Annotated in this window: 47 protein-coding genes and 3 pseudogenes (2 of these 50 cut by a window edge); 27 read left to right on the forward strand and 23 right to left on the reverse strand. The window is 35.0% G+C overall.

Annotated features, from left to right (window positions below):
• On the forward strand, positions 1–1,424 hold the 3' portion of the coding sequence (locus CW751_RS09970; protein ID WP_101334863.1) for a tetratricopeptide repeat protein. 514 nt of this gene lie to the left of the window's left edge; 1,424 of the gene's 1,938 nt are visible here — the last part of the coding sequence; the start codon falls outside the window, past its left edge; it ends in the stop codon at positions 1,422–1,424.
• Between the two features lie 66 nt (positions 1,425–1,490).
• Here CW751_RS09970 and CW751_RS15565 read toward each other — a convergent pair whose 3' ends face one another.
• From CW751_RS15565 to paaA, 5 genes and pseudogenes are all read right to left on the reverse strand, one after another.
• Entirely contained in the window at positions 1,491–1,709 is a 219-nt protein-coding gene (locus CW751_RS15565; RefSeq protein ID WP_205677815.1) for a heavy metal-binding domain-containing protein, read from the reverse strand.
• 38 nt (positions 1,710–1,747) lie between these two features.
• Positions 1,748–2,230 carry a 1,2-phenylacetyl-CoA epoxidase subunit PaaD gene (gene paaD, locus CW751_RS09980; protein ID WP_101334864.1) on the reverse strand — a complete coding sequence of 161 codons (483 nt, stop codon included), beginning with the start codon at positions 2,228–2,230 and terminating at the stop codon, positions 1,748–1,750.
• A gap of 34 nt (positions 2,231–2,264) precedes the next feature.
• Positions 2,265–3,086, reverse strand: coding sequence for a 1,2-phenylacetyl-CoA epoxidase subunit PaaC (gene paaC, locus CW751_RS09985; RefSeq protein ID WP_449495004.1), 822 nt, complete (start codon positions 3,084–3,086; stop codon positions 2,265–2,267).
• Between the two features lie 9 nt (positions 3,087–3,095).
• Positions 3,096–3,383, reverse strand: a complete 288-nt coding sequence (gene paaB / locus CW751_RS09990) for a 1,2-phenylacetyl-CoA epoxidase subunit PaaB (RefSeq protein ID WP_101334865.1) — start codon at positions 3,381–3,383, stop codon at positions 3,096–3,098.
• Between the two features lie 23 nt (positions 3,384–3,406).
• A pseudogene (gene paaA / locus CW751_RS15980) lies at positions 3,407–4,356 on the reverse strand (1,2-phenylacetyl-CoA epoxidase subunit PaaA).
• A gap of 349 nt (positions 4,357–4,705) precedes the next feature.
• Here paaA and paaE point away from each other — a divergent pair.
• The 4 genes from paaE to CW751_RS10015 all read left to right on the forward strand — a co-directional run bounded on the left by paaE (position 4,706) and on the right by CW751_RS10015 (position 8,054).
• Positions 4,706–5,779: a 1,2-phenylacetyl-CoA epoxidase subunit PaaE gene (gene paaE, locus CW751_RS10000; protein WP_101334866.1), complete on the forward strand. Its 1,074-nt coding sequence runs from the start codon at positions 4,706–4,708 to the stop codon at positions 5,777–5,779.
• 24 nt (positions 5,780–5,803) lie between these two features.
• Positions 5,804–6,910 (forward strand): 2Fe-2S iron-sulfur cluster-binding protein, encoded by a 1,107-nt coding sequence (locus tag CW751_RS10005; protein ID WP_101334867.1) that lies wholly within the window; start codon positions 5,804–5,806, stop codon positions 6,908–6,910.
• Positions 6,900–7,592, forward strand: coding sequence for an SDR family NAD(P)-dependent oxidoreductase (locus tag CW751_RS10010; protein WP_101334868.1), 693 nt, complete (start codon positions 6,900–6,902; stop codon positions 7,590–7,592). Before CW751_RS10005 ends, CW751_RS10010 begins: the two co-directional genes overlap by 11 nt.
• 279 nt (positions 7,593–7,871) lie before the next feature.
• Positions 7,872–8,054, forward strand: a complete 183-nt coding sequence (locus tag CW751_RS10015; RefSeq protein WP_133122194.1) for a hypothetical protein — start codon at positions 7,872–7,874, stop codon at positions 8,052–8,054.
• A 96-nt stretch (positions 8,055–8,150) separates the two neighbouring features.
• On the opposite strand, the gene pfkA is transcribed toward CW751_RS10015, so the two are convergent.
• Positions 8,151–9,122: a 6-phosphofructokinase gene (gene pfkA, locus CW751_RS10020; protein ID WP_205677816.1), complete on the reverse strand. Its 972-nt coding sequence runs from the start codon at positions 9,120–9,122 to the stop codon at positions 8,151–8,153.
• A 236-nt stretch (positions 9,123–9,358) separates the two neighbouring features.
• On the opposite strand from pfkA, the pseudogene CW751_RS10025 reads away from it, so the two are divergent.
• Positions 9,359–10,338: pseudogene (locus CW751_RS10025) on the forward strand (pyruvate dehydrogenase complex E1 component subunit beta).
• Between the two features lie 349 nt (positions 10,339–10,687).
• On the opposite strand, the gene CW751_RS10030 reads toward CW751_RS10025, so the two are convergent.
• The 4 genes from CW751_RS10030 to recR all read right to left on the reverse strand — a co-directional run bounded on the left by CW751_RS10030 (position 10,688) and on the right by recR (position 15,609).
• Positions 10,688–12,808 (reverse strand): insulinase family protein, encoded by a 2,121-nt coding sequence (locus tag CW751_RS10030; protein ID WP_101334871.1) that lies wholly within the window; start codon positions 12,806–12,808, stop codon positions 10,688–10,690.
• A gap of 37 nt (positions 12,809–12,845) precedes the next feature.
• A complete protein-coding gene (locus CW751_RS10035; protein ID WP_101334872.1) occupies positions 12,846–14,309 on the reverse strand; it encodes a M16 family metallopeptidase in 1,464 nt (487 codons plus the stop codon).
• A 135-nt stretch (positions 14,310–14,444) separates the two neighbouring features.
• Positions 14,445–14,759, reverse strand: coding sequence for an HPF/RaiA family ribosome-associated protein (locus CW751_RS10040; protein WP_101334873.1), 315 nt, complete (start codon positions 14,757–14,759; stop codon positions 14,445–14,447).
• A 235-nt stretch (positions 14,760–14,994) separates the two neighbouring features.
• Positions 14,995–15,609, reverse strand: coding sequence for a recombination mediator RecR (recR, locus tag CW751_RS10045; protein ID WP_101334874.1), 615 nt, complete (start codon positions 15,607–15,609; stop codon positions 14,995–14,997).
• A gap of 119 nt (positions 15,610–15,728) precedes the next feature.
• Here recR and CW751_RS10050 point away from each other — a divergent pair, with 119 nt between their 5' ends.
• From CW751_RS10050 to CW751_RS10090, 9 genes are all read left to right on the forward strand, one after another.
• Positions 15,729–16,442 carry a DUF6962 family protein gene (locus CW751_RS10050; protein WP_101334875.1) on the forward strand — a complete coding sequence of 238 codons (714 nt, stop codon included), beginning with the start codon at positions 15,729–15,731 and terminating at the stop codon, positions 16,440–16,442.
• Positions 16,429–16,890: an SsrA-binding protein SmpB gene (gene smpB, locus CW751_RS10055; protein ID WP_101334876.1), complete on the forward strand. Its 462-nt coding sequence runs from the start codon at positions 16,429–16,431 to the stop codon at positions 16,888–16,890. The genes CW751_RS10050 and smpB overlap by 14 nt, the downstream gene beginning before the upstream one ends.
• Before the next feature lie 10 nt (positions 16,891–16,900).
• Positions 16,901–17,305, forward strand: coding sequence for a bile acid:sodium symporter family protein (locus CW751_RS15845; RefSeq protein ID WP_101334877.1), 405 nt, complete (start codon positions 16,901–16,903; stop codon positions 17,303–17,305).
• Positions 17,299–17,787: a bile acid:sodium symporter family protein gene (locus CW751_RS15850; RefSeq protein WP_101334878.1), complete on the forward strand. Its 489-nt coding sequence runs from the start codon at positions 17,299–17,301 to the stop codon at positions 17,785–17,787. The genes CW751_RS15845 and CW751_RS15850 overlap by 7 nt, the downstream gene beginning before the upstream one ends.
• 100 nt (positions 17,788–17,887) lie before the next feature.
• Entirely contained in the window at positions 17,888–18,460 is a 573-nt protein-coding gene (locus CW751_RS10070) for a DUF4293 family protein (protein WP_101334879.1), read from the forward strand.
• Entirely contained in the window at positions 18,460–20,343 is a 1,884-nt protein-coding gene (locus CW751_RS16120; RefSeq protein ID WP_101334880.1) for an ABC-F family ATP-binding cassette domain-containing protein, read from the forward strand. The genes CW751_RS10070 and CW751_RS16120 overlap by 1 nt, the downstream gene beginning before the upstream one ends.
• A 210-nt stretch (positions 20,344–20,553) precedes the next feature.
• On the forward strand, positions 20,554–21,177 hold the full coding sequence (locus CW751_RS10080) for a 30S ribosomal protein S16 (protein WP_101334881.1): 624 nt from the start codon (positions 20,554–20,556) through the stop codon (positions 21,175–21,177).
• Between the two features lie 22 nt (positions 21,178–21,199).
• Positions 21,200–21,733: a ribosome maturation factor RimM gene (rimM, locus tag CW751_RS10085; protein WP_101334882.1), complete on the forward strand. Its 534-nt coding sequence runs from the start codon at positions 21,200–21,202 to the stop codon at positions 21,731–21,733.
• 40 nt (positions 21,734–21,773) lie between these two features.
• Positions 21,774–22,475 carry a tRNA1(Val) (adenine(37)-N6)-methyltransferase gene (locus tag CW751_RS10090; protein ID WP_101334883.1) on the forward strand — a complete coding sequence of 234 codons (702 nt, stop codon included), beginning with the start codon at positions 21,774–21,776 and terminating at the stop codon, positions 22,473–22,475.
• Positions 22,476–22,631: 156 nt separating this feature from the next.
• Here CW751_RS10090 and CW751_RS10095 read toward each other — a convergent pair whose 3' ends face one another.
• Both CW751_RS10095 and CW751_RS10100 read right to left on the reverse strand, forming a co-directional pair.
• Positions 22,632–23,270 (reverse strand): hypothetical protein, encoded by a 639-nt coding sequence (locus CW751_RS10095; RefSeq protein ID WP_101334884.1) that lies wholly within the window; start codon positions 23,268–23,270, stop codon positions 22,632–22,634.
• A 92-nt stretch (positions 23,271–23,362) separates the two neighbouring features.
• Complete coding sequence (locus tag CW751_RS10100; RefSeq protein WP_101334885.1) at positions 23,363–24,637, reverse strand: chloride channel protein; 1,275 nt, start codon at positions 24,635–24,637, stop codon at positions 23,363–23,365.
• 336 nt (positions 24,638–24,973) lie between these two features.
• Between CW751_RS10100 and CW751_RS10105 the strand changes: the two genes are divergently transcribed.
• Positions 24,974–25,492 (forward strand): lipocalin family protein, encoded by a 519-nt coding sequence (locus CW751_RS10105; protein ID WP_101334886.1) that lies wholly within the window; start codon positions 24,974–24,976, stop codon positions 25,490–25,492.
• Between the two features lie 130 nt (positions 25,493–25,622).
• Positions 25,623–27,329: a T9SS type A sorting domain-containing protein gene (locus CW751_RS10110; RefSeq protein ID WP_101334887.1), complete on the forward strand. Its 1,707-nt coding sequence runs from the start codon at positions 25,623–25,625 to the stop codon at positions 27,327–27,329.
• A 96-nt stretch (positions 27,330–27,425) separates the two neighbouring features.
• On the opposite strand, the gene lpdA is transcribed toward CW751_RS10110, so the two are convergent.
• Positions 27,426–28,817 carry a dihydrolipoyl dehydrogenase gene (lpdA, locus tag CW751_RS10115; RefSeq protein WP_101334888.1) on the reverse strand — a complete coding sequence of 464 codons (1,392 nt, stop codon included), beginning with the start codon at positions 28,815–28,817 and terminating at the stop codon, positions 27,426–27,428.
• Positions 28,818–30,137: 1,320 nt separating this feature from the next.
• Positions 30,138–32,408 carry a T9SS type A sorting domain-containing protein gene (locus CW751_RS10120; protein WP_101334889.1) on the reverse strand — a complete coding sequence of 757 codons (2,271 nt, stop codon included), beginning with the start codon at positions 32,406–32,408 and terminating at the stop codon, positions 30,138–30,140.
• A gap of 279 nt (positions 32,409–32,687) precedes the next feature.
• Here CW751_RS10120 and CW751_RS10125 point away from each other — a divergent pair, with 279 nt between their 5' ends.
• Positions 32,688–34,439 carry a M61 family metallopeptidase gene (locus tag CW751_RS10125; protein WP_101334890.1) on the forward strand — a complete coding sequence of 584 codons (1,752 nt, stop codon included), beginning with the start codon at positions 32,688–32,690 and terminating at the stop codon, positions 34,437–34,439.
• Positions 34,440–34,895: 456 nt separating this feature from the next.
• On the opposite strand, the gene CW751_RS10130 is transcribed toward CW751_RS10125, so the two are convergent.
• The gene (locus tag CW751_RS10130) at positions 34,896–35,642 is read right to left on the reverse strand and encodes an outer membrane beta-barrel protein (RefSeq protein ID WP_101334891.1); all 747 of its coding nucleotides are present in this window, start codon (positions 35,640–35,642) and stop codon (positions 34,896–34,898) included.
• A 93-nt stretch (positions 35,643–35,735) separates the two neighbouring features.
• On the opposite strand from CW751_RS10130, the gene CW751_RS10135 reads away from it, so the two are divergent.
• From CW751_RS10135 to gyrB, 5 genes and pseudogenes are all read left to right on the forward strand, one after another.
• Complete coding sequence (locus CW751_RS10135) at positions 35,736–38,642, forward strand: AsmA-like C-terminal region-containing protein (protein ID WP_101334892.1); 2,907 nt, start codon at positions 35,736–35,738, stop codon at positions 38,640–38,642.
• Positions 38,643–38,768: 126 nt separating this feature from the next.
• Entirely contained in the window at positions 38,769–40,181 is a 1,413-nt protein-coding gene (locus CW751_RS10140; protein ID WP_240612564.1) for a phosphohexomutase domain-containing protein, read from the forward strand.
• 11 nt (positions 40,182–40,192) lie between these two features.
• A complete protein-coding gene (aroC, locus tag CW751_RS10145; RefSeq protein ID WP_101334893.1) occupies positions 40,193–41,260 on the forward strand; it encodes a chorismate synthase in 1,068 nt (355 codons plus the stop codon).
• Between the two features lie 3 nt (positions 41,261–41,263).
• Positions 41,264–42,649, forward strand: coding sequence for a dicarboxylate/amino acid:cation symporter (locus CW751_RS10150; protein WP_101334894.1), 1,386 nt, complete (start codon positions 41,264–41,266; stop codon positions 42,647–42,649).
• 600 nt (positions 42,650–43,249) lie between these two features.
• Positions 43,250–45,210: pseudogene (gene gyrB, locus CW751_RS10155) on the forward strand (DNA topoisomerase (ATP-hydrolyzing) subunit B).
• 297 nt (positions 45,211–45,507) lie between these two features.
• Here gyrB and CW751_RS10160 read toward each other — a convergent pair.
• The 8 genes from CW751_RS10160 to CW751_RS10195 all read right to left on the reverse strand — a co-directional run bounded on the left by CW751_RS10160 (position 45,508) and on the right by CW751_RS10195 (position 50,950).
• On the reverse strand, positions 45,508–46,953 hold the full coding sequence (locus CW751_RS10160; RefSeq protein ID WP_101334895.1) for an alpha/beta fold hydrolase: 1,446 nt from the start codon (positions 46,951–46,953) through the stop codon (positions 45,508–45,510).
• 60 nt (positions 46,954–47,013) lie between these two features.
• Positions 47,014–47,580, reverse strand: coding sequence for an elongation factor P (gene efp, locus CW751_RS10165; protein ID WP_101334896.1), 567 nt, complete (start codon positions 47,578–47,580; stop codon positions 47,014–47,016).
• 216 nt (positions 47,581–47,796) lie between these two features.
• Positions 47,797–48,426, reverse strand: coding sequence for an NAD(P)H-dependent oxidoreductase (locus CW751_RS10170; protein WP_101334922.1), 630 nt, complete (start codon positions 48,424–48,426; stop codon positions 47,797–47,799).
• A 6-nt stretch (positions 48,427–48,432) separates the two neighbouring features.
• Positions 48,433–48,954, reverse strand: a complete 522-nt coding sequence (locus CW751_RS10175; RefSeq protein WP_101334897.1) for a YceI family protein — start codon at positions 48,952–48,954, stop codon at positions 48,433–48,435.
• 48 nt (positions 48,955–49,002) lie between these two features.
• Positions 49,003–49,440 (reverse strand): DoxX family protein, encoded by a 438-nt coding sequence (locus CW751_RS10180; RefSeq protein ID WP_101334898.1) that lies wholly within the window; start codon positions 49,438–49,440, stop codon positions 49,003–49,005.
• Between the two features lie 22 nt (positions 49,441–49,462).
• Entirely contained in the window at positions 49,463–49,915 is a 453-nt protein-coding gene (locus CW751_RS10185; protein ID WP_101334899.1) for a DoxX family protein, read from the reverse strand.
• 16 nt (positions 49,916–49,931) lie between these two features.
• Positions 49,932–50,216: a GNAT family N-acetyltransferase gene (locus tag CW751_RS10190; protein ID WP_101334923.1), complete on the reverse strand. Its 285-nt coding sequence runs from the start codon at positions 50,214–50,216 to the stop codon at positions 49,932–49,934.
• A gap of 20 nt (positions 50,217–50,236) precedes the next feature.
• A complete protein-coding gene (locus CW751_RS10195) occupies positions 50,237–50,950 on the reverse strand; it encodes a pirin family protein (RefSeq protein ID WP_101334924.1) in 714 nt (237 codons plus the stop codon).
• An 819-nt stretch (positions 50,951–51,769) separates the two neighbouring features.
• Here CW751_RS10195 and CW751_RS10200 point away from each other — a divergent pair.
• From CW751_RS10200 to CW751_RS10215, 4 genes are all read left to right on the forward strand, one after another.
• Positions 51,770–52,204, forward strand: coding sequence for an HYC_CC_PP family protein (locus CW751_RS10200; RefSeq protein ID WP_101334900.1), 435 nt, complete (start codon positions 51,770–51,772; stop codon positions 52,202–52,204).
• A gap of 105 nt (positions 52,205–52,309) precedes the next feature.
• Complete coding sequence (locus CW751_RS10205) at positions 52,310–56,107, forward strand: efflux RND transporter permease subunit (protein ID WP_101334901.1); 3,798 nt, start codon at positions 52,310–52,312, stop codon at positions 56,105–56,107.
• A complete protein-coding gene (locus CW751_RS10210; RefSeq protein ID WP_101334902.1) occupies positions 56,104–57,312 on the forward strand; it encodes a TolC family protein in 1,209 nt (402 codons plus the stop codon). Before CW751_RS10205 ends, CW751_RS10210 begins: the two co-directional genes overlap by 4 nt.
• 1 nt (position 57,313) lies before the next feature.
• Positions 57,314–57,671 carry the 5' end (the start) of an efflux RND transporter periplasmic adaptor subunit gene (locus tag CW751_RS10215; protein WP_101334903.1) on the forward strand. It continues 1,400 nt past the right edge of the window, so the window shows 358 of its 1,758 coding nt (coding positions 1–358); the start codon lies at positions 57,314–57,316; its stop codon lies off the right edge, out of view.

Genomic DNA, 57,671 nt, shown 5'->3' on the forward strand with positions numbered 1-57,671 from the left:
GTCATCGTTTAATTAATAATCATTTATTTTTCTCCTCTTTACGAGCAGATTCAATAAGTGCTGAAGAAGAGGTATACGACCCAACATATAGCACACATCTTTACAAATCGAAATTACAAGATAGTACGTTTAAAGAAGAAGAAATCATTGAGGACCTAAATTGGACAGATGCACATTCTGGTAATGGAACCTTTAGTTTAGATAAAAAACGTTTTTATTTTAGTTATTGTTCAGATAATGGAAACAATTATAAATGTAGGATATTAGTAGCGTATGTAGAGGGGGATCGCTTTGTAGATATTGATACATTAGGGAACATTATTAATCATGAAAATGCGAATACTACAATGCCATTTATTACAGAATGGGAGGGAGGTGAAGTACTGTTTTATGCTTCCGACCGTGAAGGTGGAAAGGGTGGAATGGATATTTGGTATAGTTTTATTAAGGATGGGAATCAATTTAGAAAACCACGAAATGTGAAACGAATCAATACAATGGACAATGAGCTTTCTCCTTTTTTTGATGGTGAGTCACAAACACTTTACTTTAGTAGCTCTTGGTATGATGGATTTGGAGGATATGATATTTTTAAATCTAAATATAATAATTCATTCTCAGCTCCTGAAAACATGATGGAACCGATAAACTCACCTGCGAACGATTTATATTATTTCCAAACACCTTCCAAGGACACTGCTTTTTTTAGCTCTAATAGACTAGGAAGTAACTTTAGTAAAAACCCAACTTGCTGCAGTGATATTTTTATGGTGAGAAAAGAATTAAATGATACGCCACCTACAATTACTGAAACCTTGGAAGATTTGAATAGAAGATTACCTGTAACACTTTACTTTCATAATGATATTCCAAACCCGCGATCATGGGATACGACTTCACAAGTAGATTACATGGATAGTTATAATGATTATACAGCAATGATTGAAAAATATAAAAAAGAATACGCTTCTGGCTTAAAAGGAGAGGAGGCAGCTGATGCTAAAGATGATATTGAAGACTTTTTTATGGAATATGTTGACCAAGGTGTTAGGGATTTGAAACATTTTATAGATTTATTATTGGTTGAATTAGAAAGAGGTAGGAAAATAGAGTTGACAGTGAAGGGTTTTGCGAGTCCATTGGCTAAAACAGATTACAATGTTAATTTAACCAAGCGTAGAATTGCCTCTATGGTCAATTACTTGAGTAATTATAATAATGGCATTTTTAGAAAATACTTGAATCAAACAGCCGAAAATGGTGGTGCGATAAAAATCGTGCAAGTACCTTTTGGAGAATACGAGGCTAATCAAATTGTAAGTGATAATCCGAACGATGTAAAAAACTCTGTGTATTCTAGAGCGGCAGCTATAGAGAGAAAAATTGAGATCCAAAGTGTGGATATTGATGCTGATGGTCGTTAGGGCGTTTGGTATGGGCGATTTGGTAAGGGCGATTTGCAAATCGCCCATACCAAACGCCACATTATCTTACGATTCAACCTTTTTTAAATCCATTTCACAAACGGGACACTGTCCTGGCTCTTCGTATGTTTTACCTTCTTCACAATCCATTGGGCATTGGTAAACTTCACTGTTGGCTGTTTGTTCTTCAGCTTCAGTTGTAGCTGTTTCACTACCACATGCTGTAAACATCATTCCCGATAGGAAAAATGCTCCTGTAGCCATTAAAATTTTCACTTTTTTCATAATCTTCACTTTTATTGTATGGTTAATATGCTTTAAATTTACTTTAAACATTTGAAATAATCAAATGGTTCCTGACAATCATTGCATTGGTAATGCGCTTTACATGCTGTAGAACCAAATTGAGAAACTAGGCGTGTGTTTTTAGATTTACATCTTGGACAAGGAATTAATGGCTTTTCACCAAAAAGAACAGATTTGTCTCCTTCGTCTTGTGGTGGAGTAATTCCGTATTCTTCAAGTTTCTTTCTACCGTTTTCGCTCAACCAATCTGTGGTCCAAGCAGGAGAAAGTACGAGTTCAACTTCTGTTTCCAGTCCTTCTTTTGAAAGTCTCGCTTTGATATCATCTTCAATGACCTGCATCGCTGGACAACCAGTATAAGTTGGTGTAATGATAATTTTCCATTGCTTATCACCAAGCTGAACAACATCACGAACAACCCCAAGATCCACAACTGTTAAAACTGGAACCTCAGGATCTGTAACGTCCTCCAACATTTCCCAAATATCTTCTACTGTCATAATAATTACGAATTACGAATTACGAATGTTTGAATTACGAATTACGAATGGGTAAACTACATAATTCGTAATTCAAACATTCGTTATTCGTAATTAATTTACCATTCCATCCCTGGATATGTTCTCTGCATATATTGCAATTCGGCCAATAAATAACCCAAATGTTCAGAGTGAATTCCTTTTCTTCCGCCATCGAGTTGCCATCTTTTTCTGGAAGGACTAATGTCGCTTCTTCCAAAACAGCAGCTATACTTTTTTCGTAGGCTATTCTATAATCCTTTACGTTAGGAATAATTCCTTCTTTTATAAGAATTTCATCCACTTCGTCTTGGAAAAAAAGTTCTTCCGTAAATCGAGACAAGTCAGTTACAGATTCTTGAACACGTTCATGTGATTCTTCTGTACCATCTCCCAAACGAATCATCCATTCACTCGAATGTTTCAAATGGTATTTAATCTCCTTTAAAGTCTTAGTTGCAATTGCAGCAATCCTTTCATCTTTACTTTTGCTTAGACCTTCGTAAAGCAAGTGCTCAAAATGATCAAAGAAGAATTGACGTGTAATGGTTTTTCCGAAATCACCATTCGTTTGCTCTACTAAAAGAACATTTTTGTATTCTTTTTCTAATCTCAAGAAAGCCAAATCATCTTCGGTTCTTCCTTTTCCTTCAACCTCTGCTGCGTATTTATATAATTCTGTTGCCTGACCAATTAAGTCAAGCGAAATATTGGTTAACGCGATGTCTTCCTCTAAAATTGGACCGTGTCCACACCATTCAGATAAACGGTGACCTAGAATTAAACTGTCATCGGCATTGCGCAATAAATATTCAAATAATGCTTCTTGTTTTGTCATTTTTCTGGCTTACATGTGTTTTATTCCGTCTGGAACTTCGTAAAAAGTTGGGTGACGATATGCTTTTGAATTCGCTGGTTCAAATAAAGGTCCAGCCTCAGAAGGATCTGATGCAAATACATTTTTCGATTCTACAACCCAAATACTAACACCTTCGCTTCGTCGTGTGTAAACGTCACGTGCATTGTTAATTGCCATTTCTTCGTCTGCAGCGCGCAAACTGCCTGCATGTTTGTGACTCAACCCTTGTTTACTTCGGATAAATACTTCCCAAAGTGGCCATTCTTTTTTACTCATAATTTCTTTCTTTATTCAATTTGTTAGGATACTTTCTTTTTGCGTTTTGCTCTTTTATCTGCATACGCGTTAGCTGCTTCTCTTACCCACATTCCATCTTCTTTGGCTTTCTTACGGGCAGCAACTCTTTCTTTATTACAAGGACCATGACCTTTAACAACTTGCCAAAACTCATCCCAATCAATTTCTCCAAAGTCATAATGACCTGTTTCTTCATTGAACTTAAGGTCTTTATCTGGAATTGTTAATCCAATCAATTCTGCCTGCGGAACTGTAGCATCAACAAACATTTGACGCAATTCATCATTGGTGTGACGTTTAATTTTCCACTTCATGGATTGTGCCGTGTGTTTTGAATCAGCGTCGTTTGGACCAAACATCATTAATGAAGGCCACCACCATCTGTTCAATGCATCTTGCGCCATTTCTTTTTGCTCTGGCGTTCCTTGCGCTAGTTTTGTAATAATTTCAAAACCTTGACGCTGGTGAAAAGATTCCTCTTTACAAACACGTACCATTGCTCTTGCATAAGGTCCGTAAGAACATCTACACAAAGGAACTTGATTCATAATTGCAGCACCGTCAACCAACCAATCGTTCCCATATCGGCCCATGTTAAAGATGGATAGTTGAAAATACTCGAATATTTTGCTTTTCCTGAGTGCAAGTCATCAATCGTGTCTTCTCTATCTGCTCCTAAAGTTTCTACAGCGCTATAAAGATATAAACCGTGACCCGCTTCATCTTGAATTTTAGCCAATAAAACAGCTTTTCTTCTTAGGTTGGGAGCACGAGTAACCCAATTTGCTTCAGGTAATTGTCCTACAATCTCTGAATGAGCGTGTTGTGAAATTTGACGAATTAATGTTTTTCTGTATGCATCAGGCATGTAATCCTTTGGTTCAATTTTGATCTCATGATCAACTTTCTCTTGGAATTTTTTGTCTAACGCTTCTGTTGTATGTTCTTCCATGTTTTCTAGTTTTTTGGCTTAGTCCTTATAAGGGAATCAGTCCTTCACAAATTTATAAATATTTTACGATTTTATCACCTGATTTTTGTCACTACTTAATTTATGTCTTTCATTTCAAATTCAATTAACTAATAAATCCAAAATAATTTCTAATTTTTGCTTATTTCTTATCAGTTAAACATATTTCTAAAGCTTTTGTTTTGTCAACGAATTAACTGACAACAGCATTTGTTTTCTTCTCAAAAAAACAAATTTTCTTTCAGGTTAAATATAACATACAAATTTTTAGCTCCGAATCCAAGAAATATGGCTTTAGTTGTTAATTTTGTAAATACAGAATTTGAAAATTATGAATCCAAGATTTCACACTTTAAAAATTAAAGATATTCGACAGGAAACCGAAGACGCAGTTTCAATTGCATTAACGGTTCCAGAAGAGTTAAAAGAAAATTATGTTTATGAGCCTGGTCAATATTTGACTTTCAGAACAAATATAGATGGCGAAGAGGTTAGAAGGTCTTACTCAATTTGCACAGGATTGCATGAAGATGAATTGCGGGTTGCTGTTAAGAAAATGCAGTATGGTAAATTCTCAACTTTTGCTAATGAAGATTTAAAGATAGATGACGAAATTGAGGTCATGACACCTATGGGGACTTTCACGACTGAAATCACAGAAGATTCAGAAAAATCATTCCTTTTCTTCGCTGGTGGTAGTGGAATTACACCTGTAATGTCCTTGATTAAAACCATCTTGAATAAAGCAAAGAAGAGCAACGTAACTCTAGTTTATGGAAATAGAGGCTTTGATTACATTATTTTTAGAGATCAACTTGAAGACCTAAAAAATGTTTACATGGATCGTTTTAGTTTGATGCATGTTTTTAGTGCTGAGAAATTAGGAAATCAGCTGCAGGAAGGTTTATTGGATAAAACTCAAATTGAAAAAATTTATACTTCAATCCTTAAAGAGCAAGATATTGATGAGGTTTTTGTTTGTGGACCAGAACCCACAATTCATGCGGTAAAAGATGTTTTTACTGAAGTAGGATATGACGACAAGAAAATTCATTTTGAATTATTTACTTCACCTTCTCAGAAAAATAAATCTCCACTTCCAAAAGCTTCAAGTCACGCAAAAGTCGATGCTAATATTAAAGTTATTCTCGATGGAGAAGAAATTTTGTTGAATCTTGACAGCGAGGGAGAAAGCATTCTCGATGCAGCTTCAAAAGCAGGTGCAGACGTTCCTTATTCATGTAAGGGAGGAGTTTGTTGTACTTGTAAGGCAAAAGTTTTAGAAGGAAAAGCAAGAATGGATGTTAATTATGCTTTGGAAGAAGACGAGGTAGAGGCAGGATATATTTTAACATGTCAGTCGCATCCAGTTAGTGACAAATTAGTGGTTTCATTTGATGATTAAAAAACAATAATAAAATATTAAAATATGGGTTTTTTTAAGAGTATTTTTGGGGGTAAAAAGCAAGAAAAAGTAAAATCACCAAACAAAAAAGAGCAAACAAGTGCAATGTTGTCAATTCAACAAATTGATCGTTTAACCGATGATGCAGTTAAAGTAGTTTTTGACGTTCCTGAAGAATTGAAGTCAAACTATGCTTACACACCAGGACAATATTTAAATATTATTTTAACGGTTAAAGGTGAACAACAACACCGTTCATACTCTATTTGTAGCGATGTTAAAGAACCTTTGGCTATTGGTATAAAGAAGGTAGAAAAAGGAATTGTTTCCACTTACTTTAATGAAACAGCTCAAGCAGGAGATAAGGTAGAGGTTAGTTTTCCACAAGGTAGCTTTACAATTTCAAAAGTAGAAGGAGATTACCTTGCCATTGCAGCAGGAAGTGGAATTACCCCAGTTTTATCTATAGCCAAACTAATTAATGGAACAGCAACAGGTAAATTAAACCTACTGTATGGAAATCGCAACGATAAATCAATAATGTTTGAGGAAGAGTTGAATTTACTTTCCGCTGATAAGGTACAAACTACACATGTTTTTTCTGAACAAGAAAAAGAAGGTTTCATGCATGGAATGCTCACAGAAGACGTGATTACAGAATACCTCAAAAATGATTTGGAATTGCTAAAAGCTAAAGGTTTTTATCTATGTGGACCAGAGCCTGTAATTATTAACGCTCAAAATGTCTTGAAAAGATTTGGTGTAGCCGAAGAGAAAATCCATTACGAGCTGTTCACTACTCCCGTAAACATGGAATCGAATACTAAAACGGTTGCCTCAAATTTCTCTGGAGAGGCACAGGTTACTGTTATTTTAGATGATGAAGCGGAAACATTTGCATTAGATGCCTCAGGAGATACCATTCTGAATGAAGCGGAAAGTCATGGCATCGATGCACCTTATTCATGTCGTGGAGGGATTTGTTGTACGTGTAAAGCAAAAGTTTTAAAAGGTTCTGCTACCATGGACAAAAACTTTTCATTAACCGATAGTGAGGTGGACGAAGGTTATATTTTAACATGTCAAGCACACCCAAACAGTTCAGAAATTACAGTGAGTTATGATGAATAAGGTAATTGTTGTCATAGGTGCCAGTAGAGGAATTGGACGAGAATTAGTTACGCAATTTGCACAAGATAAATCCAATACAGTTGTGGCTTTATCGCGAAATGTAGCAGCCATGGAAAAAGTCTTTTCAGCTCCAAATATTAAATTCGCTTTTGCAGATCTAATGGCTGATGATTTACACGAAACATTAGATAAAACCCTTCAAGATTTACCCGCTATTGATATCCTTGTAAATAATGCTGGGAAGTTAGTCAATAAACCTTTTTTGGAGTTAACGCGCGAAGACATCAACACTTGCTATCAAACGAACGCTGTTGGCGTAATGCATGCCACACAATACATGGTGCCAAAAATGTTGGAGAATGGCGGTCACATTGTAAATATTTCTACAATGGGAGCGTTTCAGGGGAGTGTGAAGTTCCCAGGACTCTCGGCTTACTCCACTTCGAAAGCCGGAATAACAAGTTTTACAGAACTTTTCGCCGAAGAATATAAAGACACAAAAATCAAAATGAATTGCTTGTGTTTAGGAGCTGCTCAAACCGAGATGTTGGAAGAAGCATTTCCTGGAATGAAAGCACCAGTTTCAGCTGCTGAAATAGCCTCGTATATTGTTGATTTTGCATTTAACGCCTCAAAATTCTTTAATGGTAAAGTGCTGCCGGTGAGTTCAACTACGCCGTAGTTGATTAGGAGTTGTTTAATTACGAATTACGATGCACCTTAAACTGTACTCAATCCGTTTAAAGAATTTTTACTGAATTCTATTGGGATTTGCTACATTATGGTTAAATGTTACTGTGTTTTTACAACTCCTAATTTAATTGTAGAATAAGTGATTCCTGTAATTATTAGATAGGTTCTTTTATCGGGTACTGCTTTATTAGCCCAGAAAAATGCATGGAAGTAAATTGATGTAACGAAGAAACTAATACAGTTTCTTTCGATGATAATACCATTAAAATTGAAAATAATCTTCACATTAAAATCTATAAAACAGGTGTTGGTACAACATCACTTTAAAACAGGAGGAAAGTCGGTTTTAACCCTTATCAATCTCAAAGAGAAAGCGAATAAAGCGATTACTTTTCTTAAAAATTACTTACCAAGAGAAGAATTGATTGTAACTAAGGATTTGTTAGGATAGAAATTTTCTATCTATGATTTAAGAATCTTAAGATGGAAATTAAATCAAAACTACTTTTTAAAAAATAGTTTAATTTTAAGACTGATAAACTTTTATCTAAAGCGTCAACAGCTTTCCAAGTAATTCTTCCTTCTCCACTTTAGGTATAGCGTGTTTACCAATTGCATCTTTAAAATCGGTGGTAATTAGTTCATCTGCCTTTATACCAACCATTTGTTGTGTTTTTCCATCAAGTAGTAATTCTACCGCCATAATTCCAGAACGTGTTGCCAATGCTCGGTCAAAATAGGAGGGAGAACCACCACGTTGAATATGTCCTAAAATAGTTGTTCGGAGTCTGAAATCTTCTAAGTGAGGTTTGATTTTTCGCATAATGTCCATTGCACCTCCTTCTTCATCTCCTTCGGCAACAATTATAATGCTACTTCTGCGTCCTTTGTTTTGAGATTTTATCTGTTTTGCCAACGCTTCAATATTAGTTATGGTCTCAGGGATTAATACAGATTCAGCTCCAGAAGCTATGGCTGAATTTAACGCCAAAAAACCAGAGTTTCTACCCATAACTTCAACAAAAAAGACACGTTTATGAGAGGAAGCAGTGTCACGAATATTGTCAATCGCAGAAACTATTGTATTGAGCGCTGTATCATAGCCTATAGTTGCTTCAGTTCCGTATAAATCATTGTCGATGGTGCCCGGTAATCCAATTACAGGAATATTAACTTCTTCGGCTAGTATTTTTGCACCTCGAAAAGATCCATCTCCACCGATGACAATTAAACCATCAATTCCTGCGTCCTTAATGTTTTTAATAGCTTCTTTTCTGGCTTCTTTATTTTTAAATTCAGGAGAACGTGCCGAACCTAATATTGTTCCACCACGCTGAATAATATTGTCTACATCGGTGTATTTCATATTCACAAATCGTCCAGCCATTAATCCGTCATATCCATCTTTAATACCCACCGCTTGCAGATTGTAATGAAAAGCAGCTTTAGTTATAGCACGTATTGCAGTGTTCATTCCTGGAGCGTCTCCACCTGATGTAAGAATGGCTATTTTTTTCATGGATATTATTTTTTAAGATGAATGAGTAAAAATAATCGATTAATTGAACTTTCTTTAAAAGTAATGAATAAAAATTAAGTTCTTTTATTGAATTTGTATGGATTGTTATGAGTTTTTTGGACAACTTCACGGAGAATTAAAAAAATACAAGCAAACTATTCTGTTCAGCGCAATTTTTCTTAGTTTTACCCACATAAATTAACTTTTATCAAAAAGGAAAATATAAGACTTTAAGAATGAAGACAGTTCAGTTTAGAGAAGCCCTTAGAGAAGCGATGTCAGAAGAAATGCGTCGTGATGAGAATGTATTCTTGATGGGGGAGGAAGTAGCCGAATATAATGGTGCGTACAAAGTATCGCAAGGCATGTTGGATGAATTTGGCGATAAACGTGTGATTGACACACCAATTGCCGAGCTTGGATTTACAGGAATTGCTGTAGGTGCTTCTATGAACGGTTTAAGACCAATTGTAGAGTTTATGACATGGAATTTTGCCATTCTTGCTGCTGATCAAATTATAAATAGTGCTGCTAAAATGCTGCAGATGTCTGGAGGTCAGTATCATTGTCCTATCGTTTTTAGAGGTGGGAATGGTCAGGCTGGACAATTAGCTGCAACTCATTCACAATCATTTGAATCTATGTATGCCCACTTTCCTGGTTTGAAAGTAGTAACTCCATCAAATCCAGCAGATGCTAAAGGATTATTAAAATCAGCAATTCGTGATGAGGATCCTGTAGTATTTTTGAATCTGAAAAAATGTACGGAGATAAAGGTGAAATTCCAGAAGGAGAATACCTGATTCCAATCGGATTAGCAGATGTTAAAAGAAAAGGAAAAGATGTGACAATTGTTTCTTTTGGAAAAATCATCAAAGAAGCCTATAAAGCGGCAGATGAATTGAAAAAAGAAGGAATTGAATGTGAAGTTATTGATTTAAGAACGGTACGTCCTATTGATTACGATACGGTTGTTGAATCAATTAAAAAAACGAATAGATGTGTTGTGGTTGAAGAATCATGGCCTTTATCATCTATATCTTCTGAAATGGCTTATCATTTACAGCGTTATGCTTTTGATTATCTTGATGCTCCTGTTATGCGTGTAACGCAATCAGACACACCATTCCCTTTTTCCCCAACTTTAATAGAGGAAGCATTACCGAATGTGGGACGTATTATAAAAGCGGTAAAAGCAACTTTGTATAAAAACTAAACAATACCGAGAAAATGACAACACTTTTATAAAAGATAGTCATTTATATATTTTAAAGAAGCAGTCCATTTGGACTGCTTTTTTTATACTATCGAATAGTTTAACTCTGTTTTAATTACAAACTAAACTATATGTTTTGATATTAGCAGCTAATGTCCATTATAAACGAAGTTTAAAATCATAGGAAATACTATCGTCGACAACCTGAAGTTTTTATTACCATGATAAGATAAAACAAATCCAAAAAAAATATGCTGAAGGACTGCCTCAGCATATTTTTTTGGGATTCTAAATGATTTAAAAACGCAATTGATTAAAACGCAATTGAATTAATAATCAAACATCGTGACTAGTTGCTTTCTTCAATCTCGAATACCTTGTCATCAATTTTACCATTGAACTTAACTTCTTTCAAAGTACTTGTCATTGATGCAGCTTCAACAATTTGAGTTGTTGTGTTGGGTAATAAATATCCGTTATATTTTGAATAATCGCTGTATTTTGTAGATATACTTTGCGGACCTTCATCTGTTACTCGTAAGGTTGTACCACGATCTTTTAAACCAGTAGTTTTATTGTAATATCCAGTAGTTGTTGTTTTTCCAAAAGTATATTGAAGTACATAATAGGTTTGGTCTTCAATTTCTTCCATTCCAAGTAATTCTACATCTTCAATATTTTTAATGAGCGCCATTTCTGTGAAAGCAGCAGATGTTTTCAGTTCTGCTTTAAGTTCATCATCAGTCATGTGCGTAGTTTCAAAACCACCTTGTTGAGACATCGTTTTGGACATTCCTCTATCTTCATTTATAATCTCTTCTTGGAGCACCATTCCATTAAACTCCATTTTAGTTACGCTGTTGTTGGGCGCCTTATAAAGTGTTGTCATTTTTAATTCCATTGGCGACTGATCAGGAACAATGATTGCCTTTTTCTCTATGGTTTTAATTTTACATAACTTTTTATTCGCCTTTTTCATATTAGAAGTACCCGTAATGGCCATTAAATACTTTTCCAGTACTTCAGTTTTTGATATATCCGCAGGTAAATAACTTTTTTCCTTTGATGGATTACCAAATGCATCTAGAATCTCAATTTCTCCGTCTCCATCAAATTGTTTTAACTTTTCCAAAACATCTTTATTTCCAACAACTATAATATTGAGGTTGTTTGGAGTGATGTATTTCTGAGCCATTTCTAAAATATCGGTTTCAGATGTGTTACTTAACTTTTTTAAATAAGTTTGGTAGTAATCTTTAGGAAGGTTATTTCTATGGATGTTGAGTGCAAAATTGGCAATTGTTCGAGGAGATTCTAACCTTCTTGCGAAAGAACCTGCCATAGACGCTTTGTTCAGACTTAATTCTTCTTCAGTAGGAACAGCTTCTGTTATACGTTGAAATTCATAAAGAAATTGAACTATTGCAGAGTCGGTTACTTCATTTCTAAAATTACCTGAAGCACTCATAAATGAACCTTGTCTTCTTACGTTAAGTTGCGTATATGCGCCATACGTATATGCTTTATCTTCTCTAAGGTTTTGCATTAATCGTGTTCCAAAACCGCCACCACCTAATAACTTATTAAGAACAGAAAGTTTAATTTGATCTTCATCTCCAGGTGTCATTGGAATAGGAAAAGCAATATTAATTACAGATTGTACAGCACCAGGCTTTTCAACGAAAATTACTCGGTTATTTTTAGGTTGAATACCGTGATTGTATTCTTTTTCAAACGGAACTCCACCTTCCCAATCTCCAAATCTTTCTTCAGCTACTTTCTTTGCTTCAGCCTCGTTAATGTCACCTACAATTACCAAATAGCTTCCTGCAGGAGTATATTGTTTTTTGTATAAATCAACGACGTCTTCTCTTGTAATGTTATTTAGTGTCTCTTCAGTCATTACTTCACCATAAGGGTGTTCTTCAGTAAAGAGTGTCTTGTACATAGCGTTTGACATCATCGAATTAGGGTCTGTTTTAACAGCGTACAAATCTGACTCATATTGTTTTTTTATCCTGTCAAATTCTGCTTTTGGAAAGTTTGCATTTTTCATAACATCTGTCATGAGGTCTAATCCTTTATCCATGTGCTTTGTTAAAACACTCAAATACATACTATTGCTAGAGGCAAACAATGAAGCACCAATAAAATCTTTTTCTTGGTCTAATTGGTCTTTTTCTCTGTTTTTAGTTCCTGAGAGCAATAAATCTCCCATTAAATCTGATAAACCTGCTTTTTCCCCTTCCAATCTTGGATCAGATCCCATAACGAGGTTAAAAGACACCTTGGGTATTTTGTTGTTGGTAGAAAGAATAACTTTCATTCCATTATCAAGATCAAAAACAATTGGATCTGCGATGTTAATTTCTGGTGCTGGTCCTGGAACGGGCGCTTTAGATCTATCTATTTGTGCAAAAGAAAGACTCGTGATTGCCAAACTCAGGATAACGATTATTATATGTTTCATTTTATAAATTTTTTATTGATAAACTCCTTTTTATATTTTATTTAGGTAGGTAATACAATATTAAACGTGCATTATCTTTAAAATACTTCTGAGCAACCTCTTTTAGGTCTTCTCGTGTAATATCTTCGTACACTTTAAGCTGCTCATTGATAAGGTTTGTATTGTTAAAATACACATGATAATTAGCCAACGCTTCTGCTTTACCTGCTACGGAACTATTTGAGGAGTAAAAGTCATTTTCAAATTGATTTTTAACTTTTTGAAACTCTTTTTCAGTAACCAATTCATTCTTTGCAGTGGATATTTCAGCATCTAACGCCTTTTTCAGGTCTTCTATGTCTGTATCCTTGCTCGCAATTCCAGCAAATAAAGCCATGCCTGGATCTTCAAGTGGAAAAGCAAAGGAGAATGCAGATACTGCCAATTCTTTTTCTTCAACAATATTCTTATTCATTCTTGCACTTGTACCTCCAGAAATAATTGAGTTGAGCATTTCTAAAGCGTATGCATCTTTCGTGTTTTGTGCTGGTGAATGATATCCAATAAATACAGCTGGTAATTGAATATTGTCATAAACCGTATCTACGATTTCTTTTTCTAATGGTGGTTCAACTATTTCAGGTCGTGGAATTACTGTTTCAATTTCTTTATATTTATTAATCAGTGCTTTTCCGTCTTTGGACGTGGTTGCAAAGAAATTATCCTTGTTGAAAATACTTTTATCTTCTCCGTAAGTAGATTTGAATGTTTCGTTATTCATATTCAAATAATCACGGTAAAGGTTGATTGCTTGACCTTTTGGGATAGAGCCAAAGTATTTTTCAATTAAGACTTTAGCTTCTTCTACATTGATGTCTCCAGCAATTGATAATGTGGCATTAGCAGGCACATAAAATGTTTTATAAAAATTCACATAATCTTCTTCCTGTGCTGCATCTAAGTGTTCCATGTATCCGATTGGAGTCCATTTGTAAGGGTGTTTCTGAAAAAGACGATCAAAAGCTTCTGCCATAAATGATCCGTATGGTTGATTGTCAACCCTTTGTCTTTTCTCTTCTTTTACTACTTCTCTTTGTGTTTCGATTCCTTTATTGTCAACTTTTGCGTGTAATAATCTTTCAGATTCTAACCACAATCCTAATTCCAAGTTGTTTGAGGAGAAGATTTCATAATAATAGGTTTTGTCTTGAGAGGTATAGGCATTTAAAGTTCCACCATTACGTTCGATGTACTTATCGAATTCTCCTCTTTCAATGTTTTCACTACCTTCAAACATAAGGTGTTCAAAAAAGTGAGCAAATCCCGTTCTGTTGGGGTTTTCATTCTTTGACCCTACATGGTACATAACAGAAACAGCTACAATTGGTGTTGAATTGTCCTCGTGCAAGATCACGTGCATACCATTGTCTAAATCAAATTCTACAAAATCAATCGATGTTTCTTGCGCAGATAGATTGAAAAGTAGTGATGAAACTAACAATGAAGTAATTATTTTTTTCATATTTGTTATTGTTTATTTCTTCAAAGAAAAAGAAAAATATTGATTCTTTTTAAGAAAAATAGGTAAACTTTAAAAGTTGATAGCAATAAAAAACGTTCCCGTGAAAGAGAACGTTTTGTTGTGAGAAATTATATTTTAATGTTTTTGCAATTTTCCAATTAATGAAGATAAACTGCTCGACATCTTTTTTGTAGCCGAACTAATTGCCTTTTCAATAGAATCTTCATGGCTTGTTACAGCAACTGGTTTTAAACCTTGCGGACGTACTTCAAGCACACATTTTTTGTCATTTGTTCCAGATTTAGCTCCATTTTCGTCAGCTAAATGAACTTCAACACGTGTTACGCGATCCTCAAAACGCGATAAGTCTTCTTTAATTTGATTTGAAAAATACTCTTCAATTCTTTCTTTTCCCTCAATGTTTTTGTCTGTGTTAAAAAATACTTCCATTTGATTTAACTTTTTATGAACATGTGGTATGTTCGGGTTTATAAACTTTAAGTAATTCTGTTATTACTTTAATGACAAGATAACAATTTTTCTTTTGATTACGTTATGAAATTAAGGAATTTTATAAAATTGAGTAGAATTTATACACCTCTGATGGACGAACGTTAAATTGGAGTTAAACCACATTGAAAATATGGGTTTCCTTCGTCCAAATAAATATTAAGATGTTTAGTTTTTATTTGAATGTTGATTCAAAAGGTAGTCTTTGGAGTATTGAGCGTCCAAGTGTTAATTCATCGGCGTAATGCAATTCTGTCCCAACAGAAACACCGCGTGAAAGTGTAGTCACAACGATATTATATGGTGCAATTTTTTTAAATATATAAAAGTTTGTTGTGTCGCCTTCCATTGTTGAGCTGAGTGCAAAAATAATTTCTTTAACATTTCCTTGTGCTACTTTTTCAAGTAAGGGCTTGATGTTTAAATCTTCTGGCCCCTGTCCATCCATTGGAGAGATTACACCGCCCAGAACATGATAAATACCTCGGTAACTTGCCGTAGCTTCGATTGCTAATATATCTCTAATGTCTTCGACAACACAAATGGTTTCATGTTCACGCGATGGATTGGCGCAAATACTGCAAGTTTCATAATCTGAAATATTCCCGCAACTAGAACAATAACTAATTTTATCCTTCATTTCTATTATTGCGTTTGAAAAAACGTCCAACTCTTCCGGAGATCTTTTTAAAAGTGACAATACCAATCGCAAAGCGCTTCTTTTGCCAATACTCGGCAAAGAGGCAAATTGTTCAACAACATTGTTTAAGTATTTTGAAGGTAATTCCATAATTTGCAAAGTTATAAAGCATTTATTACAAAAACCTATTTTTTAATAGCATTGTTGTAATTTTCGTTTAGACAAACTTTAAAAAGAATTGTTTATTTTTGCCCCTGTTAATTTTAGTTATGAAAAATCCGTGTAATATTCCCGCAGAGAAACTTCCCTTTGATTTTATGGGGCTTTGTTTGCAAGAACCAATGGCTTTGGTAACCAATATGCTTATTGCCATTACCTGTTTTGTTATCTTTTATAAATTTAATCCCGTAGAAAATAAGTTTCAAAAACATTGGAAGTTGTTTTACTTACTTTTTGGATTAAGTACTTTCTTTAGTGGATTTGGCCACATGTTTTTTAACTATTCAGGGATTTACGGAAAATTTCCTACTTGGATTTTAGGTTTGATTTCAGCTTTCCACGCCGGTAAAGCCATGATAAGTTTAAATGTAATTTCTCCTAAAACAAATAAGATTTTAAACAACATCTTATTAGTAAAGCTTATTGGATTTACGGTATTAGCAGTTGTTTTTAAATCCTTTGTTTTTGTTATGGCTGATGCCGTAATAACGTATTTGTTCTTCTGTATGGGGATGGGATTGTATTATTGGAAAAAAGGTTTAAACTCTTTTAAATACACTGTAATTGCCGTTTTAGTACTAATTCCTTCTATATTTATATTTACGCTTCAGTTTAATCCACATTTATGGTTTAATAAGGAAGATTTGAGTCATGTTTTAATGGTAACAACCATAATTTTCTTTTATATTGGCATTATTCGTTTAGATAAAATAGATTTAGAGAAACTCGTTTCAATCAATCAAGTAAAATATGTCAACAAATAAAAACCGTATTAATATTGTAAATAAAAAAGCACGCTTTGAATATCAATTATTGGATAAATATGTTGCTGGAATTCAACTTGGAGGAACAGAAATAAAAAGTATTCGACAAGGAAAAGCAAGTATACTCGAGGCATTTTGCGTGATTGAAGAAGGGGAGGTGTATCTTAGAAATATGCATATTGCTGAATACGGAAATGCATCTTTTTATCAACACAAACCTAAGGCGGATCGAAAATTACTACTGAATAGACAAGAAATTAATAAACTGGATAAAAAAATGAAAGCAAAAGGATTCACAATTGTTCCTTTGCGCATTTTTATCAACAATAAAGGATTAGCAAAAGTTGAAATTGCTTTAGCACAAGGAAAGAAATTATACGATAAACGTCAAGACCTAAAAGAAAAAGACGATAAACGTGCTATGGACCGAATCAAAAAAGCCTACTAATTCTTTATAGATGCAAACCGTTTTAGATTATTTACTTCCAATATCTATTGCCATTATCATGTACGGCATAGGTTTGGGATTAACAGTCACTGATTTTAAACGGGTGTTAATAGCTCCAAAAGCGGTTTTTTTCGGATTGTTAGGTCAATTGGTCTTAATGCCACTTATCGGTTTTGGAATTGCCTTTAGCTTTAACTTAGATCCTATCTACCAATTGGGCGTTATCCTTATTGCTGCTTGTCCCGGTGGAACGTCTTCAAATATTGTTACGTATATGTTGAGAGGTAGAGTGGCATTGTCTGTTTCGATGACAGCTTTCAATAGTTTTTTAATTATTCTAACGATTCCAATCATTCTTGAAATTGCATTTGGATTGTTCTGGGATGCCAAAAAAATGTCCATTTATCCATGTTAGAGACATTTAAAGAAGTGGGGTTAACAGTGTTTTTACCTGTTATTATTGGGATGATTACAAGAAATTATTTTCCAATTACAGTAAAAAAGATCAGGAAACCACTTCGATTTATTTTACCTGCCATTATGTTTCTTGTTTTTACGCTCGTTTTACTCAATGAAAATGGAAATGGAGGAAAATCATTAATGGAGTATAAAGATCTGATTTTACCAGCGTTATGTTTAAACGTTTTGGTGATGTTTGTAGGGTATTATTTATCAGGATTGATTGGGATTAATCATAAAGGCAAATATACGATTGCAATAGAAATGGGACTGCAAAATTCTGCATTGGCTATATTTTTAGCAAATAACGTCATTCAAATTGAAAGTTTGTCTTTAATTGCTGTCTTGTATGGAGGATTTTCATTCTTTTCTACATTTTTAATTGCTTGGGGGATGAAAAGGTTAGGTAAAAAGGATGCATTGCCTCAAGACTTATAATGGTATCCCTTGTGATTTATCTTCATTTCTTATTCTCTTAGGTGATTGACTGATACGAAAAATCAACAAAAAAACATTATCTTCGCACAAAAAACAAACTATGATTCAACGTGTTCAATCCATTTATTTGTTACTCACTTTGATAGCTTTAATATTCTTAAGTGTAGGAACTGATGTTTTTGTAACTAAAGTGCAACAAAAAGATCAATTCGAAATGATAAGCCACGGAAATGTTTACGGGGTTCAGAAGGACGTTTATATTGAGGGTGAGCTATCTGATCAAAATCTTAATTTGTTGAGAAGCGCAACAGATAGAGTTGATTTCGTAGCAGAAATGGAAGGTATTCCCACATTTTATTTTCCTTTTTATTCAATAACTATTTTGCTATCCATGCTAACAGTCGTTGTTTTGTTTGGATTTAAAAACTTAAAAAGGCAATTGAAGTTAGGAAGGATTTTATTTATCATGAATTTCCTTGTATTTGGTGTAACAATCGTTTTTTATAATTTGATGCGCAGTTCAAATATGCCAGACTCTGCTGATTATATTGTGAATACTCAGCTTGGTTTTGGTTTCTACTGTATTGTTATTGCTTTGGCATTTTCTTTTTTAGCCAATATTGGAATTCGTCGTGATTTGCGACTGATTAAATCTATAGATCGTATCCGTTAATGAATTATTTATCTGTTGAAGAGTTAACCAAAACGTATGGTGATCGTACGATTTTTGAGGACCTGACTTTTGGTATAGACCAAGGTCAAAAAGTTGCTTTGGTGGCTAAAAATGGAACGGGAAAGTCAACACTTTTACGTTGCCTAATTGGTGAAGAACCTTATGATAGCGGACGCGTTGTATTTCGAAATAACATTGGCATTGCTTATTTACAGCAATCCGATGATTTGAATCCGGAGAATAGTATCTATGAAGAGGTTTTTGATCATGATTTGCCTAAGCTAAATGCTTTTAGAAAGTACAGTAAAGCGGTTAAAGAAAATAATGAAGAAGAAATGGCTGCGCTTTTTGAGACTATTTCTGAATTAAATGCCTGGGATTTAGATAGTTTAGTTGAGCAGATTTTGTCGAAATTAAAATTGGATAATCACGATGCTAAAGTGAGTACCCTTTCTGGAGGTCAACGTAAACGTGTAGCACTTGCAAAGGTGCTTATTGCTGAACCTGATTTTCTTTTTTTAGATGAGCCTACCAATCATTTAGATTTAGACATGATTGAATGGTTGGAGCAATACCTCTCTCAATCTAAATCTACCATTTTTATGGTGACGCACGACCGTTATTTCCTAGAAGTAATTACTGATGTGATTTATGAATTGGAAGACGAACAATTGTATAAATACAAAGGAAATTTTTCATATTATTTAGAAAAGAAAGCTGAAAGAGAAGAGAACACCGCGGCTGAAGTTGGAAAAGCAAGAAGTCAATTTAAAAAAGAACTGCAGTGGATTCGTCGTCAGCCTAAAGCACGTGGGACAAAACAGAAAGCAAGAATTGAAGCGTTTGAAGATACCAAAAAAGTAGCGAGTCAAAACTTACGTAAAGAAGAGTTAGAGATTCCGATTAAAATGGAGCGATTAGGTACTAAAATCTTGGAACTTCACAATGTTTCAAAATCGTATCCAGACAAAAAGATTCTGGAAAAACTTACGTATACCTTTAAACGTCAAGAGCGTTTGGGAATTGTTGGGCCTAACGGAGTTGGGAAGTCAACCTTATTACGCATAATTACTGGAGAAGAACAAGTAGATGCGGGGAAAGTTGTTATAGGTGAGACAGTTGTATTCGGGTATTATTCTCAGGCAAATATTGAAGTCGACGAGAACATGAAGGTGATTGATGTTATCCGAGATGTTGCCGAATTCATTCCTTTAGAAAAAGGTAGAGAAATGTCGGCTGCACAGTTTCTAGAAAAGTTTCTTTTCCCAAGAAGCATGCACTACAATTATGTTTATAAATTGAGTGGGGGAGAACGCCGAAGATTAAAACTGATGAAGGTTTTGATGAGCAATCCCAACTTTCTAATTCTGGATGAGCCAACTAATGATCTTGACATTTATATTTTAGGAGTTTTAGAAGATTATTTAAAAAACTTTCAAGGATGTTTGATTGTTGTTTCTCACGACCGTTATTTTATGGATAAAATGGTGGATCATATCTTTGTTTTTGAAGGAGAAGGTAAGATAAAAGACATCACAGGAAACTATACATCGTATAGAGACAAGCAAAAGAAAGAACTACTAGAAACGCAAGCACAAAAACGTGAAGAAAAAGTGAGTTTACCTAAAGAAGAGGTGAAGCCGAAAAAGAAAGTGGAAGAAGTCTCTAAACGAAAATTAAGTTACAAAGAAAAGCTAGAATTCGAAAAGTTAGATAGTGAAGTTGAGGCATTGGAAACTGAAAAAGAAAAATTAACACAAATCCTTTCTGAAGGAAGAGCTACATCTGAGGAAATGAATGATGCAAGTAGGAAGCTTGGTGAATTAATGCAGGACTTGGAAAAGAAAACAGAACGTTGGATGGAACTGGCGGAATTTGTTTAAGATTTGATTTTTGCTGCGCAAAAATCAAAAGGAATAGGGAGAGGTTAAGATTTTCGCTATGCTCAATCTTAATAGGGAGAGTGAGAAGCAGGTTTTTGATGAAAAAGTAGATCAAAGTATCCTATTCTAATTTATTCTCTTTATATTTGCACCCTTAATTATATTATATATTTATTAATAGGAGTTTCGTACTCCAACCAATAAAACATTATGGCAACAAAAATTAGATTGCAAAGACACGGTAAAAAAGGTTATGCTTTTTACCACGTAGTAGTAGCAGATTCACGTTCTAAGCGTGATGGTCGCTTTATTGAAAAATTAGGAACTTACAATCCTAATACAAACCCAGCTACGATTGATATCGATTTTGATCGATCATTAACATGGGTTTCTTCAGGTGCAGAAATGTCTGATACAGCGCGTGCGTTACTTTCGTACAAAGGTGTGTTATACAAAAACCACTTGATGAAAGGTGTAGCAAAAGGAGCTTTATCAGAAGCTGATGTTGAAAAGAAATTTGAAGCATGGTTGAAGGATAAAGAAGCTAAGATTTCAAAAAAATCTGATGGACATTCAGCAGCAATGAAAAAAGCAGCAGAGGATCGTTTAGCAGCTGAAAAAGCGACAAACGAAGCACGTGCTAAAGAAATTGCAGCTAAAAATGCACCAGAAGAAGAGGAAGTGACTGAAGAAGAAACTGCTGAGGAATCAACAGAAGAATCAGATGCAACTCCAGAAGCAGCAGCTGAAGCTACAGAAACTCCTGTACCTACTCCAGAAAAGGATCCCGTAGAGGAAAAAGCAAAAGATGCAAAAGAAGATGAAAAAAAGTAAATCTTGTTAATCGTTTGAAAAAATGAACAAAACAGATTGCTTTAATCTAGGTTATGTAGCGAAACTTCACAGTTATAAAGGTGAAGTTTCGCTTTTTTTTGATGTAACTAATCCTAACGACTATTCCACTCTTGATGCTGTTTACATTGACGTAGATGGTATTTTAACGCCCTTTTTTATTGAACGCATAACCATGAAAGGTAAAGGGTTTGCTAAAGTTAAATTCGAGGGGGTCGATACTGAGAATGACGCACGTCAAATTCTAAAATGTGATCTGTTTTTACCACTAGAAATTTTACCAAAACTCTCTGGAAAACAATTTTATGATCATGAAGTTGTTGGTTTTACAGTTGTTGATGAAGATTACGGAGAAGTAGGAGCTATTGTTCAGGTTTTGGATTATAAAGTGAACCCTCTTCTGCAAATTCAAAATGAAAAGTTAAACAAAGAAGTGCTTTTACCTTTAGGTAATGATTTGGTTCAGCGTGTTGATAGAGTGCAAAAAGAACTTCATGTAAAAGCAAACCCAGGGCTGATTGAGATGTATTTAAGCTGATATCACCATAAAAGCTTTTCTAGTTATACCATAATTCCTTATGTCCGTTTTTAAATTTAAAGCATTTAATATTCATCAAGCTGGGGCAACTCAAAAAGTGGGAACGGATGCCATGGTGTTGGGCGCATCTTTAAAATTTACTTCAGCCAAAAATATTCTTGATGTTGGAACAGGGACAGGTGTAATTGCACTCATGTTGGCTCAGTATAATCCAAGTGCTGAAATCACAGGGCTAGATATTAATTCGGAAACAACCAAATTGGCAGATTATAACTTTAAAAATAGTGGGTTTTTGAATAATTTTCGTGTTGTTAATGGTGATTTTTTAAGCTATAAGCCAGAACATCAGTTTGATTTAATTGTTTCAAATCCTCCTTTTTTTAAGACAAAAATGCCTTCACGTAATAAATTGCGTAGCTTAGCACGACATGAAGGCGAAATGACTGTCGAAAAATTAGTTTTGCATGCAACTAAACTGTTAACATCCACAGGAGAACTTTGGTTGATCTTGCCTCAAGAACGAACGGATGCTCTATTAAAATTTAACGAGAAACTTACACTTGTAAAAAGAATTAAAATTTTCGGAAAACCAAATCACCATGTACGAGATATTTTGGCTCTATCAAAAGAGAATGGTTCAGGTGTTCCTGAGGTTACAAGTTTAACAATTCGCAATTTGAAAAATGAATATACTGAAGCTTATAAAACCCTAACAAAGGAATTTCATTTTAATAAACTCTAATTCTTCAAGGGTTAACTGCTGTTTGATTCACCCTTTTTTTATGATGTTTTAACCTGATGCTAAAAAAAAAGCAACTTATCATTATTTCAATCGCTTATTTATTGTAATCGCGCACCCTGGAAAGGTATTGAAGTCAAATAGATTGTTTTTCTAGTATTATAATTTGAAAGATAAACCACCATTTATAATTCCACCTTGTCCAAGTCCTAAAGCAACGTTTAGACCTAGGTTTTGAGTAAAAAAGTATCTGGCACCGACACCAATTTTAGCTGCAATGGGAAAAAGACCAACTCCAACGTCGTTTATTGAATTGGGGTTATTAGATTTAAAACTAATTTTTCTTTTTGCGTATCCGGCTGCTACAACAAAATAAGCATCAAAATTATCAGCACCTTTTAAAAAGTGGTAGTTGAAGCTAAACATAAAACCAGGTTTGTGTGTGTTATATTCATATGTATACGTTTTTGTATAGTACTCATTCGTATTTGAATTATATTCTTCCACATCTTCTTTATACGATAAATTAGTATTGTTGAATCCAATTTCTAGACCTAAACCAATATTGTCACTAATCATGTATTCACCTCTAAGTCCCAAAGGACCGATGCCTTTCACGGTTACATCTTTTTCATAGCCAGAATTTAATGCAGCGCCTTTTAAAATAACGGTGTACAAGTTGGGAAATCCATAATAGGTATCAATAATTATATCATCTTTCTTAACAACTTGGGCTTTTAAATTACTTGCAGTTCCGATAACAAAAAATGTAATAAGTAGTAATATATAGTTTCTCATGATAATTATTTTAGATTCAAATATAAAATAAATATATAAAATAAGCACATAAAAGGTTCATAATCAATTGAAGTTATTATTCGTATGTTGCGTTAACCAGCTGTGTTTTTTAATTGTGCTTTTATAAACGGCAGTTTGGGTGCCAAGAAATATCCTGTTAAACTTGCAAATAAAATAGGAATTAAATAGGTGAATCCTGTTAAGGTTGCTACTAAAATGGTTGTACTCATTGGCGTGCGGGTTACAGTAGCGTTAATCGCTGCCATGCTACAGATAATAGCCAACGAAGTATTAATATGAGGAAAGAGTTCTGAGATAATTAATCCTGTCGTTGCGCCTACAAAGAACAAAGGAATGATAAACCCACCGCGCCAACCAGATGTGACTGTAATAGATATCGCTGTAATTTTGAAAAATAAAATGGCGAACAGCATAGTTACGGTATAAGAAGTCGTAAGTAATTCATTGACCTCGTAATGACTAAAGTAACGCGTAATTGGAAAAGCGTAAGAAATGAAGCCTAGAAAGATTCCTCCAATCATCATTTTGATATAAATTGGAAGTTTTTTCCATTCAAAAATCTTTTTAAAGCCTTTGGTTAAGTAAATGAAAAACCATCCCACAGCCGCAGCTATTACTCCATATATAACTGCCAAGCCAAAGTCGAACATGCCTTTGTATTCGTATACAGGTACCTCCCAAAGTGCACCTAAGCCAAGACTTATAATCAGAGCAAATACCATATAACTAAATAAACTTGAAACCAAAGCAGGTGTAATAGCTCTATAGTATTGAACTACGTGTTTGTGGTGCAAGATTTCTAAAGCGAATAAACTTCCGCCTAGTGGTGCACCAAATAATGCGGTAAAACCTGAGGCCATTCCTGCAATACTCATCGAACGTAGTTCTTCTCCTTTCAATCGGAAGAGTTTGCCTAGCCAGGTTCCAGTTGAGCCTGTAACTTGAACAAGGGGTGCTTCTGGACCTAAACTTCCACCTGAGCCCACACATAAAAGAGAGGATAAAATCATGGAAGGATTGCGTTTGGGGTCAAGCTTCCCCTTGTTGAAGCGTATGTTGTTGACAATTAGTGATATTTCTCCAGGGTCTCCAATCAAGTGAATGATTAATCCTGCTAATAGGCCTGATATTGTCATAGTTGGAACAACGAGCCATCCTTCAAACTGACCTAAGAAGCCAATTACAACTTCTAAAACAATCCAATAGACTCCAGCAATAAGTCCACCCAATAATCCTAATATTGCCCACAGGAAAAAAGTACGGCTAAATAAGAATGGGTTGAACCGAATGGGCTGATCCAATATGTTTAAATAATTAACAAGCTTTCTTCTACTTTTTAATTTCACAACTATAAAAGGTCTTTTACTGATTAAAAAATGCGAATGTAGTAATTTGTTAAGGGAGAAATAGAGGTTTTACTCTTTTAATGTTTTGGTTTGTATGAAAAGCTGTTGTTTAGTTCAGGGTAGATAAGGCCGCCAGCGGAAACGGATAGCTTGCTGAACTTTGCCTTGTTGTTTTCTAAAACAGGAAAAAGCGACCACCGGAAGCTCTTTTGCTGAGCAATAGAAACCACTAGGTAAGAAGGCAACTAGCAGTGGTAGATGGATTACGGCTCCAAAATAAATAAGATTTGTTGGTGATTTGATGATTAAAATTGTAACTTTAAATAAATAGATAATATGAATAAATTACTGATTATGGGGTTGTTTTTAAGTTTATTTGGTTGTGCAACTATTCCTAAAAAAGCAGAAGCAGTAAAAGGATTTAATGCTGACCAATATTTAGGAAAATGGTATGAAATAGCACGCTTTGATTTTCGTTTTGAAAAGAACCTAAACAATACGACAGCAGAATACTCTAAAAATGAGGACGGAACGATTAAGGTCATCAACAAAGGCTATAACTATGTCAAAAAAGAATGGACCTCAGCTGAAGGGAAAGCAAAGTTTGTGAAAGATGCTGAAACAGCAATGTTAAAAGTATCCTTCTTTGGACCGTTTTATTCTGGATACAATGTGATTGAATTGGATAAAGATTACCAATATGCATTAGTGGCTGGAGAAAGTTTGAAATATTTATGGATTTTGTCGAGAACGCCAAGCCTTCCCAACAAAATTAAAGAAAAGTATATTCAAAAGGCACGAGAAATTGGGTATAAAACTGAGAATTTGGTGTGGGTGAGTCACGACGGTAATTGAATTGTGAACTATGTACTTTCTCAATAGGGTGTATCGTTTTGGTTATTCACGATTTACTCCATTCAAATGTTTCGGAAATGATGATTCGTGAACTAACTGTTTTCGTAGAGAAATTGTTTACTTTTGCAAGATGAAATATATTTTTATTCTATTTTTTACAGTTTCAACGCTTGCTTTTGCTCAAGATGAAACCTTATCTATCGTTTCTTATAACCTTTTAAATTTTCCAGATGGAAGAGATGATTGTGGATACAACACTGTCGTTCCTAATCGTGCAGATACTTTAAAGAAAATTACAGATTATTTGCAACCCGATATTTTTGTTGCTTGCGAGGTGCAAACTCAAGCGGGAGTTGATGCTGTTTTAAATGATGCGTTAAACGGAAATGGAAATACAAACTATGCTGCTGCGCTTTTTAGTGGAAGTGGGTATTTGCACAACGCGATGTTTTACAATACCGATAAACTTGTGCTAAAAGAACAGCATGTGGTTGTAAGTTCGCCTCGTGATATTGACCATTATGTTTTGTATTTGAAAGATCCAAATTTGAGTGTTTTTTATGATACTACATTCATTGAGGTTTTTATGATGCATTTAAAGGCAGGAAATTCAACTTCAAGTGAAGCACAAAGAGAAACACAAACCCAGGTATTAATGGATTATATTGCTACACGACCAACAGATAGAAATATTTTTGTGGGTGGAGATATGAATGTATACAGTTCTAACGATGACGGGTATAAAAATCTAACATCTGGTCCTTTTGCTTTGAAAGATCCGATTAATATGCCTGGAGATTGGAACAATACATCTTCTTACTCTGAAATCCATACGCAATCTACAAGGTTGAGCCAAAATTATGACTGTGGCTCAAAAGGGGGGATGGATGATCGCTTTGATCAAATTTTAGTTTCTCAAAACGTGATGAACAACACTGATAATATTGAATATCAAACAGGAAGCTACCGTGCTGTAGGAAATGATGGAAATCATTATAATTCGAATTTGATGTCGGGTTCGAATAGTATGTATCCACGAAATGTTGTTCGTGCTTTGTACTATATGTCTGATCATTTACCTGTAGAGTTGAAGGTTGATGTTACTTATCCAACCGAAAATGGTTTGGCTTTGGTTCCTTCACAAGAGAAAGTTTCGTGTAATGGTGGTTCAGACGGTGAAGCTTCGATAACACCTAATTTAGGACAAGCGCCTTATACTTATTTATGGGATGCCAATGCCAACAACCAAACAACAGCAACGGCGACTAATTTATCTGCAGGAACGTATTGTGTAACGGTAACTGATGATCTAGGAGAGACAGATGCTTATTGTGTAACTGTTAGTCAGCCAGAAGCGCTTATGGTAAATTCTTTCGTTGCTCCTGACCCTAATGGAAATTGTGATGGAAGCATTCAGTTAATTGTTGCAGGCGGAGTTTCACCGTATAGTTATGCATGGACTCAGCTTTCAGGAAACAATCAAGCCTTAGCCACAGATTTATGTGCTGGGACTTATGAAGTTGTTGTTACTGATGCAGCTGGTTGCGAATTTGTTATTGAAAAAACGGTAAATGGAACCACAGGGATATCAGTTGAGAAAAATGAAAAAATTAGACTTTATCCAAATCCGGTACAGGATAAGTTGACTATCCAAACGGATAAACAAATCAGTGATATACGAATAATGAGTGTCTTAGGAAAAGAAATGCAGATTCAATACACAGAAATTGAGGAAGGCTTGTATGAACTAAATACCCGTTCTTTAGCGGCAGGAACATATATTGTATTGATGGAAATTGACCGTGTAATGAGCAGTTTTCGTATTGTTATTCAGTAGCCAGCGTAAAATTGATTTACCACAAATTATTAACCAACAAAAAAGCGAGAAACAATTAAGTTTCCCGCTTTTTTTAATGTATAATATTGATTGTCATTATAAATGAATCACTTCATCATAAGCAGCCGCAGCCGCTTCCATAACAGCCTCTGACATTGTTGGGTGAGGGTGAACTGTTTTAATCAATTCTTCACCTGTTGTTTCAAGTTTTCTAACTGCAACTAATTCAGCAATCATTTCCGTTACGTTCATTCCAATCATGTGACCACCTAATAACTCTCCATATTTGGCGTCAAAAATCAATTTAACGAATCCTTCGTTTGCTCCAGCAGCACTTGCTTTACCAGAAGCTGAGAAAGGGAATTTTCCGATTTTCAATTCATATCCAGCTTCTTTTGCTTGTTCTTCGGTATATCCTACAGAAGATATTTCAGGAGATGCATACGTACATCCTGGAATATTGTTGTAGTCTAAAGGCTCTGGGTTGTGTCCAGCAATTTTCTCAACACAAAGAATCCCTTCAGCACTTGCTACGTGAGCTAATGCTTGTCCAGGAACACAATCTCCAATCGCATAGTAACCTGGTATGTTTGTTTGGTAGTAGTCATTCACTAAGATTTTACCTTTATCTGTAGCAATTCCTACGTCCTCAAGTCCAATTCCTTCAATGTTTGCTTCAATACCAACTGCAGACAATACCACATCGCATTCAATGGTTTCTTCTCCTTTTTTGGTTTTCACGTGAGCTGTACATTTACCGCTTTTTACGTCAACTTTCTCAACTGAAGAACTCGTCATTACTTTAATGCCTTGTTTTTTCAAGCTTTTAGTTAACTCTTTCGATACATCTTTATCTTCAACAGGAACAATTCTATCTTGGAATTCAACAACTGTTACATCGGTTCCTAATGAGTTGTAAAAATAAGCGAACTCAATTCCGATCGCTCCAGAACCTACAACGACCATTTTCTTAGGTTGTTTTTCTAAAGACATTGCTTCTCTATATCCAATAATGTTTTTTCCGTCTTGTGGAAGATTTGGCAATTGACGAGAACGAGCTCCTGTGGCTATAATTACACCTTTCGATGCAGCGTAAGTTTCCTTTTTACCTTTGTCATCAGTAACTTCTACTTTCTTTCCAGCGATCACTTTACCGAATCCGTTGATGACATCAATTTTGTTCTTCTTCATTAAGAATTGAACACCTTTACTCATTCCTTCGGCTACACCACGACTTCTTTTGATTACTTTTCCGAAATCTGCTTTGGCTTCTTTAACAGAAATACCATAATCTTCTGCATGATTCAAGTAATCAAATACATTAGCACTTTTTAGTAAAGCTTTCGTAGGAATACATCCCCAGTTCAAACAAACTCCACCAAGAGATTCTTTTTCAACTACAGCTGTTTTTAATCCCAACTGTGAAGCGCGGATTGCGGTAACATATCCGCCTGGTCCACTTCCAACAACAATAATATCGTAACTCATATTCTTAGATTTTTCAAATTTCGTAGTGCGAATTTAATGATTTAAGCCTTAAAAAGCGGATAATGATGCAGAATTTTTAAACATCAAATAAGAAAGCCTAATAAAAATGTTTGTCTTCCTTTTAATTAAAAGAAAAGCCCTGTTGTAAATTAACAGACCTTATCCATATTTTATGTAAGGATCAAATCTTAACACGCAGTATTCACCGCTTTTTGTGATCAATGCAAAAAAACCAAATATTCAATCATTTACATTGTTTGTTTAACCCGGATTATTCATGCATTTAATTTTAAATCTATTCTAGGCACAAGACCTAAAGTAATATATGTATATTTCGCGGGGCTTGTAACGACGAATAGATCAAAATTAAATCAAAATCTTACAAATACACAAATACCCAAAAATGGGTTTCTCAAATTTTACAGGAAATACAGTTAAAATACTGACTTACAAATGTTAATATTCTTAAACTTTAAGATTGGTGAATAATTCGGGTTAAAATCATTTACATACCCAAATTTGGGGTACTGCTTGCGATTGTCTTTGTGCATTTATTATGCGGATAACTTATTGTAATGCAAATGTATAACTATAAAGTTAAACATCTTGTATCTAAACAAAGCTAATCGCATGAACCGAGCCCGCGAGCTCAACGACTAAAGGAGTTAATGATTCTATCTAACAAATTGACTAAGTTACTAAAATCAGCTATTTTATATCACAAAAGCCCCGCTACTTTAGAATACAGGTAATATTTTGATTCACGATTTTTTTTGTCATCATTTTTGTATTGCTACGCGACAAAAATGCCGCCAAAAAGAATTATACCGATATTTATAGCCCCGCGTTGCGCTTTGCTTACACGGGGCTATAATTACTTGACACCTTCAGCGTCAGGTGTAATTCAATCTAAAAAATTCGACTTAGTCGATGAAGTTAGCTATTTTATGTTACAAAAGACCCTGTCTTGGAATACGGGTTAATTGATAATCAATCGCGCGGAATTAACATTGTTCTTTATGACAATTTGACTAAGTTACTAAAATCAGCTATTTTATATCACAAAAGCCCCGCTACTTTAGAATACAGGTAATATTTTGAGTCACGATTTTTTTTGTCATCATTTTTGTTTTGCTACGCGACAAAAATGCCGCCAAAAAGAATTATACCGATATTTATAGCCCCGCGTTGCGCTTCGCTTACACGGGGCTATAATTACTTGACACCTTCAGCGTCAGGTGTAATTCAATCTAAAAAATTCGACTTAGTCGATGAAGTTAGCTATTTTATGTTACAAAAGACCCTGTCTTGGAATACGGGTTAATTGATAATCAATCGCGCGGAATTAACATTGTTCTTGGTGACAATTAAAACGGTGTAAACACCATTACTGAAATCTTTTGTGTTTACGTTAATTGTTTGCATTCCTTTTTTAAATTCTTTATTGCTGACAAACTTTTCTTTTCCGAGTGCGTCAATAATTTTAACTTCATATTTAGCATCAGTTGGAAACGCAAAGGCAATTGCTACTTTTTCATTTGCAGGATTTGGGATTAACTGAATAGTTTCTGTTTCACTGTTTCTTTGAACTGTTTTAATGTCTGTATACTCTGTATTCCCATCCATATCTACAATTCCTAATTTATAGTAGGATACGCCAAGCAATGGACGTTCATCTTTAAATTGATAGTGTAAAGTCTGATTTGAATTTCCTGCACCTTTAACTTTTTCCAGCATTTTAAATTCTTTTCCGTCCTGTGAACGATACACTTGAAAATAATCATTATCTGTTTCCGTCTCTGTGGTCCATTCGAGGAGCACACTTTTACCCAGATTCTCCACATTAAACGCTGTGAGAGAAACTGCTAAAGGACATTGGATTTGAAATTGTGCAGTTCTTACCGTTCCACAAGCATCTGTTACGTTTGCTGTAACTGTTTGCCCGTTGTAAGGGTAGGGTGGAATAGAGATAGTTGGCGTGGAGGCACCAGTACTCCATGAATAAGAATAACCTGGAACACCATACTCTGGTGTAGGGTCGAGGGTAACGTTTCCGCCTGAACAGCTGACTGGTGCAATAGTTGCGTTACCATTTCCTGTTAGTGGGTTTCCGAGGGTTTCTAAAGTGCGGCCTTGAACGCGAACCGCCCATCCATCAACAACAATGTTTGATTCGTAAGAGTTATTTGAAGGATTAAATTGCTGACATAAACATTGAGAATAATTATTAGTTCCTGTTATGTTAAAATCGAATGACATGATCTGGTCGTTGCATGAGGGAGGGTAGCATGTTACCATTTGTTCTTCTCCGATATTAAAAGGGAGAGTTGGGCTCCAAGGTCCAGGATCATCACATCCAGAACATAACCAACCATATACTGTACTCCCAGATATACCTCCACCTACAGGAGTTTCTGATCCACAACTAGAGGTTATCCATACATTGGCATCTGACAACCAACCTTGATAAAGTGCACTTTGACACACCCGGCCTGTATGCAGCTCCCACTGTGTTGAAAAATCAGTAGGGGTGGCTCCACCAGGAAAGATGAGGGATAAACTTCTTGAACAATAGTAGGGGATTTGTTCAATAGAGAACTTATTACCTAAAGCAGAAAACCAACCGTACTCTACTGTTGGGTCAATAGAAACGGGATAGGTTAAAGTATCGTTATTGAGCACTTTTTCATCAATTTGTGTAATGATTTGATGATTGCTATTATTGATTGTATAAGGAAGGTGAAAAGTATGTGATCTGTTTGCAGAATTATCGTAAACAACTGTGGAACTATAGATGTAGTCAGGCTGTTCAATTGATCCACCTACACCAATACTTCCATAGTATGAGTTATCTATAGTGTCTCCTTTAAAGAAGTTTAAATTTAATTCTTGTTCCTCAAATGATAATTGATCAATAAGTTGAGCAGATGATATATTGGGCATTTTTTCTTTGACTTTAAATGTACTCTTTATTCTACTTTGCTTATATACAATTTCTAAATCCATATTCGGAAAAACATTCGTAATATAAATACCTTCATTACCAATTGTCCTATCGTCCCAATTGGCATTAAAAACTTCAGAACTGCCATCTAGATAGAGCACGTGTAACTTAAAGTTGTTAAAATACAAGGTGTTTTCATCTCCTTTAATACCAGTTTTTAGATTGTGAACATCTAAAATTGTAGGATGGTTTTGATTCTTAGCTATATATATGCCCTCGCTATCTTTGTATAAATATGGATTTATCGCACGTAGAAAACCATCTTTTTCATAATGTAATGGGACATTGGATTTTGTGATATAAAACTTATTAGGATTATCAATACTCCTAAAAAACCTTGACGTTTCAGTTCTTTTGTCCAAAACCTCAAAATACCCTTCAAATTCGTCTTTAGGAAGAACACCAAAATCAGGGTGATTTGAATAATCCATTTGGTTATACTTTGCCGCTATATCTTTAGGGTAAGTACTTTGTTCATTTATTGTTGTTAAATTAGGTTTAGCTTTTTCTAAAGCTTCGGTGCTACTTTGATTAAATCCTGTTGCAAAAAAGCAACAAGTAATGAGTAGTGTAAGTATTTTTTCCATGTTATAGTTGTCTGTTAATTATCAATCAGTCTATTTTTGTCTCTACAACTGCAAAGTTACAATTAATAACGATGAATAATGTGTTTTGGTTGCTTAATGACTAATTTAAATAGATTTAAGTTAACATAATTACTGGCTGAAGTTTTAAAATCAATAACCTGTACTTTTATTAACAAACCGTTATGCGTATTTAGGCAATACTTCTATATTTAGTATTGTGTTCAAAAAGAAAAAGTAGTTTAAATTTCTTATTTTTGTTACTGAAGATAAAATACAGTTATGAAATTTACTTTTGACATTAAATCACCACAACAACAATACATACAAATTACCGCTGAAATAAAAGCAACAGGAAGTGAAACCACCTTGTTTTTTCCGGCGTGGCGACCTGGAAGGTATGAATTAGGAGATTTTGCGAAAAACGTTAACCATTTTCAAATTCACAATGGTGATGGAAAGTCATTAGAATACAAAAAAGAGAATAAAAATACGTGGACGGTTAAAACGGAAGGCTGTCAAACGTTTACTGTCAAATATAGTTATTATGCAACAGAAATGAACGCAGGTTCAACATTTTTGGATGCTTCTCAGTTGTATGTCAATCCTGTAAATTGCTGTGTTTTTACAGATGAAGAATACAATGATCCAATCACCGTTCAATTAAATATTCCAGAGACTTGGGAGATTGCCCATTCGTTAAAAGTGGAGGATAATTCCTTTACTGCTAAAGGATACGATGAATTAGTAGATAATCCATTTATTTGTTCTTCAAACCTTCAAAAATCAAGTTATGAAGTAGAAGGTACAACTTTTTACGTTTGGTTCAACGGAGTTGTAAAACCCGATTGGGAGCGATTGATTACAGATTTTACTGCCTTCACAAAAACACAAATCAAAAGGTTTTTAAAATTCCCTACGGATGAATATCATTTCTTTTTTCAAATTTTACCTTATAAAACATATCATGGCGTAGAACATTCTAAATCAACAGTAATAACACTTGGTCCAAGTTACGCCGTGTTTGAAGAGTTGTATAAAGAACTTTTAGGCGTAAGTTCACATGAGTTATACCACACTTGGAACGTTAAATCGATTCGACCAATAGAAATGGTGCCCTATAATTTTAAAAAAGAGAATTATACTGAACTAGGTTACATTGCTGAAGGGGTGACGACCTACATGGGAGATTTGATGCTTTTTAAAAGTGGTGTATTTACAATCGAACAGTATTTAAAAGAACTAGATGCTCAAATTCAAAAACACATGGATAATTTCGGACGTTTTAATTATTCTGTAGCAGCTTCTTCCTATGATACGTGGTTGGATGGATACACTCCTGGTGCTCCTGGAAGAAAAGTATCAATTTATACAGAAGGTTGTTTGTTGGCTTTTATTGTCGATATTTATTTATTGAAAAATACTGCGAATAAACGTGGTCTTGACGATGTTATGCGTAGTCTATATTATAATTTTGGTTCGCTAGGTAAGGGAATCACCGAAAAAGATTACCAAGCAGCAATTGAAAACATTGCGGGAGTTTCTATGCAGTGGTTTTTTGATGACTATGTTCATGGAACTAAATCTTATTCAACATTGTTAGTTGATTGTTTCGAATATATCGGTATTGCATTTGAAAATGAACCTGTAAAAGATGAGGTAGCAGCATATTTAGGTGCAAAAACCTTAAAAACACTAGAGAAAACTGTTATAAAAGCCTTGTATCCTGGAGGTCCACTGGATGTTGCTGGAGCAATGATTGAAGATGAAATTGTTGCTATTAATGGAATGGCCATCAAAAATAATGTAAACCGTTGGGCAAAGTTCTTTAGAACTGATGACAAAGAGATAACAATTAATAGAAAGGGAGAGATTATTCAATTGCATATCCCAGAATCGCATCGTCCATATTATCAACGTTATTTTTTAAGATTAATTGATGCACCAGACAAGAATCAAATCCACGCTTTTGATGAATGGAGGGATGCTGCTTTAGGTGAGCGAACGGTTAGAAATAGAAATTCCTCAAAATAGCGCATATTCTTTGTGGCACATATTCTTTTCGGTAAAAACAAGCTAATTGTCTAGAAGTTTATTGGTCTGTTTTTGTTGGTTTGTTGTTGAAAATAGGATGCGCGCTGAATTCTCGACAAGAATTAACCCGGATTATTAACTTCGTTGAGCTCGCAAGCTCGGTTCATGAGATTATTTTGTATTTTAGATGAGATTCGTGATTTGATGATAATAGTGCTCTATATCAATAAATTACAATTGAAATATAAAATCAAAAGAATCCAAACATTAAGGACAGATACCCAAATTTGGGGTAGTTTTATACGATACAAAACCAGGTTAGTTATTTTAAAATCAGACAATTAGTTATTAAAAATAAGAAATGTGCTGAACCGAGCTTGCGAGCTCAACGAAGTTAATAATATGGGTTAAATGTCGTAATATTTTCAGTAAGCAAGGATTGTATTTAGCGTAGCTCTATAAATAAACTTCTATTCCTACATTAAATCCAATAGCAAAAGGTTTTCTGATAAAATCACCTTGTTTGGAAAAGTTATTGTTTAATTGTCGTCGACCTTCAACCATAAAGAAAACTCCGTAATGAGGGGAGAATTTAATTTGAGTTCCTATTTGCGCAGCCACATCTATTAAGAAAAATTGATAAGGATCTCTAATTATGTTTTCTTGTGTTTCTTCGTTATCAAAATCATCTAATGTTGTTGTTTCATTTTTCATAGATAAAAACGCTTTGGGAATGATTCCAATCCCTCCATAAAAAGAAATGTCTTCGCCATAACTATAAGCTACGTTTATAGGGAATGAAATATGTCTATAGGTATTTGTATATCTAAAAATAGAATCTTTTTGAGTGTAGTCATAGTGCACTCTGTTGCTGGAATAACCAATACCAATGGCCAGTTTTATGTGTTTACTTAATTTCGTTCTTACTCCAGCATTGAAACCAGTAGTCCATTTACCAATTTCACTTTCCCGGTAGCCTAAAGGTTTGCCAAAAATCCCTTCGTTTTGCTCTAATGTGCGGTAGGTAAAGGCAGGATTAACGCCAAAGTACAATTCAGTTCCTGATTTTTGAATAGGTTTTACTTCTTTTGTTTTCTGTTCCTTCTTTTTTTTCTCGGGTTCCTTTTGCTCTGGCGTAATGATTTGAGCATTGTATAAATTTGGAATTAATAATAAAATAAATATTGCTGCTTTTTTCACCATAATTTTGTCGAATTGGAATTGAAAAATGAAAAATTCAATTATATTTAGCTAATTAAAGCATAATTTTAAAAATAAACTGAGAAAAACGATAATATGTCATCCAAAAAAGAAAAAAAGAAGAAGTCGGTATTTAAGAAAATTCTAAAAATTACAGGAATTACTTTTGTCTTATTGCTAGTTGCATTATTCTTAATTCCAATCTTTTTTAAAGATCAATTAAAAGAAATTGCCCTGGCTGAAGCCAATAAAATGTTAAAAGCTGATGTCGCGGTTGGCGATTTTGACTTAACGATCATTTCATCGTTTCCAAAAATGAAATTGACGTTTGAAGATGTTTCCGTAACAGGAAGAGATGATTTCGAAGGGATTCAATTAGTTGATATTTCTTCTTTCGAAGCCAAACTTGACTTTTGGAGTGTAATCAATATGGAGGATATTTCTGTTCGCTCTGTAAGTTTAATTGAGCCTTATGTGCATGTTAAGGTACTTGAAAATGGATTGGCCAATTATGATATTATGAAATCATCCGAAGAAATGGCTGAGGAAGGAACAGACACAACCTCAACTCCGTTTAAGTTCTCTTTAGAATATTATGAAATTAAGGAAGGGAATATCATTTATGATGACCGATTATCACCTATGTATGCTGAGTTAGTTAATTTAAACCACTCTGGTAGTGGAGATATGACAGCGGATGTTATCGATTTTGAGACAGATACAAAAATGGATGAACTTACATTTAAAATGGACGGATTGTCCTATTTATCTAAGGTTAAAACAGCATTAGATATGGATATTCTTATGGAGTTTACCGAAAAGAGTAGTAAGTTCACACTAAAGGAAAATGAGTTAAGTCTAAATGCTTTAACACTTGCTTTTGATGGTTTTTACGAAATGCTTGAAGGTTATGATGACATGGATATTCAATTAGCTGCATCCAATACAAGTTTTAAAGATTTACTGTCTTTGGTACCTGCATTCTATCATACAGGTTATGAAAGTATGGTTGCAAAAGGAAGTTTGAGCTTGAATGGATTTGTAAAAGGTCAAATGGATGCAGAAAAATTACCTGCTTGGGATTTTGGCGCTAAGGTAAATGGTGCCTCAATCGCTTATCCTGATATGCCTGCAAATATTAATAATGTTAATATTATAGCTGGATCTAAATTTCCTGGAGGAGCTAATCTTGATGCAATGACTATCGATGTAGACCAGTTGAAAGCTTCTTTTGTTGGAAATACAATTGATGCAAATTTTTACTTGAAGAATCCCATGACAGATCCTTACATGAAATCTAAAGTTCACATGGACGTAGATTTGGCAACTATTGGACAGGTTTATCCCTTAGCAGAAGGCGAGACTTATAATGGGAAGTTAACCTCAGACTTGTCAATTGATGGTCGCATGTCAACCCTTGAAAAAGAAGAATACGATCAATTCAATGCAGAAGGGAGTTTAAGATTGCAAGACATGCATTATGCATCTGAAGATTTACCTGCCGCAGTAGATATTAAGAATCTACTATTTGAATTTTCACCGCAACAACTAAAATTGGCAGAATTAAAAGCCAATATGGGTAAAAGTGATTTTTCGATGGATGGAGAAGTTAAAAACTATATGGCTTATATCTTTGATGAAGGAGATTTACAAGGTGTTTTTAATTATCATTCTAATTTATTAGATGTTGATGAAATTATGCCGCCTACAGAATCAAGTACAGAGTCGGGAAGTACCTCAGAAGAGGTTGAAACAACAGAAAATACAACAGTAGAGGAGACGGAACCTTTGTTGATTCCAGAGAAAATCGATTTTGTGTTAAATACATCCATAGATAAAATCATTTATGACGGAATGGATATAAATGATCTTTCTGGGAACGTAATTATAAAAAACCAAGAAGCAATTCTCGAAGGTTTAAACATGAATACTTTGGGTGGTTCTGTGACTTTAGATGGTAAATATAATACACAAAATAAGGCTGTTCCAAAAATGGATTTTAGTTATAGCATAAAGAGTTTAAATATTCAAAGTCTTGCTGAGAACTTTGTTACAATCGAAAAGCTAGCGCCAGTTGCTAAATATGCTAAAGGAACAATTTCATCTGATTTTAAGATGACAACAAGCTTGAAGCCATCTTTTGAGCCGATATATAACACATTAGCAGGAGATGGAACATTGTTCTCAAATCAAGTAGTCATAGAAGGATTTGAACCACTCAAAAAATTAGGAGATGCTTTAGAAATTCAAAAGTTAAAAAAACAAACGTTTGATAATTTAAGAGCAAGCTTTGAATTTGAAGAAGGAAAGGTTAAGGTAAAGCCATTCGACATTAAAATGGGTAAGATTAAAACAAATGTTAGTGGTACAACCTCTTTTGAACAAGATATTGATTACACCCTTCAAATGAATATTCCTAAGGAAGAAATTCCTGGAGAAATTCTTAAAATTGCTGAAAAAGCAATCGCAAAAGCAAAAAACATCCCTGGTTTTAACATGAAGGAGCTACCTGCTAATATTCCAATTACAGCCTTGTTGACCAATACAATTACAGATCCTAAGGTTAAAACCAATTTAAAAGAAAAATTACTTGAACTTGGTGGTGACATCAAGGGTGGAGTAGAAGATTTTGTGGATGATAAAATTGAAGAGGCTAAAGACAGTGTAAAAGCTGTAGTTGATGAAAAAGTAGATGAAGCAAAAAAAGAATTAGAAAAGAAAAAACAAGAGTTGTTAGACGCAGCACAAAAAGAGGCGGATAAAATTAAAGCAGAAGGGAAAAAACTTGCAGATAAGACTAGAGCACAAGCAGAAAAAAGTGCACAAAAAACAATCGATGATGCTGGAAATAATCCCCTTCGTAAAAAGGCGGCGGAAGTTGCTGCAAAGAAAATCCGTGAAAAAGGAGAGGAGTCTGCGCAAGAAATTGAAAGAGAAGCGAATCAACGTGCCAATAACTACATGGATAAGGCCAGAGAACGTGCCGATAATTTAGGAAAATAAATTTGAATAATGAAATGCAAATCAGGAGGTTTTTAGCCTCCTATTGCTTTTTAATAGGTTTGTAAAACCATCAATAGACAAACATTATTATTTTAGCATTCCATTATTGAAAAAAATACAAAAAAAGTGATAGATCAAATTAAATTTGGAACAGATGGCTGGAGAGCCGTTATTGGAGATAAATATACAGTTAATAATGTTGCTAGAGTAGCTGCAGGAACGGCTTTATGGGTGAAAAAACAATCAAATGAACCTGTAATAGTGATAGGTCACGACTGTCGTTTTAATGGTAAACTATTTATGGAAACAGCCATAAAGGTATATTTACATTATGGGATAAAAGTTTTTTATGCGGATGGATTTGTTTCAACACCTATGGTGTCAATGGGCGCGAAAAAGTATGATGCAAATATTGGCGTCGTTTTAACAGCTTCACACAATCCACCTTCCTACGGAGGATATAAGCTGAAATCAAATTTTGGAGGGCCTTTACTTCCCGATAAAATTCAAGAGGTAGAAGACCTAATTCCTGAGCATGTTGCTCCTGAAATCATGAGTTATGATTTGGATGTTGCCTTAAAAGAAAAGCAATTGGTTCAAATTGATTTAGAAACCGAATATATTGATGCCGTAAAAAAGAACTTTGATGTTGAGTCAATTGAAAAATCAGGTCTTAATTTAGCATTTGATGCAATGTATGGTTCAGGACAGAATGTTCTCAAACCATTATTTCCGAACATGCATTTTTTACATTGCGAACATAATCCAGGTTTTAAAGGTCAGGCACCAGAACCTATTGCCAAAAATTTAAAAGAACTAGAGGCTTTTATTAAAAAGAATGGTTCCATTGATGCTGCGTTAGCAACAGATGGTGATGCAGATCGTATTGGATTATTTGGAAAAGAAGGAGAATTTATAGATTCACACCACATTATTCTTTTATTGATTCATTATATGGTCAAATACAAAAAGATGACTGGAAAGGTAATTACGGCATTTAGTTGTTCTCCTAAAATTGCTAAAATGTGTGAACATTATGGTTTGGCACATAAAACAGTGAAGATTGGATTTAAGCATATTGCAGGATATATGATTGAAGAGGATGTTTTACTTGGTGGTGAAGAGTCTGGTGGTATTGCTACAAAAGGTCATATTCCGGAAAGAGATGGGATTTGGATGGGAATGATTATATGGGAATTCATGGCGAAATCTGGTAAATCTTTAGCGTCCTTAATTGATGAGGTGTATGAAATTGTTGGTGCATTCAAATTTGAACGAAGTGACCTACATATTGATGAGGTATTAAAACAAGAAATTATAAATAACTGTAAAGACAATGTTTACACTTCTTTCGGAAATTATAAAGTAGAAAAGGTGGAAACCATTGATGGATTTAAATTTTACTTGCCAAACGACGCTTGGGTAATGATTCGTCCGTCAGGTACAGAACCTGTACTAAGAATTTATGCAGAAGCACATGATTTAGAGGAGGTGAGGAAAATTCTAAAAACTACCGAATCAACAATTACCCAAAAATAGAACATTATTAGATGGCTGGTAATACCATAGGACATACTTTTAGACTTACTACTTTTGGCGAATCTCATGGAGAAGCCATTGGTGGAATTATTGATGGTGTGCCTTCTAACTTTTCGTTAGATTTAGACGCTGTTCAATTGGAGTTGGATCGAAGACGACCAGGACAATCAGATATCGTTACACAACGAAAAGAATCAGATACAGTTCGCTTTTTATCGGGTGTATTTGAAAATAAAACAACTGGGGCTCCCATTGGTTTTGTAATTGAAAATGAAAACCAAAAATCAAAAGATTACAGTCATATTCAAGATGTTTATCGACCATCACATGCCGATTTTACCTATGATAAAAAATATGGACATCGCGATTATCGTGGCGGCGGACGATCAAGTGCACGAGAAACTGCGTGCAGGGTTGTAGCAGGAGCGATAGCCAAACAGTTTTTAAGTCATTATGGTATATCAATCCATGCATTTGTGTCGCAAATAGGTCCAATCCGATTATCGGGAGATTTGATAAAGATAAGCTTACCAGAAAAGGAAAATAAAGTACGTTGCCCAGATGAGAAAAAAGCCGCTGAAATGATCACATATCTTAAAGAGATTCGAAAGGCAGGCGATACTATTGGGGGTGTCGTTTTTTCTAAAATTACTGGTGTACCTGTTGGGCTTGGAGCACCTGTTTTCGATAAATTACATGCAGACTTAGGTAAAGCTATGCTTTCTATTAATGCAGTGAAAGGATTTGAGTATGGTTCTGGATTTTCAGGTGTTGAAATGAAAGGAAGTGAACATAATGATGTTTTTCAATCCAATGAAAAGACTGTAACAAATTTTAGTGGTGGAATTCAAGGTGGAATTTCAAATGGTGAACCAATTTATTTCCGTGTTGCTTTCAAACCTGTGGCTACGATTATGCAAGACCAAACATCCATCAATAAGCACGGAAAGAATGTTACGGTGCAAGGCAAAGGAAGACACGATCCTTGTGTTGTCCCAAGAGCTGTTCCAATTGTAGAAGCAATGGCCGCTATAACAGTATTTGACCATGTCTTACGACACAAAACAACACAAATCTAATTTATGTCAAACAAGAACAAAAAGAAAAAACTGGCCCTGCATTGGAAGATTCTCATTGGAATGGGAGCGGGAGTATTGTTTAGTTTAATACTCTTAATGACGCCTTGGGGAAGTGCAATGACAACAATTTCTGTAGCAGGAGAAGAGATACCGATTTCCAACGCAGAATTATTTGTTCGACACTGGATTAAGCCATTTGGAAGTATGTTTATAAATGCTTTAAAATTGATCGCTGTTCCGCTAATTCTGGCTTCCTTAATAAAAGGCGTTTCCGATTTAAAAGATATATCCAAGCTTTCAAAAATGGGACTGAGAACAATTTTAACCTACTTAGCCACAACTATTATAGCGGTATCTATTGGACTTATCATCGTAAATATAATTCAGCCTGGAAAAACCATCACTTCAGAGACCCGAGAAAATCTAATAGAAAACTACAGTGGTGAAGCTGGAAAAAGTATTGATAGCGCTGCAAAACAGAAAGAGAATGGGCCATTAAGAGCTTTAGAAGATTTAATTCCCGACAATATCTTCAATGCTGCTTCGGATAATGGAAATATGCTGCAAGTAATTGTTTTTGCTATATTTTTCGGAATTGGACTCATTTTAATACCTAAAGATAAGTCAGGGCCTGTAAAAGCATTTTTTGATGGTTTTAATGAAGTGATTTTAAAATTAATTGACTTAATTATGCTTGCTGCACCAATCGGAGTATTTGCTTTATTAGCTGGTTTGGTAGTAGAATCACCAAGTAAAGATTTATTTATTGCCTTGCTTTGGTACGCAATATGTGTTATTTCAGGCTTATTATTAATGATTCTTATTTATACATTTATTGTTTTCCTTTTTACGAAAAGAACACCTGCTAATTTTTTAAAAGGAATTTCACCAGCCCAACTTTTGGCGTTCAGCACGAGTAGTTCTGCTGCGACTTTACCAGTTACAATGGAAAGAGTAGAAGAGCACCTCGGTGTAAAAGAAGAAGTAACGAGCTTTGTACTACCAATTGGTGCCACAATAAACATGGATGGAACCAGTTTGTATCAGGCTGTGGCGGCTATTTTTATTGCGCAAGCCTTCGGAATGGATTTGGATTTATATGCTCAACTGGGAATTATTGCCACTGCTACCTTAGCAAGTATTGGCTCAGCAGCTGTTCCAGGCGCAGGAATGGTGATGTTAGTGATTGTTTTAGCACAAGCCGGTATTCCAGAAGCAGGATTAGCCTTGATTTTCGCCATTGATAGACCTTTGGATATGTTGCGAACAACTGTAAATGTAACAGGTGATGCCGCAGTATCCATGTTGATTGCAAAATCAGTAGATAAACTTGGAGATCCCCAAGTTAAAGATTGGGATGATTATTATGGGAAATCAGCACACAATTGATTCTGTATTTATTTATCGTTGAATCACTTTGACTGAATAGATTTGATGTTTTTCCTTAGGTTTTATTAAAATCAAAAACAATATTATATTCGTGTGTGAAAGCCACTGACATCCGACATAAACTTTTCGATTTTTCTTTAGCCTTTAGCTATTCAGTGTTATAGCTTGTTTTTCGATTCTAAGGGCTTAGATTTGAGGAGAAGTCTGTTCGTGGCATTTGGGATTCCATCCCGAGGGCTCGGGATGGAATTGCATTTCTTTGAAAAAACAACCGAAGCGCAGTGAGCTCATGAAGACCTTAAAAGGGTAATAAGACTGAATAAAAAGGCATAAGAAATGGAGCGAAACTTTTATTTTTACAGTAAAAGCTTTTAATCGGACTGTAGTGTTCAAAAAAACATGATGAACAGACTTGTTTTAAGTGAAAAAGAAATCGTTTTTTACTTACATTATCCGGCTAACAAATAACTAGCTTAAATTGTTGATAACCCCGTTGAAAAACCTTTAAATTCCCCTTATTTATAGCTGTTAATTTCGTATCTTTGTTAAGTCTTGAATTTTCGAGATTAATGATTACATTTTTAATTTATTTGTAAACAAATGAGTGAAGAAGAAAAAAAAAGAGAGGATTACTCAGCGGATAATATTCAGATATTAGAAGGTCTCGAGGCGGTAAGAAAACGTCCAGCCATGTATATTGGAGACGTTGGAGTTAAGGGGTTACACCATTTGGTGTACGAGGTTATTGATAACTCCATTGATGAAGCAATGGGTGGTTATTGTGATACCATTAGAGTAACAATCAACGAAGGTAATTCTATTACAATAGAAGATAATGGACGTGGTATTCCAACGGCTATTCATACCAAAGAAAATAAGTCAGCACTTGAAATTGTTATGACTGTACTTCACGCTGGAGGAAAGTTTGACAAAGATACATATAAGGTTTCAGGAGGATTACACGGTGTTGGTGTATCGTGTGTGAATGCTTTATCATCAGATTTATCAGCTGTTGTACATAGAGATGGTAAGATATTTCAACAAGAATATAAAATTGGTATTCCTCAATACGAGGTAAAGGAAATTGGTACATCTGATAAAACAGGAACCATTGTAACTTTCTCTCCAGATCCAACAATTTTTGAAGATGTAAATTACAATTACGATACCCTAAGGGCACGTATGCGAGAGTTGGCATTTTTAAATAAAGGAATAACCATTACAATTTCTGATTTAAGAGAAGATTCTAAGGATGAAGAAGGAAAATCACCATCTGAAGTATTTCATTCTGAAGGTGGATTAAAGGAGTTCGTTAAGTTTTTAGATAAATCTAGAGAACCTTTAATTGAAGAAATTATTTACATGGAAGGCGAAAAAGATGGTATACCCGTTGAAGTAGCTATGATGTACAATAATTCGTACACAGAAAACATTCTGGCGTATGTAAATAACATTAATACCCACGAAGGTGGTACTCACCTTTCTGGATTCCGTCGTGGTTTAACGCATACTTTGAAGAAATATGCCGATGAATCTGGAATGTTGGCCAAAGAAAAAATTGAAATTGCTGGTGATGACTTCCGTGAAGGGTTAACTGCAATTATTTCTATTAAAGTAGCAGAACCTCAATTTGAAGGACAAACCAAAACGAAGTTAGGAAATAGAGAGATTCAAGCGCCAGTTTCACAAGCGGTTACTCAAATGTTGACCAACTATTTGGAGGAACATCCTAATGACGCAAAAAAATCGTTGAAAAAATAATCATTGCTGCTCGTGCTCGAAATGCTGCACGTAAGGCACGTGAAATGGTACAACGTAAGAGCGTTATGTCTGGAAGTGGTCTTCCAGGTAAGTTAGCCGATTGTTCTGAAAAAGATCCCGCAGTTTGTGAAGTATTCCTTGTAGAGGGAGATTCGGCAGGTGGAACTGCAAAGCAAGGTCGTGACAGAAATTTCCAAGCGATTATGCCTTTACGTGGTAAGATTTTGAACGTTGAGAAAGCAATGCAGCATAAAATCTTTGAAAACGAAGAAATCAAAAATATCTATACAGCACTTGGGGTAAGAGTAGGAACTGAAGAAGATTCGAAAGCCTTAAACACTGAGAAATTAAGATATCACAAGATCGTAATCATGTGTGATGCCGACGTCGATGGGGCGCACATTGAGACTTTGATTTTGACTTTCTTCTTTAGATACATGAAAGAGTTGATCGAACAAGGTTATGTTTATATTGCTACACCACCTCTTTATTTATTGAAGAGAGGAGCAAAATTTGAATATGCTTGGGATGATGATCAAAGAGATGCGATTATCGATAAGTTACGTGGAAACGCACCAAGAACATCAGTTGGAATTCAACGATATAAAGGTCTTGGAGAGATGAATGCAGAGCAACTTTGGGATACAACAATGAATCCAGAAGCAAGAATGTTGCGTCAAGTAACAATTGACAACGCAGCTGAAGCAGATCAGATTTTCTCTATGTTAATGGGAGACGATGTTCCGCCACGTAGAGATTTCATCGAAAGAAATGCAAAATATGCAACGATTGATACTTAATTTATAATTGAGATTCACGATAATATAAATGCCGTATTCGAAAGAGTACGGCATTTTTTCTTTTTAGGATTAACTCATTTTGATTTTTTAGAAACACATTGATAGTAAGTGCTGAAGAAAAGATCCTTCCCTTAGAAAAATATGATTTTTTAATTTCCTAAGGATTTTTTTAACTGTAATAACAGGTGGAATTTTGATTACTAATGTAATAGCGGGTTTTGCAATGTGGTTTAATTAGCTTTCCTATTATGTTTTAATTAGATTGTTATCCTGATATGCAAACCGTCCCTATAATATTCATCTCCCAACAAATTCCATGATCTTTTCTATCACGACTTCTTCTTTCTCTAAATGCGGTGCATGTCCACAATCATCAATGAAAAATCCTTCTGCATTTTCTAACAATTCCACAATTCCATTTACTTGTTGATCAGTTCCGTATTGATCGTCATCTCCTTGTAAAATTAAAGCAGGAACAGCGTTTCCTTTGATGTCTTCAGAAATATTCCAATTCTTGAAATCAGCTTGTTGCCATGTTTTGGCCCATGCAAAGAATAAACGTTCAGTTTTTGCGCCATGATAAAACTCAAGTCCTTTCAGTTTCTTATTTTCCCAAGCATCTATTGCAGGCTGAATTCCAGCTCTTGTCTCTTTTTCATTGATGTAGTGCGCTGCCATCGTAACAATTGCCTTAACTTGTTTGGGAAACTTCGAACTGTAGAGTAGAGCATTTGTTCCGCCATCCGAATGCCCAACAATGTACATTGGATTTTTTAATTCAATGGATTTTAGGAAAGCAGGGAGGTATTCTAAAGCAAATTCATGTAAATATTTGGCGTCTCTTTTTTTGTCTTCCTTTTCACTAAATCCGTATCCAGGAAACTCTATAGCAATACCTGGTAAATCTAGTTTTTCGCATAGATTTTTCGGGAAATCTTTCCATTGAGCAATAGATCCAATGGCTTCATGTAGGAAAAGAACAATGGGCTGATTTTCATCTTTAATGTCACCAATAACTTCATAAGCCATTTCACCGAATGGAGTAGGCGTCCACTTATAATTAAAACTGTTCAATTGAATTGTAATGTGCCTACTAATATGTTTTGGCTTGATAAATCCCAATGGATGAATCATGTGAGGAACTTCAAAGTAGCGACTATTTTTAATGTTTTCGCAAATTAAAAGCGTTTCTTCTTTACTCACCATTTTGTCTCTTCCGCCGCGTGTCATGCTAACTGGAACAGAAATTTGTTTAACGCTTTCAGGAGTAAGCAATGGATTAGCTCCCAAAGTAGTCATGAATGAAGTAGTTTTATGCAATAGTTCGGACAAATACTCACCATGTAAATCAAGGAGATACTCGTAGAAGCCTTTGACTTTAGTGGAAAGAAAATCTATGTTTAAACCAGCCGTTTCTTTTTTTGCACTTTCTGGAGTCCAATCCAATTTTGTTCCTTGGGTTATAATTCCTTTAATGTTTTTGGCATTGACCTGTGCTGCAGCCAAAGCGATATATCCACCCAAACTAAAGCCATAAATTGAAGCAGGACCAAATTTTTCCATGAAATCAATAAAATCTACAACTAAAGCCGACATTTCAAAATCAACATCGCTGTCTTTTTTGTTTCCGTGATGGGGAATTTCATAAGGAATAACTTCAATGTTCTTGTTTAACGAAGGAATTATAGCATCAAATTCTTTTTGACTTCCTAATGCTCCATGAATAACGACTAACTTTTCCATATTTTTAGAAATGAAAAAAGCCCAATATTATCGGGCTTTCAAATTATCAATTGAGGGGATTTATTTTATACGCTCAACGTATTCTCCTTTTTCAGTGTTAACTTTAACTTTTTCTCCTGTATCAATAAACAAAGGAACTCTAATTTCCGCTCCCGTATCTATTGTAGCCGGTTTCATTGTATTTGTTGCTGTATCTCCTTTAATTCCAGGCTCAGTGTAAGTGATTTCTGCCTCAATGTACATCGGCAAATCTACAAGCAGAGGATTTTCTTCTTCAGCATGAAAAGTTACATCACAAATCATTCCCTCACGCAAATACAAAGGATTTTCAATCATGTGACTTGGAATCAAAACTTGCTCGTAGTTGTCTGTATTCATAAAATGATACCCAGTTCCTTCCTCTTCATAAAGGTATTGATATTGCCTTTTTTCAATTCTAACTACATCAATTTTATGACCCGCAGAAAAGGTATGATCTAAAGTCTTTCCCGATTCAATCTCCTTAAGTTTTGTTCTCACAAAAGCAGGACCTTTTCCTGGTTTAACATGTTGAAATTCTGTGATTGTGGACAATTTTCCATTTAAGTTAATGCAAAGTCCGTTTCTTATATCTGAAGTATTTGCCATAATTAATTTTTATTGGTTCCCAAAGATACAAACAATTGTTTAATTAAGAATCCTTAGCTCATTACGAATCCTTATAGAATTACGAATGATTTAATTACGAATTGGAGAACCACTCGATTCTAAATTAGGAAATGTTTGGATTATGAATTATCAATGCCCAATAAAAAAAGGCTTAAGAACATCTTAAGCCTTTTTTTGCATTAATTAAAACTATGTTTAAACTCGAAGAAAAATTTCATTTAAAGGTTTTCTTACTTTTTTGGCATATTGTGCCTGATCTTCTTCATGTCGATAGCCGATAGCCAATAAAACACTTGCGTTTAGTCCTTTTTCATTAAGTCCAAGTAACTCATTCACATCAGAAGGGTCGAATCCTTCCATTGGCGTGCTGTCAACCTTTAATTCGGCACATGCATTCAACGCGTTAGCCAAAGCAATATACGTTTGTTTTTGTGTCCAGTAAAACATTTCCTCATCCGATTTCTCTTTGAGTTTACCTTTAACGAACGCTCCATACCCAGCTATTTCCTCAAGTGGAACTTCACGAATATCAGACTTCAATTGAGTTGAATCATCAACATCTTTATTTGTGTTTCTGATTTTACTACAGAAAATGAATAAATGCGAAGCATCTACAATCTGTGAATGATTCCAACAAAGAGGCTTTAATGCTTCTCTAATTTCAGGAGTTTTAACTTCTAAAACCAAATAAGGCTGTTGTCCGTAGGAAGAAGCAGAAAGTTGAACCGCCTTTTTAATTTGCGCTATCTTGTCTGCTGATACTTTCTTTGTGGCATCAAATTTCTTTGTAGCATATCGCCATTTGAGATTTTCTATGAGTTGCATTTCCACTTAAGCCTCTTTTGTAAATTGAATATCTACAACTAATTTGACTTTGTCAGAAACAACCACACTTCCGGCTTCTGTCACAGCACTCCAAGTTAAGTTGAAGTCTTTTCTATTGATTTGACCTGTGATTTCAAACCCAGCTTTGGTTTGTCCATAAGGATCTACTACAACTCCGTTAAAATCAGCATCCAAAACAACCTCCTTCGTTACGTCTCTTAAAGTTAGATCACCTACGATTTTCTCTCCATCAAAAGATTTTGAAACAAACTTCATTTCTGGATATTCTTCCGAATTAAAAAAGTCATCTGATTTTAAGTGTGCATCTCTGTCTTTATTTTTGGTATTGATAGATGCTGTTTTAGCACTAAATTCAAACTTTGCATTTTTAAAATCATCTCCATCAGTAGTGGCTTTAGCTTGAAATTCTTCAAAGTGTCCTGTTACTGTTGAGATCATCATGTGTTTTACTTTAAACGCAATCTCTGAATGTGCGTTATCTACTGTCCAATTTGTTGTGTTACTCATTTTATTTTGTTTTTTATTGTTATTACTATTTATTAAAATTGCTTTTTCTTAAAGAGTCTTAGTTTTGGCGATCAAATAATCAAGTGAATATTTTCCAGCACCAATAAGTGTAATTGTGAGATAGGGGAGTGCATATAGCAAAGCGAATTCTTGCTTTCCAAAACCATCATTAATATGAACGATAAAAGCGATGATGATCATATTGATAAACAAAGTGATGCTTGCAATTCGTGTTCCTAGCCCAAAGATTAGTAAAATGGAACAAAATACTTCTGCGAAAACAACAAGTACTAGAGACGCTACAGCCCCAATTCCTAGAGGGTCCGCAAATTGAATAGGTCCTTCGCTTAAAAACAATTTCTCAAACTTTCCTATACCATGCGTTAACATTAATATACCGATTGTAACTCTTAGGATTAAAAGTGCAAGATTTACATTACTTGCGTAGTTTCCTGATTTGAATAAAATGTTTACTATTTGTTTCATTTTTGTAATTTTAAATTGATAATTATTGTTTATTATTTCTGTTTTTTACGGCTTTAATTGCTCCAGTAGACCAAATTGCGCATAAGACCAAGATGGGTTGGAAAAACAATCTGATTAAACGAGCTTGGTCAGTATCCAATCCAAAAGCATCGACTTCATTAACATATTGTGAAATGTTCCCAGGGAAAATTAGTATAAAGAAAACTCCCGTAGCTATACCAACCAAAGCCTTCCATTTTTTTAATCCAATGAGTGCTAAACCAAGTATTATTTCTACAATTCCAGAAAGTACAACGACTAAATCTACAGAAAGAGGAACCCAAAGCGGAACTTGTGCTACAAACTCTTGTCTGTTGAATGTTAGGTGACTAATTCCTGCAAATAAAAGTGCCGCACCAAGCAGGACCTTAAACACAGTTTGTGTTTTGGAAGTTTTAATTCCAGAAGCCCATTTTAATTTCTCTAAAAGATTCATAATATTTCTTTTACATTTATTTTTTCAATACATCTTGTATTTCTGACATTTTCTCAAACATTGCTTTTGCAAAAGGGCATAAGGGCAAAATATTTAATTCACTTTCTCGTGCCATTTCAACAATTTTTATCAATAGTCTTTTACCGACGTCTTGACCTTTAAATTCTGGTTCTACTTCCGTATGATCAATGATTATATTGGAAGTAGAGAACTTAGAATAAGTCATTTTACCAGCGGTTTTCCCATCTTCTTTTGCAATGGCATATCCTTTTGATTCGCTCTCTTTAATTGTTATTTCCATCTCTGCTATTTTTTGCACTATTACAGTGACATTGGAACCTCCATTAAAAGTACACGTGCATCTTCGCTTGCTTTTACATTGATTGCATCTGTATCCCAAACTCCCATTCCATCTCTTTTAGAGAGTTTTTCACCATTGATTTCTACTTCACCTTCTAAAATGAAAGCATACACGCCATTTCCTTCTTTTTTGATTTTATATTCATCTGCTTTCCCTTTTTCAAAATTTCCTAAATAGAACCAAGCGTCTTGGTTTACCCAAACTCCTTGTTCTCCTTTGTGAGGTGAAACCACTTGATAAAATTTATTTTCAACTTTAATATCTTTTAAAGAAATTTGATCGTATCTAGGTGTTACATTTCTTTTATTAGGGAAAACCCAAATTTGAAGAAACTTAACTTGCTGATCTTTGTTTTTGTTATATTCAGAATGAGTTACCCCCGTACCAGCACTCATCACCTGTACATCACCTTCCTTTATGACAGCGGTGTTTCCCATACTGTCTTTGTGCTCTAAATCTCCTTCTAAAGGAATAGATACAATTTCCATATTGTCATGAGGATGTGTTCCAAATCCCATTCCTGCGCTTACTGTATCGTCGTTTAAGACGCGTAAAACCCCAAAATTCATTCTTTCAGGATTATAATAATTTGCAAAACTAAATGTATGGTGTGAATTCAACCAGCCGTGATTTGCGTGTCCTCTTGTTTCTGCTTTATGTATTACTGTGTTCATCTTTTTTAAGTTTTTATTGGGTAAATGATTAAATCCTACTTGTTGCCTCAATGTATCGTAAGTAGATTTTATCGCTTCTTTATTGGAAGAACTTAATATTTGCGGTGCAATCGCTCCAGCTGCACCCGTTAAAATTGCTCTTTTTAAAAACTTATTACGATTCATTTCCTTTGCTGATTTAATACAGTACAAAGGTGCGGAAGTTATTGAGAATGTGGAATATGAAAAAAAGGGGTAAACTTATGAAAATCCGACATTCGATGTTTTTAGCGGTAGGAGCGGGGGGAATGATGAATTATGTAGAATAACTTGTCTAAATTCTTCCATATATGAAAATTTTAATTTTCATATATGATCAGGATAGCAGTTGTGGAGAAAGCAAGAGGAAAAAAGTAAAAATGCAGACATTAGTGATCCAAAAGTAGAAAAAGAGTAGAATATATCGTTAATGCTCAGAAAAAGGAAATAAAAACTGATTCACCGTTATTATACCACTAACAATTTCTCCTATTAAAACAGATGCACATATACTTTGAAGCGAAAACCACTGTCTTAGGATTTTTAAAATTTAAAAAGCTTAACGCTAAGCTGGTAGATTAAGAGAAATCTTATTAATGCCATACTGGTATAATTGTGGGGAATCATGATGAAAAAGATGATTAAAAGTTTAGAAATACTTTATCTGACTTCAATCCGTATAAATTAATCAACTGAAATCAAATGTATTACAACCAAAGCCTCAAATAAAAGCAAGAATAAATCATAAAATGATAACACTTTATCATTTTTATTTGTATATATTTGTTTTAATTCAAAGTTGTGCTGAAAAATTTTCTATCCATATCATTAATAATCGTTATTCTCGGACTCAATTCGGGACTAACATTTATCACTCATTACTGTGATGGTGAGGCGGTAGAATCCTCATTTAGTCTTACACAAGCAGACTTAGATTGTGGAATGTCTCAGGAAGAAATGAAATCTTGCTCAAATGATAAGCACAATCAAAAAGAAGTCATTCATAAAAAAGGTTGTTGCGAGAATGAATATCTTTCTTTTGATGCTGACTTCGACTATAATCAAGCACAGGTTACTCCAAACACACATTTAGATTTTAAATTTGCCGTTGCTTTTGCTTATTCTTTTGTAAACAATCACTTACTACTTCAAAAAGAAAAGCCTTCACTTGAAGCCTATCGACCTCCTTTGATTAATCAAGATATTTCTGTCTTGCATCAGGTATTCATAATTTAGAAACAACATACATTAATTATTCATTCTTATTGAATATTAGAATGATGAGTGAGGATGCTATTTGCAAACCTCAATGAATGAATTTTTCATTTTTAATTATTTGTTATGTTGAATAAAGTTATTCGGTACTTTCTTGAAAACAAGTTAGTAACCTTTTTGATATTAGTTTTATTTATTGGCTGGGGTTTGGTGACCTCACCATTTAATTGGGACACAGGATCTCTGCCTTCAGACCCCGTAGCCGTTGATGCTATTCCAGATATTGGAGAAAATCAACAAATTGTTTTTACCGAATGGATGGGAAGATCACCTCAAGATATTGAGGATCAAATCACATATCCGTTAACGACTTCTCTTCTCGGAATACCAGGAGTTAAGTCAATTCGGAGTTCTTCCATTTTCGGATTCAGTAGCATCTATATTATTTTTGATGAAGATGTTGAGTTCTATTGGTCGCGTTCTCGTATTCTTGAGAAATTGAACTCACTTCCTGCCAATTTATTACCTGATGATGTTCAACCAGCTTTGGGTCCCGATGCCACAGCACTCGGCCAAGTGTATTGGTACACGCTGGAAGGAAGAGATAAAGAAGGAAATCCAACAGGGGGATGGGATTTACATGAGATCAGAACTGTTCAGGATTTCTTTGTGAAATACAACCTTAATGCGGTGGAAGGAGTTTCTGAAGTGGCTTCCATTGGAGGTTATGTTCAAGAATATCAAATCGATGTAGATCCCGATGCCTTGAAAACTTATGATATCCCACTTTATGATGTGATGAATGCTGTAAAGAATTCAAATCGAGATATTGGAGCCAAAACCATTGAAATCAATAAAGCGGAGTACTTGGTAAGAGGTCTTGGATATGTGGAAAGTATCGAGGATATCGAAAAAGCTGTGGTTACGGTAAATGACAATGTTCCCATTAGAATCAAAGACATTGCGGTGGTAAACTTGGGACCTTCTACCCGACGTGGATTATTAGATAAAGACGGTGCTGAAGTTGTAGGTGGTGTTGCTGTGGCAAGATACGGAGCTAATCCTTTACAAGTCATCAATAATATTAAAGATAAAGCAGATGAAATTGCCAGTGGATTACCCAAGAAAACCTTAGCCGATGGAACAGAAAGTCAATTGACTATTGTGCCTTTTTATGACCGAACGGAACTCATCAATGAAACCATTGGAACCTTGGAAGAAGCATTGTCACTCGAATTATTGATTGTGGTTTTAGTCGTTGTGGTGATGGTACTCAATTTACGCGCTTCCATTCTTATTTCAAGTTTGCTTCCTGTTGCCATCTTGATGGTTTTTATTGCCATGCGCTATTTCAATGTCGATGCCAATATTGTAGCCTTATCGGGAATTGCAATTGCCATTGGAACCATGGTCGATTTGGGAATTATTCTCTCTGAAAACGTCATAAAACATATTAAAGAATCTCCCAAAAGCCAAAAACTAATTGATACGGTCTATAATGGAGTGGCAGAAGTAAGCTCAGCTATTTTGACAGCGGTAACCACAACAATCGTAAGTTTTATTCCTGTTTTCACTATGCAAGCAGCAGAAGGAAAGTTATTTCGACCTTTGGCGTTTACCAAAACCTTTGCTCTTATTGCTTCATTAATTGTGGTTTTGATTATTCTTCCCACCCTTGCTCATTTAGTTTTTAAAATTAACATCAAGAAAAACACCAAAGGAATTGTACTCAATACACTGCTAATTGTAGGTGGGTTATTTGTTGCTATGTGGATGAGTTTGTGGGGCGGTTTAACTTTGTTGGCTTTTGGAATAGCTTGGTTTATCACCGAGTACAGCAAACAAAATCGAATCACCAAAAACCTTACGGTATATATCACCGTGGTTTCTGTAGTTTGGTTGTTAGCCAAATATTGGATGCCACTAGGTCCAAGCAATTCTCTTTTAATGAATTTCTTATTTGTAGGAGTTATTGTGAGTCTCATTTTGGGGGCATTTTATCTATTGGAAAAATACTATACCCACATTTTAAACTGGTGTTTAGACAACAAAGTCAAGTTTTTATTGATTCCCACTTTTGTAATTCTTTTTGGTTCAACAGCTTGGTTAGGATTTAACACTATGTTTGGCTTTGTAGCCACTGGGCTTGACAAAATCGGAGTAAACATCAGAACCACCAAAGTTTGGTCGGGAATTTCCCATTCTTTACCTGGATTAGGAAAAGAATTTATGCCTTCTTTGGATGAAGGAAGCTTTTTATTGATGCCGACTTCTATGCCACATGCTGGAATTGAACACAATAAACAAGTGGTTCAGCAATTGGATATGCTTTTGGCCAATATTCCAGAAGTAGAATTGTCGGTTGGTAAAATGGGAAGAGTAGAGTCTGCATTAGACCCCGCTCCAATTTCCATGTATGAAAATGTGATTAACTACAAACCCGAATATTTATTAGACCAAAAAGGACATCGTGACCGTTTTAAAGTGGATGATGAAGATAATTATATCCTAAAAAATGGAGACACTTTAAGCAATGAAGAAGCGTTAAATCAAAATATCTCAAGAGAAAATTTAATTGCCGATGAAGATGGACTTTACTTCCGAAATTGGAGAAAAAGCATCCAATCTCCTGATGATATTTGGGATGAAATCATTCGGGTAACAAAAATCCCAGGATTAACTTCTGCTCCTAAGCTACAGCCGATTGAAACACGTTTAGTCATGCTTCAAACGGGAATGAGAGCACCGATGGGAATCAAAGTATTTGGGCCAGATCTCGAAACCATTGAGAAATTTGGAATGGAACTGGAAACTATTCTAAAAGAAGTTCCTTCGGTAAAAAAAGAAGCTGTTTTTGCAGACCGAATCGTTGGGAAACCTTATTTACATTTCGATATTGATAGAGATGCCATTTCCAGGTATGGATTGAATATTGAAGATGTGCAACAAACCTTGGAAACGGCTGTTGGTGGAATGGAAATTACGTCAACTGTAGAAGGACGTAAAAGATTTCCTGTGCGTGTACGCTATCCACGAGAACTCCGCGATGATCCTAGTCAGCTGGAGAAAGTATTTGTACCCACTCCAACGGGAGTTCAAGTTCCATTGATTGAATTGGTGGATATTGAATATGTTCGAGGTCCACAAATGATAAAAAGTGAAAACACATTTTTGGTAGGCTATGTACTGTTAGACAAAAAAGATGGATTTGCCGAAGTGGATGTGGTAGAAGCTGCACAAAATCATATCAAAGATAAAATTGATAATGGTGAATTAACCGTACCCAATGGCGTTAGTTATAAATTCTCGGGGAGTTATGAAAATCAAGTCCGAGCAGAAAAAAGGCTAGCGATAATCGTTCCACTTGTGTTGGTGGTCATTTTCCTTATTCTTTATTTTCAGTTTAGGTCTGTGAGTACTTCCCTGATGATTTTCACTGGAATAGCCATGGCATTTAGTGGTGGGTTCATCATTCTATGGTTTTATGGTCAAGATTGGTTTTTAAACTTCAACTTTTTTAATATGAACATGAGAGATCTTTTTCAAATCTCTACTATTAATATGAGTGTTGCGGTTTGGGTCGGATTTATCGCCTTGTTTGGAATTGCCACCGACGATGGTGTTTTAATGGGAACTTACCTCGATCAAAGTTTTAAAAGAAACAAAACAAATTCAATTGAAGAAATAAAAGAAGCGGTGGTTATTGCAGGCCAACGAAGAATTAAACCTGCAATTATGACTTCAGCCACAACCATTATTGCCTTGTTGCCCATTCTCACCTCAACAGGAAGAGGAGCCGACATCATGATTCCAATGGCGATTCCCGCTTTTGGTGGAATGTTGCTGGCTTCTATCACTTATTTTGTTGTTCCTGTATTATACTACTGGAAGGAAGAACATAAACTTAAAAAAGAATCGAAATGAAACTATATTTAAAAATCTTATTGATCCTATTGATAGGAATAAGTGGGGAAGGATTTTCGCAATCTCTGGATAAATATTTAGAGGAAGCTGCAGAAAACAATCCATTACTTAAAGCGAAGTATGCCGATTTTGAAGCGAGTGTGGAAAAAGTTGCGCAAGTCAATTCTTTGCCCAATCCAAGTATTTCATTTAGCTATCTGGTTAGTCCAAGTACACCTCATACAGGAAATCAAAAAGCAGGCTTAGGCATTCGACAAACGATTCCTTGGTTTGGTACGTTAAAAACCTCGGGCAGTGTTTATGAACTTCAATCCGAAGCACTTTATCAGGAATTTATAAATGAACGCAATCAACTGTTTATGGAGGTAAAGTCGGCTTGGTATCCGCTTTACGAATTGCATCAGGAACTCAAATTGCAAAAGGAGAATAAAAAGGTGTTGTTAAGTTATAAGCAACTCGCCACAACGGGATTTAAAGTTGGCAAAAACAGTATGGCCGATGTGCTGCGGGTGGATATCAAAATTGAAAGCACCACCACAGAAATTAAGTTGCTTGAAGAAAAGATCAAACCTTTTACGGTGCGTTTCAATAGGCTGTTGAATAAATCAGATACAGCCGCAATAGAAATTGAAGAAACGATACAATTGGCAGAAATCCCTTTGAATTATAGAAGAGACAGCTTGTTGGAAAATCATCCCAGTTTAAAAGCTTTGGATTTAGAATATCAGTCCGCTCAAGCTTCGGAAACCTTAGCCAATAAAGAAGGATTACCAAGTTTCGGAGTCGGCCTAGATTATGGCTTTATGCCCAATGCTAGAAATATGGTAATGCCTATGGTGAGTATTTCTCTTCCCATTTATAGAAATCGATACAAAGCTTTGAAGAAGGAAGCGCAATTGAAACAAGATGCCATTGAATTTTATAAACAAGACTTTGAAAATGAGTTGATTTCCAATTATGAAATGACAAGATACGAATTGGATCGTGCAAAGGAAAAGTTTTTACTTTATCAACAACAAATTGAAAGAACCAAACAAGTTATTCATCTGCTCGAAGTGGAATACAGCAATTCGGGCGATGATTTTGAAGAAATACTGCGCATGCAACAAGATTTAATTAATTATCAAATAGGAAAAGCTACAGCGGTTAAAGATTTCTTTACGGCCTTAGCTAAACTCGATTATTTAACAGCAAAATCAGAATAAAATGAAAAATAGAAAAACAATATACATCGCTTTGTTCACCTTAATTTTAGGATTGTTTTTTGGTTGGTTGATTTTTGGTTCGTCAAAAGAAAGTACATCACCAACCGAACAACACGACCACAGCGAAGAAACCATTTGGACGTGTTCCATGCATCCACAAATTAGAAGTCAAGAATCAGGCGACTGCCCGATATGTGGAATGGAATTAATTCCTTTAAGCGATGACAAAAATGAGGGCGGAGACCCAATGGAAATCAAGATGTCGCCTACTGCTATGCAATTGGCTTCTGTACAAACTTCCATTGTTTCTAAACAAAAGCCTATCAAGGAAGTAAGAATGAATGGAAAGGTAAAAACCG

Source organism: Brumimicrobium salinarum (assembly GCF_002844555.1).
GTDB lineage: Bacteria > Bacteroidota > Bacteroidia > Flavobacteriales_D > Crocinitomicaceae > Brumimicrobium > Brumimicrobium salinarum.

Excerpts from the sequence above, each read along its gene's own strand:
- CW751_RS15565 (WP_205677815.1), bottom strand. The coding sequence starts at position 1,709 with ATGAAAAAAGTGAAAATTTTAATGGCTACAGGAGCATTTTTCCTATCG.
- paaD (WP_101334864.1), bottom strand. The coding sequence starts at position 2,230 with ATGACAGTAGAAGATATTTGGGAAATGTTGGAGGACGTTACAGATCCT.
- paaC (WP_449495004.1), bottom strand. The coding sequence starts at position 3,086 with ATGACAAAACAAGAAGCATTATTTGAATATTTATTGCGCAATGCCGAT.
- paaB (WP_101334865.1), bottom strand. The coding sequence starts at position 3,383 with ATGAGTAAAAAAGAATGGCCACTTTGGGAAGTATTTATCCGAAGTAAA.
- paaE (WP_101334866.1), top strand. The coding sequence starts at position 4,706 with ATGAATCCAAGATTTCACACTTTAAAAATTAAAGATATTCGACAGGAA.
- CW751_RS10005 (WP_101334867.1), top strand. The coding sequence starts at position 5,804 with ATGGGTTTTTTTAAGAGTATTTTTGGGGGTAAAAAGCAAGAAAAAGTA.
- CW751_RS10010 (WP_101334868.1), top strand. The coding sequence starts at position 6,900 with ATGATGAATAAGGTAATTGTTGTCATAGGTGCCAGTAGAGGAATTGGA.
- pfkA (WP_205677816.1), bottom strand. The coding sequence starts at position 9,122 with ATGAAAAAAATAGCCATTCTTACATCAGGTGGAGACGCTCCAGGAATG.
- CW751_RS10030 (WP_101334871.1), bottom strand. The coding sequence starts at position 12,808 with ATGAAACATATAATAATCGTTATCCTGAGTTTGGCAATCACGAGTCTT.
- CW751_RS10035 (WP_101334872.1), bottom strand. The coding sequence starts at position 14,309 with ATGAAAAAAATAATTACTTCATTGTTAGTTTCATCACTACTTTTCAAT.
- CW751_RS10040 (WP_101334873.1), bottom strand. The coding sequence starts at position 14,759 with ATGGAAGTATTTTTTAACACAGACAAAAACATTGAGGGAAAAGAAAGA.
- recR (WP_101334874.1), bottom strand. The coding sequence starts at position 15,609 with ATGGAATTACCTTCAAAATACTTAAACAATGTTGTTGAACAATTTGCC.
- CW751_RS10050 (WP_101334875.1), top strand. The coding sequence starts at position 15,729 with ATGAAAAATCCGTGTAATATTCCCGCAGAGAAACTTCCCTTTGATTTT.
- smpB (WP_101334876.1), top strand. The coding sequence starts at position 16,429 with ATGTCAACAAATAAAAACCGTATTAATATTGTAAATAAAAAAGCACGC.
- CW751_RS15845 (WP_101334877.1), top strand. The coding sequence starts at position 16,901 with ATGCAAACCGTTTTAGATTATTTACTTCCAATATCTATTGCCATTATC.
- CW751_RS15850 (WP_101334878.1), top strand. The coding sequence starts at position 17,299 with ATGTTAGAGACATTTAAAGAAGTGGGGTTAACAGTGTTTTTACCTGTT.
- CW751_RS10070 (WP_101334879.1), top strand. The coding sequence starts at position 17,888 with ATGATTCAACGTGTTCAATCCATTTATTTGTTACTCACTTTGATAGCT.
- CW751_RS16120 (WP_101334880.1), top strand. The coding sequence starts at position 18,460 with ATGAATTATTTATCTGTTGAAGAGTTAACCAAAACGTATGGTGATCGT.
- CW751_RS10080 (WP_101334881.1), top strand. The coding sequence starts at position 20,554 with ATGGCAACAAAAATTAGATTGCAAAGACACGGTAAAAAAGGTTATGCT.
- rimM (WP_101334882.1), top strand. The coding sequence starts at position 21,200 with ATGAACAAAACAGATTGCTTTAATCTAGGTTATGTAGCGAAACTTCAC.
- CW751_RS10090 (WP_101334883.1), top strand. The coding sequence starts at position 21,774 with ATGTCCGTTTTTAAATTTAAAGCATTTAATATTCATCAAGCTGGGGCA.
- CW751_RS10095 (WP_101334884.1), bottom strand. The coding sequence starts at position 23,270 with ATGAGAAACTATATATTACTACTTATTACATTTTTTGTTATCGGAACT.
- CW751_RS10105 (WP_101334886.1), top strand. The coding sequence starts at position 24,974 with ATGAATAAATTACTGATTATGGGGTTGTTTTTAAGTTTATTTGGTTGT.
- CW751_RS10110 (WP_101334887.1), top strand. The coding sequence starts at position 25,623 with ATGAAATATATTTTTATTCTATTTTTTACAGTTTCAACGCTTGCTTTT.
- lpdA (WP_101334888.1), bottom strand. The coding sequence starts at position 28,817 with ATGAGTTACGATATTATTGTTGTTGGAAGTGGACCAGGCGGATATGTT.
- CW751_RS10120 (WP_101334889.1), bottom strand. The coding sequence starts at position 32,408 with ATGGAAAAAATACTTACACTACTCATTACTTGTTGCTTTTTTGCAACA.
- CW751_RS10125 (WP_101334890.1), top strand. The coding sequence starts at position 32,688 with ATGAAATTTACTTTTGACATTAAATCACCACAACAACAATACATACAA.
- CW751_RS10130 (WP_101334891.1), bottom strand. The coding sequence starts at position 35,642 with ATGGTGAAAAAAGCAGCAATATTTATTTTATTATTAATTCCAAATTTA.
- CW751_RS10135 (WP_101334892.1), top strand. The coding sequence starts at position 35,736 with ATGTCATCCAAAAAAGAAAAAAAGAAGAAGTCGGTATTTAAGAAAATT.
- aroC (WP_101334893.1), top strand. The coding sequence starts at position 40,193 with ATGGCTGGTAATACCATAGGACATACTTTTAGACTTACTACTTTTGGC.
- CW751_RS10150 (WP_101334894.1), top strand. The coding sequence starts at position 41,264 with ATGTCAAACAAGAACAAAAAGAAAAAACTGGCCCTGCATTGGAAGATT.
- CW751_RS10160 (WP_101334895.1), bottom strand. The coding sequence starts at position 46,953 with ATGGAAAAGTTAGTCGTTATTCATGGAGCATTAGGAAGTCAAAAAGAA.
- efp (WP_101334896.1), bottom strand. The coding sequence starts at position 47,580 with ATGGCAAATACTTCAGATATAAGAAACGGACTTTGCATTAACTTAAAT.
- CW751_RS10170 (WP_101334922.1), bottom strand. The coding sequence starts at position 48,426 with ATGCAACTCATAGAAAATCTCAAATGGCGATATGCTACAAAGAAATTT.
- CW751_RS10175 (WP_101334897.1), bottom strand. The coding sequence starts at position 48,954 with ATGAGTAACACAACAAATTGGACAGTAGATAACGCACATTCAGAGATT.
- CW751_RS10180 (WP_101334898.1), bottom strand. The coding sequence starts at position 49,440 with ATGAAACAAATAGTAAACATTTTATTCAAATCAGGAAACTACGCAAGT.
- CW751_RS10185 (WP_101334899.1), bottom strand. The coding sequence starts at position 49,915 with ATGAATCTTTTAGAGAAATTAAAATGGGCTTCTGGAATTAAAACTTCC.
- CW751_RS10190 (WP_101334923.1), bottom strand. The coding sequence starts at position 50,216 with ATGGAAATAACAATTAAAGAGAGCGAATCAAAAGGATATGCCATTGCA.
- CW751_RS10195 (WP_101334924.1), bottom strand. The coding sequence starts at position 50,950 with ATGAACACAGTAATACATAAAGCAGAAACAAGAGGACACGCAAATCAC.
- CW751_RS10205 (WP_101334901.1), top strand. The coding sequence starts at position 52,310 with ATGTTGAATAAAGTTATTCGGTACTTTCTTGAAAACAAGTTAGTAACC.
- CW751_RS10210 (WP_101334902.1), top strand. The coding sequence starts at position 56,104 with ATGAAACTATATTTAAAAATCTTATTGATCCTATTGATAGGAATAAGT.